The organism is Gordonia sp. GN26 (genome assembly GCF_054823965.1).
Genome location: NZ_JSYC01000037.1, coordinates 29239 through 73694, shown reverse-complemented (window position 1 = coordinate 73694; position 44456 = coordinate 29239). Strand labels below are relative to the sequence as shown.

Below are 44456 nucleotides of genomic sequence, written 5' to 3'. Positions count from 1 at the left end.
GGTGCGTCGCGCTCTTTCGGATCAGGCAGCAGGGGTGTGCTTTTCACGAACAAGCAGCAAGGTCAGGGATTCACTTGCCCCGCCGCGGATTCACCTTCGATCGCTCGTGGACGAGGCGTAGTCCTTCGAGGGTCAGGTGCGGGTGGTGGTCGGTGAGGGACCGGCACTCGTCGAACATGAGCGGGGCGAGGTAGCCGGTGGCGACCACGGTCACGTCGTCGCCGTCGAAGCCGGGCACGGTGTCGCAGACGCGGTCGACGAGGGCGTCTACCTGGCCGGCGAACCCGTACAGGATGCCCGACTGCAGGGCCTCGACCGTGTTCTTGCCGAGCACACTGCGCGGCGGCATCAACTCGACCTTGCGCACGGTCACGGTGTGCTCGGAGAGCGCCTCGACCGCCAGGTTCACGCCGGGGGCGATGGCGCCGCCGAGGAACTCACCCTTCGCCGACACGGCGTCGACGACGGTCGCGGTGCCGAATGCCACGACGATGCAGGGTCCGCCGTATTCGTGGTGTGCGGCAAGACAGTTGGAGACGCGGTCGGTGCCTACCTCTTTGGGGTTGTCCACCAACAGCGGGACACCGGTCCGCACACCGGGTTCGAGCAGGACGTGCGGTCCGTCGCCGAAATAACGGGGCAGCATGACGCGCAGCTCGCGCAGCAAGGACGGCACCGTCGACAGGGCACTGACCCCGGTGACCTGCTCGATGTCGGAGCCGAGCATGCCGCGGAAGACCCAGGCGAGTTCGTCGGCGGTGTAGTGCGGGTCGGTGTGGATTCGCCAATCACGCACCAGCCGTGCGTGATCCCCCGTCCCGGCATACGCGCCGATGTGGATGTTGGTGTTGCCGACGTCGACGGTGAGCAGCATCTATGGGCTCCGTGTCGTTCGCCGGCGTCAGACCGTCGCGTCGGCGAAGACCGGGCCGTCGAGCTGCCGCGGGTCGAGCAGACCCGAGCCCTCGGGAGCATGTGCCGGGTCGTCGCCGGATTCGAGGATGCGGTTGTGGTCGTCGACGAAGACGACGTTCGGCGAGTACTCCTTCAACTCGGCCTCGTTCAGCATGCCGTAGGCGATGATGATGACGAGGTCGCCGGGGTGCACGAGATGCGCTGCGGCGCCGTTGATCCCGATGACACCGCTGCCCCGCTCACCGGCGATCGCATAGGTCACCAGACGGGCGCCGTTGTCGATGTCGACGATCGTGACCTGTTCGCCCTCGAGCAGCCCCGCGGCATCGAGCAGATCCTGGTCGATCGTGACCGAACCGACGTAGTGCAGATCCGCCTGGGTCACAGTGGCGCGGTGGATCTTCGAGGTCATCATGGTGCGCAGCATGGTCATCGTCCCTCTGTCGTGGTGGTGGCGTTGTTCCAGGCGATTTCTTCTTCGAGTGCGGCGAGACCGCCGACGTTCACGCCGACGTTGTCGATGAGACGCGCCGTTCCGAGGCGTGCGGCGACGAGCAGCCGGGCGGCGCCCTTCTCCGGTGCCTCCTCCAGCTGGCGGCCGCGAAGTGCGAGGTACTCGACGTCGATCTCGGGAACGGTGTCGAGCACGGCCTGTGCCGCCGCGACGATCGCATCCGGTCCACCCTCGGCGGAATGGGCACCGGCGACCAACGCCGCCGACAACGTCGTGGCCAGCTCGCGCTGCTCGGGGGTCAGGTAGCGGTTGCGCGACGACATCGCCAGCCCGTCGGATTCGCGGACGGTCGGGACGCCGACGATCTCGACGTCGAGATCGAGGTCGGTGACCATCTGCTTGATCAGCACGAGCTGCTGATAATCCTTCTCGCCGAAGAAGGCGGCGTTGGGTCCGACGATGTTGAGCAGTTTGAGGACCACCGTCAGCATCCCGGCGAAATGCGTCGGGCGCGAGATGCCGTCGAGGATTCCGCCGGCTGCGCCGGGGTGCACCATCGTCCGCTGTCCATTGGGGTACATCGACGCGGCGTTGGGTGCGAAGACGAGTTCGACGCCGAGCGGCTCGAGCAGCGCGAGGTCGGCGTCGAGGGTGCGCGGATACGCGTCGAGGTCCTCGTTGGCGCCGAACTGCAGCGGGTTGACGAAGATCGAGACGACGACCACCGTGTTGCCCTTGGCCTTCGCCGCACGCACCAGTTGCAGATGGCCGGCGTGCAGGGCACCCATCGTCGGGACCAGCACCACGCGCTTGCCCGCCGCGCGCAGCGCCCGGGTCACCCGGGTCAGGGTGGCCGGTTCGCGGTGCACGGTCATCTGACCGGCATTGTAGGTCGGCGTCTCGTCGGACGGGACACTCACGGCATCTCCTTTGATCGGTGGTGTCTGATCGGTGGTCTGGAGCTCGGCGGTGCTCATCGCCCCTCCAGGAGGTCGAGGAGCGCGGCCGGGGCGTCGGTGCGCTCGGCGGCGCGGCGGGCGAGGGTCCGGTATGCCTCGGCGATCCCGTGATCGCCGGACCCGCCGGGCACGGCGCGGAGTGCGGCGAGGTGTCGTCGGACGGCCTCGGCGTCGCCGCGCGCCACCGGACCGGTGAGCGCCGCCGGGCCGAGTTCGAGCACGTTGTTCAACGACGCAGTCACGAGCGGGGTGAGGATCCGTTCGGCGAGCCGCGCACCACTGCCGTCGACGGTCGCGGCGTCGCGTCCGGAGTGGTCGATCGCGGCGTTCAGCGCGGTCACGGCGTCGGCGATCAACGCGATCAGGTGGTTGGCGCCGTGGGCGAGTGCCGCGTGGTAGAGCGTGCGATCGGTTTCGGCGATCCGCACCGGTTCGCCGCCCATCTCCAGCACGAGCGACGAGGCGATGGCCTCGCCGACCGGGTCGGCGGCGGTGATGGCGAAGCAGGAGTTGGTCAGCCGCGCGGTGTCCTCCGCGGAACCGACGAACGTCATCGCGGGATGCAGCGCCAGTCCGAGGGCCCCGCGGGCGGTGACCGGCGCGAGGATGTCCACGCCCTGGGCGCCGGCCGTGTGGGCGACGATCGTGCCGGGACGCAGCGCACCCGACGCCGCGATCTCGTCGACCACCGCGCCCAGCTGGGCATCCGGCACGCTGACCAGCAGCAGTTCCGAACGGGCGACGACTGCGTCGAGGTCGAGGATCTCCGAGTCCGGGAGACGTTGAGCGGCACGGGCCCGCGATTGAGGCGAGCGGGCGACGACCGCGCCGACGACGTGGCCGGCCTTCTCGAGGGCCTCGCCGAGTGCGGTCCCCACGCGTCCGGCGGACACGATGCCGACCGTGAGGCGGGCGGGGGCAGGCAGATTGGAGGTGCCGGGAAAGGGATCGGACCGGACCGGGTACGGGCGGTCACCGAACGCGTCCGCGGCAGTGCTGCCGTGGGCATCGTCGCCTCCGGTCGGCCGTGCGAACGGCACGCCGGGATCACCGGTCGGTGAGGTCACCGCTGTCCTCCATGGTTCGTTCCAGTCCCGCCTTCGCCGGATTCCGCGTGGACGGAGTTCTCTCCACGGCGGCCTCGGCACGGGTACCAGACGTTGCAGAGCAAGGGTAGGACTCTCGCGGCGATCCGGGCCACCTGTGTGACAGGTGTCACCCGGTGCTTCCGCCGGGTCCCGACAGCGGTAGCTGTCCGCCAGGCGACAGACGCGGCTGTGACCTGCGCCGGACCGGCGTACGCTGAGGCCGTCCGAGGCGTTCATCGTTCCATCGCCCGACCTCAGGGGGTCCGCAGATGAGCCTGGAAGCGGGTACCGAATTCGCCGGGTACACGATCGTGCGCAAGATCGGCGCCGGCGGCATGGGCGAGGTCTATCTCGCGCAACACCCCAGACTCCCCCGCCTCGACGTCATCAAGGTGCTCGCCGAGCACGTGTCCAACGATCCGACGTTCCGGGCACGCTTCACCCGCGAGGCCGACCTGGCCGCCCAACTCGACCATCCGTGCATCGTCAGCGTCTACGACCGCGGCGAGGTCGACGGCCGGCTGTGGATCTCGATGCAGTACGTGGCCGGCACCGATGCGGCGGCCCTCGTCAAGGCGTCCCCTGGAGGCCTTCCGCTCGACGACGTCGCGGCGGTGAGCGATTCGATCGGCGCCGCCCTCGACCATGCCCATCGCCACGGGCTGCTGCACCGCGACGTGAAGCCCGCCAACATCCTCATCAGCGCAACCGAATCCGACACCGGTGGCACGGAGGAGCGTCGTATCCGGTTGGCCGACTTCGGGATCGCACGCCAGACCGACGGGGGCACCTCGCTGACATCGGCCAACCTGGTGCTCGGTTCGTTCCCCTACTCGTCACCCGAGCAGCTCTCGGCGGAGACTCTCGACGCGCGCAGCGATGTCTACTCGTTGGCCTGCTCGGCCTTCGAACTGCTCACGGGCGCAGTCCCGTTCACGGCCCGCACACCGATGATGATGATCCATCACCACCTCACGACACCCCCGCCGGACGTGTCGTCCCTGCGCCGCGGCCTCCCGCCGGCGGTGTCGGAGGCGGTGCGCCACGGGTTGGCCAAGAATCCCGCGGACCGGCCGCCCTCGGCGGGCGCGTTCGCCGCCGAGTTCCGGCATGCAGTCGACACCACCGGATTCTTCCCCGCCCCACGTCCCGGTACTGCGAACTGGCGTGGTGCGCGGATGGGAGCGAGCACTCCGGTCCCAGCGCAGACCCAGACGATGCGTGTTCGCGGGACTTTGCCGCCGACCGAGGCCGCCGGCCTGACCACCGCACCGGTACCGGCACCACCCCGACCGCGGCCCGCCGACAGCGGGCACGTTCCGCCGGCGTCGTCGCACGGTCACGGCTTCCCCGCTGCATACTCGGAACTGCCCGGGCAGACTGTTCCCGGCCCAGCCCTCGAGTCGACGATGATCCGGGCCTCCGGCGACCTGCACGTGATCGAGCCCCCTCCACCCGAAACCGACCCGGCACGGTTCACCACGGCATCGCTGGCCTGCGGGATCGCGGCGGTGCCGCTCAGCGTCGTCGGAGGCTTCGGCCTGCCCGTCGGTGTTGCCGGTTGGTACCTCGCCGGACGCGGCCGCGCCTCCCCGGCGGCACGACTTGCCCGGACCCTGTGCGTCCTGGGGATGCTCCTCAGCCTCGGGTTACTCGGGTTCACCATCGTCCGGGCCATCGCCCTGCAGTTCTGACACCCGGGCGGGTGCCGCTGAAAAGCGCCCCTGAATTCTGCCCGGCGTCGAAAACCGCCCCTGAAAAGAACCCTCAGCAGCTCCGCCGACGACGCCAATCACTCGCGGAGGGATTCTGGAGGGCGGATACCAGGGGCGCTTTTCAGACCGGGGCGGTTCCCAGGGGCGCATTCCAGAGGCGGTTTTCAGACGGGGGTGGACGCTGTGGGCGCTTTTCAGCGGGGTCGACGCCCCGTGCCACGGCGGAGGGTCAGAGCTGGTCGTCGGTGTACGTCGTCGGCTCGGGTCGGTCCTGTCGCGCCAGCGCACCGATCACCGCGTCGACGATCCACAGCGTCACCACGCCGGCGATGATGTCGACGGCGTCGTCGAACGGCGACCGGAAACGCGGCGAGAAGGGATCGAGGACCTCGGCCGCGGGCACCCCGAGGAGATCGCCGGTGCTGTTCACGATCGTGTCCACCGGATTCGCCGCCCACCCCTCGTAGGCATTGATCGCGAGCAACGCGATGACCGGAATGGCGAGAACCCACCAGAATTGTCTCCGGCGTGCGATCGACCACGCGACGATCAGCAACACGACCCATGCGGGCATGTGCTCGGAGCAGAAATTGAGAATCCCGTATTCGCCCGAGCGGACCAGCACCGGCACCTGACCACCCCAGAAACCCAACGCCCCGATCGCCCCGACCGGGACCGCGATGGCCGCACGGACCACACTGCGTGACCAGAACGCGAGCACCAGGACCATGTACACGGGCATCAGCGCAGTGAGGGTCCAGATCAGGATCAGGCTCGTCGCCGGCCCGTTGGCGACATAGTCCGCGTAGTACTCCGGGAACGGGGTCTCGTTGAGTGGATCGAAGGTGAACAGCCACAACACCATCGGCCACCACGCGAGCAACGGCAGGAACAGCGACGCACTCACCAGCGACCGTTTGATCGCGGAGCCGCGGTCGGTGTGGCGGACCGGCACCCAAGCGGTGCCGGCCCGGTCGACCAGACCGGGCTCACCGCCTGCCAGAGCTCCGCTCATGCGGGCAGTCTAGGGCGATCGTCCAACTTCGATGGCACGAATTCGCACCTAAGTCACAAAACTGATCCAACCGGATGACGAAACTGATACGAATTCGCCGAATCGTCTGCCGAAAGCAGCTTTCGGACCACGGGAAACAGACATTTTCCGTCCGCGTCGACCCATTCCGGAGGTGATCGGACCGGCAATTTTCGACATGCTTCGGTCAAGCTCGAAAAAACCCGAAAATGAATTCACTTACCGGCGAGAAATGGTGATCCGGCGATTTCGTCCGGGCGGCGCGGCGATGCGCAGGGTCAGCCCTCGCGACGCCGGCGCCCGCCACCGGTGGTGCCGGACTGCTGACGCAACTGGCTGAGCAGTTCGGAGACCGGCAGGCCCGCCGAATGCGCCGACTCGGAGTCGTCGTCGGCTGCGCGTCGACGACGACCGCCACCGTAGGTCGGGGCGGGGCGTCCGTCGTTTCCTTCGTGACGACCGGTACCGAGGAACGCGGGGGCCTCGTCCTCGGAGCTCGGAGCCTCTTCCTCGTCCGGTGCGAGACCGGTCTCGACGCTCGCGGCGGTCTCGCTGGTCTCGGCCGGAGCCTCGGAGCTCGGAGCGGTCGCCCACTCGTCGGTCGGGGTCTCGTCGGTGTAGGCGGCCGAGTCGTCGGCGCTGCGCGAATCGTCGACGATCTCCGCGTCCGACACATCCTCGGCGGCGTGGGTGTCGGCGGTCGAGGACTCATCGGCTCCCTGGGCGAACGGCGTCGAACCGGCGGAGTGCTGATCGACCTCCTCGACGGGGACCTCGGTGGCGATGCGACCGGAGATCGGGTCGTCGGTGATGACGGGGATGACCTCGGTCATCTCGTTCGGGTCGACGGGCCCGGTGTGGCGGCCGTCGTCTGCGGTCGGCGCGGTGGCCGCGAAGTCGCGTGCGGCGCGCAGGCCGTCGTCGTCGTAGGTCGAGCGATAGGGCGGGACACCGCCGAACTCTCCGCCGAAGGAACCGGCGTGGGCGCCGGACAGACCGGAGGCGAGCTCACGCATCTTCTCGTTCGACAGCGCGGCCCGCTGATCCGGGAGCGGTTCTCCGAGAAGCATTTCCAGACTCGAACGCAGTGCTAGCACCTGGGCTTTGAGCTCGGAGAGTTCCTCGTTGGACTCGGCGGTGATCTCCTTGCGGATGGTCGTCTCGACATCGAGCTCGTATTGACGACGCGCGGCGATCTCCCGCTCGAGTTGCAGTTCGTAGACCAGTCGGAGGTCCCGGCTCTTGGCCTCTGCGCTCTCGGCCTGCCGCCGGAATTTGGTCACGAGGATCGCGCCGATGACCGCCGCCCACAGGGCAGCGATGACCGCCAGCGAACCGAGGATCGACAGGCGGTCGGTGAAGACCATCAGTACGCTTGCCGCCAGGGCGAGCACGATCAACAGACCGAGCAGCCATTGCGCCGCCGACCGACCGGAACGTCGCGAGTCGGCAGAACGGCCGTTCGAGGTCGTCATGATCGTGAACTTACCCGCTGTCAGTACATTCACACGCGAACCGGGTCGGAGTTTCTCAGATCGGCGACGTGTTATGTCTCGCATATCCGCCGCGTCCGACGAAACCGGTTCGGTGCACCGGTCCCGAGCCCCCGCGGGGGTCGCCGGCAAAAGATGTCAGGAATCGCCGACGGCGGGCGGGTCCTCGGGCGCCCGGCAGCAGTATTCGAGCCACATCGCCGCGCACACCAACAGCACGCCGCCGATCAGACCCACGATCGCACCGGGCCGGTCCTGGTCGGCGGCCGTCACATCCTGCTGTCCGAGGAGGAAGACCAACAGTCCGGTCCACACGCCGACGGCGATCGCCCCGAGGATGGCAGATGCCTTGGCGAGGGCCAGCACTCGCGCCGCAGTGAGTGGATGCAGTTGTCCGCGAGCGCGACCCACCTCGCGGGACTCCACCCTCGACCGCACGACGACGGCGATGACGACCTCGAGCGCGGCCAGCGCGTAGAGCACGATCCCGGCCAGCAGCGGCAGCGGCGGGAAGTCGTTGTAGTTGTAGCGCACCAGAATCCACGCGGCGATCGCGGTGACCGCAGCGATGACGACGAGGTCGCGGAGCCGGGTGGGCCCGAGGCCGGTCTCCTCGTCGTCCTGCCCTGGACGGTGTGGGTCGGGAAGTGTCATGACGCGCCGCCCCCGGCCGGGCCGAAACGGCCGACGGCGCGCACCGCGTCTCGTTCGGCGGCGTCGAGGGCATCGATCAGTTCACGCACCGGCTGCTCCCCTTGCATCGTCCACAGGGTGGCCTCCGGTTCGATCTCCAGCCACGGGATGAGGACGAAGGCACGCTGCGCCGCCCGCGGGTGCGGAAGCGTCAGCACCGGGTCGTTGTCGACGACGACCCGGCCGGACTCGGTCACCGAGATGACGTCGACATCGAGAGTTCGCGGCCCCCAACGGACTTCACGGGTCCGGTCGGCGGCCTGCTCCAATTCGTTGCCCCGGTCCAGCCAATCCCGCGCACCGCGCGGCCCGTCGACGATCAGGGTGATGTTGAGGAAGTCGTCCTGTTCGACCCCGCCCCAGGGCGGTGTGGCATACACCGCGGACACCGCGACGAGTTCGTCGGCGAAACCCTCGACCACCGACCGCAGATGACCCAGCGAGTCCCCGACATTCGAGCCGGCCGACAAAACCGCGCGACTCATCGCATGCCCTTACGGGAACGGCGGGTCACCACCGCGACGTCGTCGAAGGTCAGCGGGATCGGCGCCGACGGCTTGTGCACGGTGACCTCGCAGGCGGAGATGCGTTCGTCGGCCATGATCGTCTCCGCAACCTCCGCACCGACCGTCTCGATCAGGTTGCGCGGCTCGCCCCCGACGATCGCGGCGACCTGCTGGGCGAGAGCGCCGTAATCGACGGTCTCGGCGAGGTTGTCGGTGTCGGCGGCGGCACGCAGGTCGAGCCACAGGACGACGTCGATGAAGAAGTCCTGGCCGTCCTCGCGCTCGTGGTCGAAGACCCCGTGATTGCCCCGGACCTTCAGTCCGCGTAGTTCGATCCGGTCAGCCATGCGACCCTCCTGCTCCGAACGTGGTGCGTGAGCCGCCCGCACGCCAGGCCTCGGCGACGGTCACGGCGTCGTAGGTGCTCGCCACATCGTGCACGCGGACGCCCCACGCGCCGGCCGCGGCGGTGAGCGCCGAGATCGACGCGGTCGCGATGTCGCGGCCGGCGGGCGGACGGTCGACGCCGTCCCGACCGAGAAGCGTGCCGAGGAAACGCTTGCGGGAGGCGCCCACGAGGACGGGGAAGCCCAACCCGATGAAGGTCGGCAGCGCATGGAGGAGTGCCCAGTTGTGTTCGGCGGTCTTGGCGAAGCCGAGTCCGGGGTCGAGGATGAGCTGGTCCGGGTCGACCCCCGCGGACACCGCGGCATCGACCTGCGCGAGCAACTCGCCGCTCACCTCGGCGACCACGTCGCGGTAACCGCCGACATCGCCGATGCGGTGGGTGAACCGACGGTCCGTGCTCTCGCCCGCCGGCCGCCAGTGCATCAGGATCCACGGCAGTCCGGCGTCGGCGACCACGCGCGCCATGTCGGCGTCGGCACGACCGCCCGAGACGTCGTTGACGATCGAGGCACCGGCCTCGATCGCGGCGGCTGCGACGTCGGCGCGCATGGTGTCGACCGAGACGACGACGCCCTGCGAGGCGAGGGCCGCGATGACCGGGGCGACGCGCTCGGCCTCGAGGCCGGGGGCGACGCGGATGGCACCCGGCCGCGTCGACTCACCGCCGACGTCGATGAGGTCGGCGCCCTGCTCGATCAGCTGGAGTCCGTGTGCGACCGCGGCGTCGGTGTCGAGGTAGCGGCCGCCGTCGGAGAAGGAGTCCGCGGTGACGTTCAGGACGCCCATCACCAGGGTCCGGTGGTTCCCACCACCGGCCGGCACCGCGCTCGAGGGAGTCATCGGGGGATCGGCCGGGGTCACCGGGTGATCAGGTCGAGGGCTTCGCCGCGGGATACCGCACTGGTCTTGAAGATTCCACGGACGGCCGACGTCGTGGTGGTCGCCCCCGGCTTCCGGATGCCGCGCATCGCCATGCACAGGTGCTCGGCTTCGATGACGACGATGACGCCGCGGGGTTCGAGCTTGCGCATGATCGCATCGGCGATCTGGGTGGTCAGGCGTTCCTGGACCTGCGGGCGCTTGGCGTACAGGTCGACCAGCCGGGCCAGCTTCGACAGGCCGGTCACGCGGCCGGATTCCCCGGGGATGTAGCCGACGTGCGCGACACCGTGGAAGGACACCAGATGGTGCTCGCAGGTGGAGTACATCGGGATGTCCTTCACCAGCACGAGCTCGTCGTGGTCTTCGTCGAAGGTGGTGGCGAGAACCTCGTCGGGGTCGGTGTACAGCCCGGCGAACATCTCGCGGTAGGCGTTGGCCACGCGGGTGGGCGTCCGGAGCAGACCTTCACGGTCGGGGTCTTCGCCGACCGCCAGCAACAGCTCGCGGACCGCGGCCTCGGCACGTGCTTGATCGAACTCCGCCGGGTGTCCGTTCACCACGGTGTCGCGCCCCTCGCTGATCGTCATGCGTCAAACCTTACGAGCTTCGCCCGTCATCACCCTCACCGGCACTGTCCGGCCGGGCATTCCCGTTGTCGCCGTGCCGGCCCCAGCCGTTGGTCCCGTTGGAGGCGGGACGATCGGTCGAGGGTTGCTCCGGCGGCCATCCCGGTGCCGACCAGTCGCGCGGCGCACCGTAATCCGGGCGGGTACCGCCCGTGTACGGACCACCGGGCGGCGGAGCCGACTGACCCGGGTTGGGGTACTGCGGATTCGGATGAGCAGGAGCCGGGTTCTGGCCACCCGGGTACTGCTGGTGCTCCGGGTACTGGGGACTCGGGTATTGCGGGTTCGGGTTCTGGGGAGTCGGATTCCCCGTCGGCGGAACCGGTCCGCCCTGTGCACCCGGCTCGGGATAGACCGGCGGGTAGTTCGGAACCTGACCCGGAACCTGCGAGCCGCCCGGGTAGCCCGCACCGACGGGCTCGGGGATCTTCGCCGCCTCCGGCGGGGGCCACGGCTCGCCGCGCTCGATGGCGAGCTCGCCCGGCGTCTTCACCGGCGGCTTGTCGCTCGGGGTGCGCTCGCCGAAGTCGTTGAACGCGGTGATCCGCGGACGCTTGACGACGTCGGAGAAGATCTTCTCCAGATCCTTGCGGGTCAACGTCTCCTTCTCGAGGAGCTGGGTCGCGAGCACGTCGAGGGTGTCGCGGTACTCGGTGAGGATGGCCCACGCCTCCGTGTGCGCCGCCTCGATGAGTCGACGGACCTCGTCGTCGATCTCGCTGGCGATCTCGGCCGAGTAGGCCGACTGGGCACCCATCGAACGGCCCAGGAACGGGTCGCCCTGGTCCTGGCCGTACCGCACGGCACCCAGCTTCGCGCTCATGCCGTATTCGGTGACCATCGCGCGGGCGATCTTGGTGGCCTGGTCGATGTCCGACGACGCCCCGGTGGTCGGCTCGTGGAAGACGAGTTCCTCGGCGGCGCGGCCACCCATGGCCATCACCAGACGCGCGATCATCTCCGACCGCGTCATCAGGTCCTTGTCCTGCTCGGGCACGGCGAGCGCGTGACCGCCGGTTCGTCCGCGGGCGAGGATCGTCACCTTGTAGATCGGGTCCAGATCGGGCATCGCCCACGCGGCCAGGGTGTGTCCGCCCTCGTGGTACGCCACGACCTTGCGTTCGTGCTCGCTGATGATCCGGCTCTTGCGACGCGGTCCGCCGATGACCCGGTCGACGGCTTCCTCGAGTGCTTCGCCGGTGATGGTCTGCTTGTTCTCACGCGCGGTGAGCAGGGCGGCCTCGTTGACGACGTTGGCCAGGTCGGCGCCGGACATGCCCGGCGTGCGCTTGGCGAGACCGTCGAGGTCGGCACTCGAGTCGATCGGCTTGCCCTTGGCGTGCACCTTGAGGATGGCGCGGCGCCCGGCCATGTCGGGGTTGCCGACCGGGATCTGACGGTCGAAGCGCCCGGGGCGCAGTAGTGCCGGGTCGAGGATGTCGGGACGGTTGGTCGCCGCGATCAGGATGACGCCCGACCGGTCGCCGAAGCCGTCCATCTCGACGAGCAGCTGGTTCAGCGTCTGCTCGCGCTCGTCGTGGCCACCGCCGAGGCCCGCACCGCGCTGGCGGCCGACGGCGTCGATCTCGTCGACGAAGATGATGCACGGACTGTTGTTCTTGGCCTGCTCGAACAGGTCTCGCACGCGGGATGCACCGACGCCGACGAACATCTCGACGAAGTCGGAGCCGGAGATGGTGAAGAACGGGACCCCGGCCTCACCGGCGACCGCACGCGCCAACAGGGTCTTACCGGTTCCGGGCGGGCCGAACAGCAGCACGCCGCGCGGGATCTTCGCGCCCAGGGCCTGGTAGCGGGCCGGGTTCTGGAGGAAGTCCTTGATCTCGTAGAGCTCCTCGACGGCCTCGTCGGCACCGGCGACATCGGCGAAGGTCGTCTTCGGCATGTCCTTGGAGAGCTGCTTGGCCTTCGACTTGCCGAAGCCCATGACGCCGCCGCGGCCACCGCCCTGCATGCGGCTCATCACGAAGAAGAACAGACCGAACAGCAGGATCATCGGCAGAACGAAGATGAGGATCTGCCAGAGCACCGACTGCTCGTTGACGTTCGTCGTGTACTTGGTGCCGGTCTCCTGGACCGCGTCGAAGATCTGTTCACCGGCCTGGGCCGGGTACTTGGTGCTGATCTTGTCCGCGTCGGCGTCGTCGACCTTGATCGGCGAGTTGAGCTCGATGCGCAGCTGCTGCTCGCGGTCGTCGATGCTGATGAACTTGGTGTTCTTCTTGTTCAGCTGCTCCAGCGCGACGGAGGTGTCGACGCCCCGGTACTCGCGGTCGGAGTCGCTCATCACGCTCCAGCCCCACAGGGCGAGCAGGACGAGCGCCAGGATGGCGAGGTTGCGGAAGACTGTCTTACGGTTCATGCCAGTTGGTGGGGGTTCGACCGGCGTGCGGGATCGAGTCCCGGCGCCCACTCCGTTCCCATGTCCTTCCCATCGACGTACACATTGAGGCTACCGGTCAACGATCACGCTGGTGAAACCGTTCCCGCCGCATGATCACCGGCACGGCGCGCAGGTCATGGCGGGTTCGGGGTCGCGGATCAGCTGCTGTAGACCGCGGGCTTGAGGCGCCCGATGTAGGGCAGGTCCCGGTAGCGCTCGGCGTAGTCGAGTCCGTAACCGACGACGAACTCGTTCGGGATGTCGAAGCCGACGTCGGCGACGCGCACCGGCGACCGGACGGCCTCGGGCTTGCGGAGCAGGGTGCAGACCTCGAGGCTGCGGGGCGAACGGGTGGCGAGGTTCTTCATCAGCCACGACAAGGTGAGGCCCGAGTCGATGATGTCCTCGACGATCAGGACGTCGCGGCCCTCGATGTCGCGGTCGAGGTCCTTGAGGATCCGCACGACGCCGGACGAGGAGGTCGACGAGCCGTAGCTCGACACCGCCATGAACTCCAGCTGGGACGGGATCGGAAGGGCGCGCGCGAAATCGGTCATGAACATGACCGCTCCCTTGAGCACTCCGATCAGGACCAGATCGTCCTCGATGTCGGTGTACCGGGAGGCGACGGATCGGGCGAGTTCGACGGTGCGCTGCTTGATCTGTTCCTCGGTGATCAGAACAGCGTCGATGTCAGCGGCATAGGGGTCAGCGGACTGCACCTTTACAGCTTGTCATGTTTCGCGGGTCACATGGCCGACGGGTGGGACGGCGGTCAGAAATTACTCACGAGTAGAGATTGGACCGTTTGGACGAATTTGCCATCGAGGTTGTTTGCATGTATAACAGTCAGATAACGAACTTTAACATCGGCCACTTGTGAAACTTTTCTTCACAATTGTTACGCCGGGTTTGTGAATGTTGGTCAACCCGCAAGCAACGTGGGTAGCAGGGGTATTTCGACCTGTGAATATGATCTACCCCAGTTCCCTATTCCCCCCCTCGGGGAACTCCCCTTCATGGAAAGAATTCCTTCATGTCAACTGAACGACAGGACGGGGCCTTGTCGCGCAAATCCACGCGCACACTGGTCGCCGTTGCCATTTCCCTTGCCGCCGTGGTGATCACGGCACTCGCCGGCACCGCACAGGCTGCTCCTAAGCAGTTCGGGCCGGCGACCTACGACGCCAACTGGAATCAGTCGTCGCTGACCCTCACCCTGCACAATGCCTCGGCCAGCACTGAAAACGGCACGCTGACCATTCGTAATTTCGGTGGCGCGGAAGTGTTCCGTATGCCTCTCGCATACCGCATGGAGGATCGCCAGTTCCCGATCGACGCGCGTCAGGCCGGCAACAAGGTGACGCTCATTCCGTCGCGTAACAACGCTCGTTCCGTGCAGGTCAACGCGGCGGAGGTCAAGACCCTGCGCGACAGCGCGCGGCACCAGGTCGCCGCACCGACCACGCGCCAGGAGCGGGACGACCAGGCGCTGACCCGCTTCCAGCAGCAGCTCAGTGCGGGCACCACGGTGTCGTCTTTGGTCGGCACGATTGTCGGCGCGATCGTCGGTGGTCTCATCGGTTGCATCGTCGGAATCACCGCCGCAGTCGTCGGCTGTCTCGTCGGCGTCGCGCCTGCCGCCGCGGTCGGCGGCATCGTCGGCCTCGCACTTGGCGGTGGTGGCACCCTGATCGGTGCCGGCCTCCAGTACTTCCAGACGATCAACTCGCCGTTCAAGGCACCCAAGAAGTAGGTCGCAGACCTTTTCCTGACGGTCCGTCTCACCTCTCGGTGAGGCGGACCGTCAGCGTTTGACCACTACGTTCCACGACGGTCCGCACACCCGGGTCCCCGCCGATCGCCACCTGCGCGCCCCCGTTCTCACCGACGAGCTGGTCGACCGCGGCGATCACGCGATGCGTCGGCTCGGTGGCCCCGACGTCGAGCAGCCAGCGACGGATCACCCTGGTCCGCACCGCCCTCGGCACGTCCCGGAGCGGTTCGATCTCCAGTCCGTCGACAGTGCGGGCGCTCCCCCACACCGCCCCCGCCCAGGCGTCGAGGGCGTCGTTGTCGTCCTGGAGCGCCGCTGCGGTCCGGCCCAGCGCGTCCACGACGCCGCCGCGGACCACATCGTCGAGCAATGGCAACACCTCCGCACGCAACCGCACCCTGGTGAACCGGGGATCACGGTTGTGCGGGTCGTGGTGCGCGGCGAGCCCGAGTTCGGTGCACACGGCCAGCGTCTGCGTCCGACGTACGCGCAGCAACGGCCGGCCCCATGGCGCCTTCCATGCGCGCATACCCGCGATGGATCGTGCCCCCGAGCCGCGTGCGAGTCCGAGAAGCACCGTCTCCGCCTGATCGTCGGCGGTGTGCGCGAGCAGCACAGGTCGGCCGCCCCGGGCGGCGTCGAGCGCGGCGTACCGCGCCTCGCGGGCCGCTGCTTCGAGACCGCCGCGGGTCCCGACCCTCACCTCGAGCACCCGGGCTTCGGCACCGAGTTCACGTGCCGTGTCGGCGGCCCGCGCCGCGACGCCTGCGGAACCCTCCTGGAGACCGTGGTCGACGACCAGCGCGGTGACGTCGAGTCCCGCGCGAACAGCCGTCGCCGTCAGTGCGAGCGAGTCCGCCCCGCCGGAGAGCCCGACGCAGACGGAGGCATGCGGGTCGTCGAGAACGGTGGTCGCGAAGTCCGCGACCACCCGCGTCACAGCACGCGTCGAATCCATGCCTGCGGCGTGTCGATCTCGTCCGGAAGCGGCATCGTCTCGGGCGAGGTCCACACCGTGTTGAACCGCTCCATCCCGACGGTCTCGACCACCTCGTCGACGAAGGCCTTGCCCCGGACGTACTGCGCGATCTTGGCGTCCATGCCGATGAGGGCGCGGATGATGCGCTGCACCGGGTTCTGCGGTGCCTTGCGACGCTTGTCGAAAGCGGTTCGGATGCGGGCGACGGACGGGACGTGCGCCGGGCCGACGGCGTCCATCACGTGGTCGGCGTGACCCTCGAGCAGCGTGCCGAGGACCATCATCCGCTGGAAGGCGTCGAACTGCTCGGGGCTCTGCAACAGCTGCATCGCGCCGATGATGCCCTTCTCACGGGGTTCGGAGCTCTTGAGCGCTTTGGTCATCCGCGTGACGATCTCGGTGGTCGACTCACCGGTCTCGGAGGTGAGCACGGCGACGTTGTCCTGCATGTAGTCGCGCAGCCACGGGTTGGCCGAGAACTGCACGCGGTGCGTGACCTCGTGCAGGCACACCCACAGACGGAAGTCCGACGGCACGACCTTGAGCTGGCGTTCGACGTTGATGATGTTGGGTGTCACGACCATCAGCACGCCGGGTTCACCGGTCTCAGGGTCCGGCGTGAACGGATCGTACTGACCGAGGATGGCCGTGGAGAGGAAGGCGAGCAGACCGCCGGCCTGCACCCCGCCGAACTTGGCGGCGAGGCCGGACGAGGCCATCTCGAGACCGGCCTCTGATCCCAGCATCGATCGCATCGACACGGAGGCCGCGTCGATCCACCCCGGCCGGTCGAGGATTCGGGTCGTCGGGATGCGGAGTCCGTCGGCGAGACCGGTGACCTCGCGGACCGGTGCCTCCGCACGCGTCGCCGCGTCGGCGAGCTCGGCCTGCGCGGCCTCATAGGTGTAGGCCGTGGTCTTGGGACCCGGTCGGACGAGCCGTTTCGCGGTCGACGCGGCGAGCGGCCAGTCGATCTGCGACCCGATACTCAGACGGGTGTCGTCTCCCGCCGGCTCGACCGCGACCTTGCTGTCGGTTCCTGACATGCTCATCGGCACCCGCACTCTCTGAGTTGACCCACCACGGCGTCCAGGGCGGGTCTCGCGTCCGCCGGCGAGGTGCCGCCGGACATGAGGGCGAACGACAGCACGCGGCCATCGATCGTTTGGACTATGCCCGTCAACGAACTGACGCCGGTGAGTGTTCCGGTCTTCGCGCGCACCCATCCGGCACCGGGTGTCGTGGCGACCGGGAAACGGTCGGCGAGGGTGCCCGTACCGGCGGCGATCGGCAGACCGTCGAGCATCGGTCGCAGCTTGGGGTTCGAGGGTCCGCTGGCCGCGGTCATCACCGCGTCGAGCAGTGCCGGCGTCGTGCGATTGGCGTAGGAGATGCCCGACGCGTCGGCCAGCGTGGTGCCCGTCCACTGGTCGGGGAAGGTGGTCGACAGGACCTGCTCGATCGCGTCGACGCCGGCGGCGAGGGTCGCGGGGCCGCCGCGATGCACCGACAGTTCGACCGACAGCGTCTCGGCCAGCACGTTGTCGCTGTAGCGGAGCATGTCGTTGACCCGGGTCACCAGCGGCGCGGACTCGACCTTCGCCACGACGCGGTCGCCGGCGGGTGCGGACGCCTCGGTCACCGGCGCGTCGACGCCGAGCGCTGCGGCCAGCGCCTCACCGGCCATGATCCCGGGCGTCGCGGAACGCGGTGAGTATTCGTCGAGCGGTTCGAGGCGTGCGCCGTCGACCATCAGCGACTCGATCGGCGCGATGTCACCGCCCTGGATGTCCCGACGGTCCCAGGTTCGGTCCATCGTCGGGCCCGAGAAGGCGCTGAGGTCCACCGCGACCGAGGTGACCGGGATGCCGGCCTGCTTGATCTGTTCGGCGAGGTCTGCGATGCGGGCGGGCTCGCTGTAGAAGGTGTCGGCATCGGCCGGCTGCGCCGACAGGGTCGGATCGCCGGCCCCCTTGAGGATCACCTGCCCGTTCGACCCCGCGACGACCGTCGTGGTGAGGCGCGCGTCGTGCGGCATGGCCTCGAGGAAGGCCGCGGCCGAGAGCACCTTGTCGTTCGACGCGGGGATGCGCGGACGACCGGGGTTGCGCGACCACAGGACCTCGCCGGTCAGCGAGTCGGAGATCATGCCGCTCAGGACACCGAGCGCCGGATTCCGCAGTGCGGGGGCGATCGCGCGGGACACCCCGGCGGGCGTCGGGGCCGGTGCGGTGGCGGCGACCGGGTCGATCTGCGGGTCGGGGGAGATCGCGGCGGGCTGCGGCGGTATCCCCGGCGGCAGCTCGGCTTCCGTGTCCAGGCGGAGAGCCACGACGACCGCAGCGGTCGACGCCAGCGCGAGGATCACGACGGCGACGATCGTCCACCAGAGGAGTTTGCGACTGCGGGGTCTGCCATCACGACCTGCGGGTCTGGTGGTTGCGCCCACGAAGCCTCCGGATCTCTCGCATTGCGTTACCGATACTGCACTGACCGAAATGTCGGATATGAGCGACCCGGGGTCTGATACACCCGCGCACTGCGGGGGTACGAAGTCCGAGGTCGTCGGACTAACAGTATCGTTGTTGCGACGCGCGGCCATCTGGGCCGTCCGGCGATCACACCCCCGATCCGCAACTGCCAGGAGGAACAGTGGAATTCGATGTGACCATCGAGATCCCCAAAGGTGGCCGAAACAAGTACGAGGTCGACCACGAGACGGGGAAGGTCTACCTCGACCGCTACCTGTACACCTCGATGGGCTACCCGGCCGACTACGGCTACATCGACGGCACCCTCGGCGAGGACGGCGACCCGCTCGACGCGATGGTCCTGCTGCCCGAGTCGGTCTTCCCCGGCATCATCGTGCGCGCCCGCATCGTCGGCATGTACACGATGACCGACGAGGCCGGCGGCGACGACAAGCTGCTGTGCGTGCCCGCCGGTGACGTGCGCTGGGACCACATCAAGGACATCTCCGACGTGTCGGAGTACGAGCTGGGCCCGATCTCGCACTTCTTCGAGCACTACAAGGATCTCGAGCCCGGCAAGGAGGTCCAGCCCGGCGGTTGGGTCGGCCGGGAAGCTGCCGAGAAGGTCGCCCAGGAGGCCATCGACCGCCTCGCTGCTCACCCGCACGACGCCAACGAGCCCTCGCGCGGCTGACGCCACCCGAGCAGTCATTCACGACCGCCGACGACACACGCTGTCGTCGGCGGTTCGTGTTCTAACGGGGTGAACCACAATCGCCGCCTCCGGCCACATCGCCACGTACAGAAGGCGATCGTGGCCGGCGGCGGCGATTCTGCGTTCGGTCTGGCCCGAAACCTAGGCGACCCGGTGGCGCACGTCCGCGAAGACCGGGAGCACCTGCTCGCGGATTCGACGGTCGGTGGCCGAACCGTCGACCGGGACCAGGATCACCGCGTCGGCGACCTCGGCGGCGTAGATGTCGCGCAGCAGCGTGATCAGGCCGTGGGCCGTGCCGACGTAGCGGATGGTCTCCGCGTTGTCGGTGGCGCCTCCGGCCTGCGCGACGGCGGCGCGTGCCGACGCCGCGTGCGGTGCGATGGCCACCTCGACCTCGAGGGCGACGACGAAGTTCGCCTGGTCATGGGTGCCGGCCCGCAGCAGCGAGCGCGCCCGCTGGGCATCGCGCAGGGTCTCGCGGCGCACGACGATCGGGAAGGTCTGGGCGACCGCGTCTCCCGCGATGGCGACCCGGAAGCCGGGACGGCCGATGGTGGCGGCGTTGCGCGGAGTGTCGAGTTGGATGGTCATGCGGGGTGCCCCTCGTCGAGTGCTGGTCGGGTGGTGGTCGTGGTGGCGCCGAGCGCGCCGAGTGCGTCGAGCAGGCGGTCGATGTCGTCGGAGGTGGTGCCCGCACCGAAGCTCGCGCGGACGGCACCTTCGGGATGACCGAGTCGCTTGAGCAGTGGGTGGGCGCAGAACTTGCCGTCCCGCACACCGATTCCGTGCTCGCTGCTCAGGTATTCGGCCACGGCCCGCGGTGCGAGGCCGTCGACGGTGAAGCCGGCGATGCCGACGCGGTCGGTCGAGTCGGAGAAGATCTGCAGCGGACGCACGCCGTCGATGCGGGCGAGACCGGCGTCGAGCCGTTCACAGAGCCGGAGTTCGTGGAGGCCGATGGCCTCGGGACCCAGGTCGGCCAGTGCGGTGCACGCCTCGGCGATCGACACGGCGCCGAGCACGTTCGGCGAGCCGGCCTCGTGGCGGGCGGCGCCGGTGTGCCAGGTGGTCCCGGCCGAGCTCTCCTCACCGTCCAGCTCGACGTCGGCGGTCGCTCCCCCGCCGGCGAGGTACGGGTCGGCGGCGTCGAACCAGTCGGACCGTCCGATCAGGACGCCGGCACCGAACGGCGCGTACGCCTTGTGACCGGAGAAGGCCAGATAGTCGATGCCGTGGCTGACGATCGAGATGGGGCGGTGCGCGACGAGCTGCGCCGCGTCGACCAGGATGCGAGCCCCGTGACGGTGGGCGATCGACGCCAGCCTGCCGATCGGGAGGACCTCGCCGGTGACGTTCGACGCGGCGGTCACCGCGAGCAGCGACGCCGGCTTCGAGGCGAGTTCGGCCTCGATCGCGACGAGGGTGTCCTCGATCGTGTCGCAGGCGGTCACCACGCGAGCCCGGTTCCGGCCGTCCTTGGGTGCGCACCACGGCAGCAGGTTGGCGTGGTGCTCGATGTCGAGGACCACGACGTCGCCGGGCGTGATGTGGGCGGCGAGGTTGATCGCGTCGGTGGTGTTGCGGGTGAAGACGACGGTGTCGTCGACGCGGCCGCGGACGAACTCGCGCACGGTCTCGCGGGCGGCCTCGTAGCGACGGGTGGTGACCTGCGAGAGGTGACCTGCACCGCGGTGGACGCTCGCGTACTCGCCGAGGGCACCGGCGACCTGCGCGGCAACCCACGCCAGCGCAGGGGCGCTAGCCGCGTAGTCGAGATTGGCGTAGCCGACGCTGTGTCCGGCGGCAACGGGAACCTGAGCATCCGCACCGACGACCGGTGCGAGCGCGGGGATGACGGGCGCCCGGTGCGGGATCGCGGACACTGCGGCGCGAATCGGGCGGACGGTGGTGACGGGTGCCGAGAGCACAGCAGTCATGACAAGAACTCCTCGAGAATCCACACTTGCCGCATTCGGGTTCGAACGCAGCCAGGTCGTCACCCGGAGCACCCCACCGTGGAGGAGGGTTGCCGACCAGCGAGCCGGGGCTTGTCACTGGCACTCATGACCTGCGACAAGCCTCGCGGATCCCGGAGAAGGGTGTCAATTTAGATTCACCGTGATTCATAGTTAGGACAGGCTTACCTGTACCCTGGCTGTCGTGTCATCGAGTGAGGTCTTCGTGTTGTCGCGTCCGCACGGCACCGTGCGGGGCGAAGGGGTCGTCCGGTCGTTCACCGACGTCGACGAGGCGTCCGCAGCGCTGCGTGCGGGCGAGGTCGCGTCGCTGACCGGCGCGATCCCCTTCGATGTGCGCGACCCGGCGGCCCTGGTCGCCCCCGAACGACTCCGGACCGATGAGGCACCGCTGCCCGGGACCGGCCCGCTGTCGCGACGCCCGATCTCGACCGTGCTCCACCCCGACGCCGACGAGCACCGCGAACGCGTCGCGCACGCGGTCAAGCGCATCGTCGCGGGCGACGTCGGGAAGGTGGTGCTCGCGCGCAGCATCGATCTCGTGCTCGACGAGCAGGTCCGGCCGGGCGAGTTCATCGACGCCCTGGCCGGCGGCAACGCCGGACACAACGCTTTCGGTGTGGACGTCGGCGCCGCAACGGGTTCGGGAACGTGGCTGGTCGGCGCGAGTCCCGAGGTCCTGCTCCGTAAGTCGGGTTCGACGGTGACCTGTCACCCGTACGCGGGTTCGGCGGCGCGGTCCGCCGACCCCGCCGTAGACCGTGCCACCGCCGACGAATTGCTCGCTTCGGCAAAGGATCTCGCGGAACACGCCTTCGTCGTCGACCACCTGCGCGAACGCCTGGGACTTCTCTGCGACGACATCGACGCGCCGTCGGAGCCGAAGCTCGAGTCCACCGGCGAGGTCTGGCACCTGGCCACCCCGATCCGCGCAACACTCCGCGACCCGGCGACCACCGCCCTCGATCTCGCGCTGCTCCTCGGCCCCACTCCCGCGGTGTGCGGAACCCCGAGTGATGTTGCCGCACAGATCATCCGGGACGTCGAGGGCGACCGCGGTTTCTACGCCGGCGCGGTCGGCTGGTGCGACGCTGCCGGCGATGGCGAGTGGATGGTGACCATCCGCTGTGCCGAACTCGCCGCCGATGGTCGGAGCCTGCGCACCTGGGCGGGCGGCGGCATCGTCGAACACTCCGACCCGCAAGCGGAACTGGAGGAGACCGCGTTCAAGCTGCGGACCGTGCTGAACGCGCTGGGGATCGCGGAGCTGCCCTAGCGCTGTGTGAACCCACCATTTTTCGGCAAACCCAGCACCCCAAGGGGTGGTGGCTCTGCCGAAAAAGGGTGGGTTTACCCGTCAGCCGAGCGCCTGATCCAGGTCCGCAAGCAGGTCGTCGATGCCCTCGAGGCCAACCGAGAGGCGGACGACCGAGTCGCTCAGACCGATCGCTGCCCGTCCCTCGGGCCCCATCGCGCGATGCGTGGTGGTGGCCGGGTGGGTGATGAGCGACTTGGAGTCACCGAGGTTGTTGGAGATGTCGATGACCTTCAGCGCGTTGAGGACCTCGAAGGCGCGCTTCTTGCCGTCGATGCCGTCGTGGTCGTTGAGCTCGAAGGTCACCACGGTGCCGCCACCGGACATCTGGCTCTTGGCCAGCTCGAACTGCGGATGCGACTGCAGGAACGGGTATTTCACCCAGCGGACGCGGGGGTCGGATTCCAGGAACTCCGCGATGCGCAGGGCCGAGGACACCGAGGCGTCGACGCGCAGGCGCAGCGTCTCGAGGCCCTTGACCAGCGTCCAGGCGTTGAACGGGCTCAACGCCGGACCGGTGTGGCGCATCAGCTGCTGCACCGGGCCGTCGATGTACTCCTTGGTGCCGAGGACGGCACCGCCCATGACGCGCCCCTGACCGTCGATGTGCTTGGTGCCGGAGTAGACGATGACGTCGGCGCCGAGATCCAGGCCGCGCTGCAGCAGCGGGGTGGCGAAGACGTTGTCCAACACCACCTTCGCGCCCGCGGCATGCGCGAGCTCGGACACCTTGGCGACGTCGACGAGGGTCTGCATCGGATTCGAGGGGGTCTCGAAGAAGACCGCGGTGGTGGGCTTGGACAGCGCCCGCTCCCACTGTTCGAGGTCTTCGCCGTCGACGAACTCGGTCTCGACACCCCAGCGCGGCAGGATCTCGTTGCACACCACGAAGCACGAGCCGAACAGGCTGCGGGCGGCGACGAGCCGGTCGCCGGCCTTGAGCAGCGCACCGAGCGCCACGAACACCGCGGCCATACCGCTGGCGGTTGCGAAGCAGGCCTCGGCACCTTCGAGCTGCCGCAGTCGCTCCTGGAACATGTGGACCGTCGGGTTGCCGTAGCGGGAGTAGACGAATCGCTGGTCCTCGCCGGTGAAGGCACGCTCGGCGGCCTCGGCGGAGTCGTAGACGTATCCGCTGGTCAGGTACAGCGCCTCGGCGGTCTCGTAGAAGCCGGAGCGGGCGAGGCCACCGCGCACGGCGATGGTGTCGGGCGAAAGACCTTCCGGCAGTTCATAACCCACGGACAGATCAGGACTCACGATTGCCTCCACGGCAGGTTTTCGGCGCGCCATCCCGACGCACCTCGATGGTCGTTCTCGTCGAGGGCACCCTCGAACCCGTCGACCACGTTGTAGGCCTTGCCGATCCCGTCGGCGGTGGCCGCCTCGGCCGCACCGATCGAGCGGTGCCCCGAACGGCAGAGGAAGATGACCTCGTGGTCATCGGTGACCCCGGCGCCGCGCAGCTGTTCGACGAACTGCTCGTTGCGACGGCCCTCGGGGAACGTCGTCCACTCGGCGAAGATCGTGCGCTTGCCCAGTATCTCGAGGTCGGGGACGCCGACGAAGGACCATTCGGCCTGCGTCCGACAGTCGACGAGGACCGCGTCGGGGTTGTTCTCGAGCTTTTCCCACGCTTCCCGCGGGGTCAGGTCGCCGGCATAGGTCATGAGGAGCACACCTTCCATTCGCCGTTCTCGCGCACCACGGTCGTGTCCACGACCTTCTTGTCATCGGGAGTGTTCTTATAGTGCCAATGGACCTGCGCGGTCGCCCGGTCACCGTCGACCACCAGGTCGGTGATCTCGGGGATCTCGATGGGGCCGTTCTCGTCGAGGGACGCCTGGTTCTCGGCGAGGAACCGGGCCTCGGAGACGAAGTCGACCTTGTTCAGGTCCGCATCGCAGGTGTTCGCACGGTACTCGGCATAGTTCGGACCGTTGCGGGCCGTGTACTGGTCGTTGATCGCGTACTGGACCAGCGCGTCGTCGCTGACGCGGTCCTCGGGCGGACGCGAGATGTTCGAGAGGACGATGCCCAGCACGAAGAGCGCGACCACACCAGCCGCGACGAAGAACGGCCACGCGTTCTTCCAGTTCGGCGGAGACTCTTCGACGAGAGCGGCGTCCACGTCGTCATCCGACCCGGCCTTGCCGAGGGCAGGCTTCTTCGGGGACGCGGCACCCCGCGAGATGTTCCGGGGTGCGGCGCCCTTACCGGAGGGCTTGTCGGGGCCCCCGCCTGCAGCTTTGGCCATGGCGCGAAGTGTAACGACAGTCCTGGTGTGACCTCCGTCCGGCTTCTCCGGCCTCCCGTACCGAAAAGCCGGGCAGGGGTCTGGTGATCCGTAAGTAAGGTGGACCTCACTGCTTCCGTCGACCGGCGAGGACTCTCATGCGTCTGCACACCCACCGACTGTCCGGACTCCTGCTCGCGCTGGTCGCGGCAGCTCTGGTGGTGACCTCCTGTTCGGCCCCGGACGAGGGTGTCGCCGACGATTCGGCACGGGTCCCCGCCCCGGAGGCGGGCGCGATCCCGGTGACACTGCAGCAGGTCTACGCACCGGCGGTCGTGGAGAAAGCCCCACAGCGGATCGCCGCACTGGGGGTCGGCGACGGCGACACGCTGCTTGCCCTCGGCGTCATGCCGACGACGATCGCCCCGTTCGCCGATCCCGACCAGGCGAAGGCGCCGTGGAACGCCGAGCTGATCGGCGACTCGCAACCGGTGGTTCTCTCCAACACCTCCGCGGCCCTCGGGAACGAGATCCCCAAGGCGCTCGCCACGAGCCCGGATCTGATCACCGCCGTCGGCGCCGACCCCACCCGCGACCAGTTCGACCTGCTCAGCAAGACCGCACCCACCATCCTCCGGCCCGCCCAGTACAAGCCCTGGCAGGTGCCGTGGACTGTGCAGACCATCCAGATCGGCACCGCGATCGGGCAACCCGACCTCGCCCGGCGCAAGGTCGGCGAGACCGAGTCCTTCCTCGCGGGCATCCGGGCGAAGAACCCGCAGTTCGCCGGCAAGACCGCCGTCGTGGTGACCGCGAGCCCGACCGGCGGGGTCTCGGTGTACGGCCCCGAAGACGGCCGCGCGCAGACCGTCGCCGGCTACGGTCTCACCTTCCCGACCGCGCTGCGAGATGCGATCACCAGCGGCTTCTACGGCGAACTGCCTGCCGAGAGCCTCGACCGGCTCGACGCGGCCGACGTCGTCGTGGCCGTCGACTGGGAGGGCTCGAACGACAAGCTGCGGTCGAACCCCGCGTTCACCCGGCTCGAGGTGGCGCGGTCCGGACGTGTCGCCTACCTGTCCCAGGAGGTCGGCAGCGCGATGTCGGTGCCGACCCTGCTGACGATTCCGTGGGTGGCCGGTGAAGCCGTCGGCGCCCTCGCCGAAGCGGCCGGCTCACGCTGACGCGCGAGGCACGCCGTCGTCACGGTGACGTCGAGAAGTGAGGACTACCTCACAGCCGGTTTTGGTCGTAGACACCGAGCGCCTACCGTAGAAGGGATAGGCCATACCCAAGCGTGTCGACACCAGAATCAAGGGTTTCGGATCCGGTTCCTGCGTCGGGGCGCGCCGAGCAACGGAAGACACCTACTCCATGAGCGACAACAGCCGCCCGCTTCGGGTTGCGATCGTCGGTGCCGGTCCCGCCGGGATCTACGCCGCCGACGCGTTGATGAAGTCCGACACCGCGAAGGATCGCGGCGTCAGCATCGACCTCTACGAGCGTATGCCGGCTCCGTTCGGACTGATCCGTTACGGCGTCGCGCCTGATCACCCGCGCATCAAGGGCATCATCACCGCCCTGCACAAGGTCCTCGACAAGCCGCAGGTCCGCCTGCTCGGCAACGTCGACTACGGCACCGACATCACGCTCGACGAGCTGAAGTCGCACTACGACGCGATCATCTTCTCCACCGGCGCCACCGACGACCGCGCGCTCGACATCCCCGGCATCGACCTCGAGGGCAGCTACGGCGCCGCACAGTTCGTCGCCTGGTACGACGGCCACCCCGACTTCCCGCGCACCTGGCCGCTGGAGCAGGAGAAGGTCGCCGTCATCGGCGTCGGCAACGTCGCCCTCGACGTCGCCCGCGTGCTGGCCAAGACCGGCGACGAACTGCTGCCCACCGAGATCCCGGCCAACGTCTACGAAGGACTCAAGGCCAACAAGGCCATCGAGGTCCACGTCTTCGGCCGCCGCGGACCCGCCCAGGCCAAGTTCACCCCGCTCGAGCTCAAGGAGCTCGACCACTCGCCCAACATCGAGGTCATCGTCAACCCCGAGGACATCGACTACGACGAGGGTTCCACCGTCGCCCGTCGCGGCTCGAAGATCACCGACCAGGTCGCCACGATCATCGAGAACTACGCGATCCGCGAACCGAAGCAGGGGGCGATCCACAAGCTGTTCCTGCACTTCTTCGAAAGCCCCGTCGAGATCCTCGGCGAAGACGGCAAGGTTGTCGGCCTGCGCACCGAACGCACCCAGCTCGACGGCACCGGCAACGTCAAGCCCACCGGCAAGATCACCGACTGGGAGGTCGGCGCGGTCTACCGTGCGGTCGGTTACCTGTCGGACAACCTGCCCGACATCCCCTTCGACTCCCAGGCCGGGGTCATCCCCAACGAGGCCGGACGCGTGTTCGACGAGGGTGAGCAACTCACCGGCGTCTACACCACCGGTTGGGTCAAGCGCGGCCCGGTCGGTCTCATCGGCCACACCAAGGGCGACGCCAACGAGACCGTCGACTGCATCCTCAAGGACATGGAAGCCGACAAGCTCCTCGCACCGGCCACCCCCGGCGAGGACGCGATCATCGAGCTGCTCGAGTCCAAGAACATTCCGTTCACCACGTGGGACGGCTGGTACCGCCTCGACGAGCACGAACGCGCACTCGGTGCCGCCGAGGGCCGCGAACGCGTGAAGGTCGTCGAGCGTGAAGACATGCTCGCCGCATCCGAGCCCCACAAGGTGGCGCGTCCGTCCGCCTGAGGCGCCCTCAGCAACAACAACGACGAGGGGCGACCGGTTCTTCACCGGTCGCCCCTCGTCGTTTGTTCGTTCCGGACTCAGTGCCCGGGGATGGTGGGCACTCCCTTGACGTTGTTGCCGCCGCCGGTCACCTGGGCGGCCGACGCGGACGAGCCCGTGCCGAAGCGGTCGAACGGATTGTCGATGCGACGGACGTTCCACCAGAAACCGACGTTGTCGGTCAGGTTCTCGGCGTAGTCGGAGATCGCGTAGCCGGAGATCGACGACGGGAAGCAGCCGAACCAGGTGGTCTTGATGGTGAGGGATTCGTTCTTCTTCAGCTGCGCCTTGAACTTCGTCGCGCCGCCGGTCTCCTGCAGTGTGACGTTGCGGAATTCGCCGTCACGCGCGGTGACGCGCATGAACCGGGTCATGCTCCACGCCTGGTTCCACGGGGTACCCGGGGCACCGAACTGGCAGTAGACCCCACCGGTCATCTGCAGGTTGGGGACGGCGGCCTGCGCGGGCGCGGCACCCACGAGCGTTCCTGCCGCGATGCTTCCCGCAGCCAGAACCCCGACAACGGCCCGTTTGAGTGACTTCATCGATCCTCCTTTTTCACAACCCTGGAAACACTGGGCATATCGATCCGAGCTCACCGCAGTGTTACCGAAGACACAACCTCCACTCACTCCGGTGCGGTCTTTCGTTACCCGAACGACATGAACGATGCCGCGCCACGAGCGTCGCCGAACAGCGTTGGTAAGGTAACCCTTCGTGCGCCGCCCCTTCCGTGTTCTCGGCATTCCCGTGCTGGTCGCGGTTCTGGTGGGGCTGGTCGTCGCCTCCGTGCTCTTCGGCACCCGTCCCGTCCCGCTCGACGAGGTCTGGGCGAGTTTCGCCGACGGGATCTCCGAGATCTGGGCCGCCCTCCTCGATCTCCGGATGCCGGCGATCAGCAAGGACACCGACGTCGACGGCATCGTCTGGGACCTCCGCGTCCCCCGGACCCTCCTCGGTCTGTTCGCCGGTCTGGCCGTCGGCGCCGCCGGTGCCCTCACCCAGGGACACACGCGTAACCCCATCGCCGATCCCGGCATCCTCGGCGTGAACGCCGGAGCCGCATGCGCCGTGGTGGCCGGTATCTACCTGGTCGGGATCACCAGCCCCGTCGCGTTCATGTTCTTCGGTCTGCTCGGCGCGATCATCGCCGCGACCGTCGTCTTCGGGCTGTCGGCACTGAGCGGCTCGAGTCCGCTCACCCTGGTCCTGGCCGGCACCGGCCTGACGGCGATGCTCACCGCGATCACCTCGTCGATCGTGCTCGTGGACACCAACTCGCTCGACCAGTGGCGGTTCTGGAGCGTCGGTTCGACCGCAGGCCGTGGCATCGACGTGTTCTGGGCGAGCCTGCCGTTCATCGGGGTCGGATTGGTGTTCGCGCTGGCGAGCGGCTTCTTCCTGAACGTCCTCAGCCTGGGCGACGACATGACCAAGGCGCTGGGCTCGCGGGTGGTCCTGATCCGCGCGCTCGGCATCCTGACGATCACCCTGCTGATCGGCGCCGCCACCGCGGCCTGCGGGCCCATCGTGTTCCTCGGACTCGTCGTGCCGCACATCGCGCGGGCGTTCGTCGGCGCCGACTACCGCTGGATCATCCCGTATTCGGCGCTGCTCGGCGGGATACTCCTCGTCGGTTGCGACATCCTCGGCCGCGTCGTCGCACGCCCGGGTGAGGTCCAGGTGGGCGTCATGCTCGCCCTGGTCGGCGCCCCGTTCCTGATCTTCATGGTCCGTCGGCAGAGGTTGGCAACCGTATGAGCACGTCCGATGTGACAACACCGAAGCCAACGGCCCGTTCACGCAGCATCGCCCCGCATCCCGGGGGCTACCGCCTCGCGGTCGAACCGGTGTCGTTCGTCGTGCGCCCGCGCATGCTCGTCGTCGCGTTCGTCTCGGCCGCACTCGCCGTGGTGCTGTTCCTGACCAGCGTCGGCGTCAGCGACTTCCCCCTCACCCCGATCGACGTCGCGCGAATCCTGTTGGGCGGGGGCACCCGCATCGAGAATGTCGTCGTCTTCGACGTCGCGCTCCCCCGGGCCCTCGTCGGGCTGCTGGTGGGCATCGGGCTCGGATGCTCCGGCTCACTCACCCAGCTGATCTCCCAGAATCCACTCGCCACCCCCGACATCCTCGGCATCACCGCCGGGGCGAGCGCGGCGGCGGTCGCGGCCATCGCCTTCTCGAACACCAGCTGGGGCAGCTGGTTCGGCGACCTCGGTGTCCCGGCGTCGGCGATGATCGGCGCGCTGCTGACCGCAACGCTCATGTACGTGCTCGCGTGGCCCGGCCGCAAGGCCAACAGCGGCATCAACCCGTTCCGCCTCGTGCTGATCGGTGTCGGCATGACCTGGATGCTGCAGGCGCTGACCAACTTCCTGCTGACCCGCGCCGACATCCGCGATGTGGGGCGTGCCCAGGTGTGGCTGGTCGGCTCGGTCGCCAACGTGGGCTGGTCCAATGTCTGGCCGGTGGTCGGCGGGGTCGTCTTCGGGATCGTGGTGATCGTCGTGCTCTCGCGGCAGATCGGCATGCTCAGCCTCGGACCGGATCTCGCACGCGGACTCGGCGTCCGCACCGGTGCGGTGTCCACGACGCTGCTGTTGACCGCGGTCCTGGTCAGTGCGCTGTGCGTGTCCGCCGCCGGACCGATCGCCTTCGTCGCCCTGCTCGCCCCGCAGATCGCACTGCGGCTGGCCCGCACCGCGGTGCCGACCCCGCTCCTGTCCGGCCTGATCGGTGCGTCCCTGGTGCTCGGCGGAGATCTGTTGTGCCGCACGGTGCTGCCCGGCGGCCTACCCGTCGGCATCGTCACCGCCGCGATCGGCGGACCGTTCCTCATCTACCTGATGATCGCGATGTCCCGGAAGGCGACCGTATGACCATCTCCCCAACCGAGAACGCCCCGCAGACGACGTCCCGGCTCCGCGGCAGCGGACTCACCGTCGGCTACGACCAGCGGGTCGTCATCGACGGCCTGGACATCGACATCCCCGACGGCCAGGTCACGACCATCATCGGCTCCAACGGATGCGGTAAGTCGACGTTGCTCCGATGCCTCGCCCGACTGCTGCCACCCAAGGCCGGCACCGTCTACCTCGACGGCGACGACATCGCGCACGTGCGGCCCAAGCAGATCGCCCGGACCCTGGCGATCCTGCCCCAGAACCCGGTCGCACCCGAGGGATTGACCGTCGCCGACCTCGTCGGCCGGGGCCGGCACCCGCACCAACGGTGGTACCAGCAGGCGACCGCCGCCGACGAAGTTGCTGTCGCCGAGGCGATGGAGATGACCGACACCATCGAACTCGCCGACCGAACCCTCGACGCCCTCTCCGGCGGTCAGCGCCAGCGGGTCTGGATCGCGCTCACGCTCGCGCAGGGCACCGACCTCATCCTGCTCGACGAGCCGACCACCTACCTCGATCTCGCCCACTCGATCGACGTCCTCGACCTCGTCCGCCGCCTCCGCGACGACCACGGCAAGACCGTGGTGATGGTCCTGCACGACCTCAATCTCGCCGCACGCTACAGCGATTCGCTGGTCGTCATGAAGAACGGCGCCATCGTCACCACCGGCACCCCGGCCGAGGTCATCGACGCCGAGATGCTCGACGAGGCCTTCGGTTTACGGGCACATGTGATGACGGACCCGATCTCGGGCGGACCGCTGATCGTGCCGCTCGGCGCGCACACGCGCGCCTTCTAGGCGCCTGGATCCCGTTCGCGGCCGGTGTCGTTGGCGAGCATCTGCTCCCGCAGCGAGTCGTAGACGGGCGGGGTCCCGGAGAGGTGTGCGACGAGTACGGCGGCCGCGGTCGCGGCGAGCATGGGGACCGCCACGGTCGTCGTCGCGCTCATCTCCATCACCACGACCATGCCGGTGAGCGGCGCCCGCACCACCGCGCCGAACAGTGCGGCCATGCCCGCGAGCACGAGGGCATCGCGCAGCGTCGAATCCGATTGCGGGATCACGGCCTCGAGGCCTGCGGCGAACAGCACACCCCACAGTGCACCGAGTGCGAGCATCGGCGCGAACAGACCACCGGGTGTGCCCGCGGCGTAGGACAGCGGTCCGGCGACGAACCGGACGATGAACAGTGCGGCGACCACCGGCAGGACCACCGAGCCGTCGAAGATCTGTTGCGCCAGATTGTCTCCGCCGCCGGCCGCGTCGGTGTCGACGGCCATCAGGCCACCGACGACCGCGCCGATGATCGCGGCCTTCGCGATCTGCGGGACGCGAGTGATCCCCCGGACCGCGGTGATCGCCGCGAGAACCGCACGGCCATAAGCGATCCCGATGAGCCCGCTGAGCAGACCGAAGACCACGAACACCGGCAGCAGGGTGATCGAGGGCGGCGCCACCGCACCCACGAGGAAGTCGGGCCGGTCGCCGAGGATCACGTGGCCGCAGGCCACCGCCGCGGCTACGGCGAGGATGGTCGGTACCACCACCCGGAGCCGGAAGGAGTGGGTCACCTCCTCGAGCGCGAACAACGCGCCACCCACCGGCGCGGTGAAGGCGACGGCGAGACCGGCCCCGCTGAGCGAGGTCTGCATGACGCGGACGTCGTATTCGTCGAGCCCGGCGCGGCGCCCGGTCTCGGAACCGACAGCGGCACCCATGTGCACGGTCGGCCCCTCCCGGCCGAGGATCAGACCCGAGCCGATCGCGGCCAGCCCACCGACGAAGCGGGCAGGGATAACGCGCAGCGGCGCCGGTTCCGCCTCACCGCGTTCCACGGCCTCCACATGCTGGATGCCGCTACCCGCCGCGGTCGGCACCAGGTGCGAGACGAGCGCTCCGAAAGCCGCGCCCGCGGCCGTCAGCGCCACCGGGATGAACCACCCCGGGGCGCCGAGCCCGTCGGCCCAGTCGAGCATCTCGAACCGCCATCGGTTGAGATGGTCGAGGCACCACCGGAAAGCCCCGCCGAGGACACCGGTCACGCAGCCGGCGAGAACGGCGAGCACGCACAACCTCACCAGGCCCTGGTTGTCGGTCGTCGGCGAGGTCACAGAAGGAAGTTACCGCGCACGACGCCCCCATCCGGTACTTCCGAACAGCAGGTTCGTGTCATCGAGGGATCAATCGGGGTCACACGGGCTGGATCAGACGCCCCTGCACCACCAGTGACGCGGACTGTTTCAACCGCCGGACACGGATGCTCACCGAGTAGCCGAGAATCCCTTCCATCGCACCGATTCTGGTGCGCAGGTACCGGTAGAAGTCCTCGGCGTCGCGGCAGATCACCGAGACCATCAGGTTGTGTTCGCCGCTGATCGCGGCCGCGAACGCCACCTCGTCGTGCGCGGCGACCGTCTCGCCCACCGCATCGACGGCGCCCGGCAACACTCTGAGCCACAGGGTGGCACTCAACCCGAAACCGAGCCGCTCGGGCAGGATCTCGACGTCGTACTGCAGCGCACCGCTCTGTTCCAGGGTCCGCAGTCGCCGACGCACCCGTCCCACCGTCCACCCGCAGACACGTGCCAGCTCCCGATGCGGCAGCCGGCCGTCCTGCGTCAGCGCATCGATGAGCGGCGCGTCGTCGTCGGTGAGGCGCGCGTTCTCGACCAGCCCACCGTCGTCGGGATCCTCGTCGACGCCGGCGGTACCGGACGCCGCCGCGGCGACCAGCGCGCGGGACTCGTCCGACAACCACCCGCCGAAGCCGGTCCACTTCGACGCCGAACCCGGGTTGAAGGCGTGCAACAGGAGATCGACCCGAAGGTCGAGGACCGCCGCGCGCGACGGCAGCGCCGCGAGCAGCGCATCGTCACCGACGTCCCCGATCGGCGCCCGGACGATGCAGATGATCTCGGACCCGCCGGACACGACGTAGGCGAAGACCACATCACGGCGCCGAGCGAGGGACGCGGCCAGCGGCTCCAACCGGTCGGGACGGCATCGCACGCGTGCCACCCACTCGGCATCGCCACGCACCGCCGGGCGGACGACACCGACGACTCTCGTCACCCCGGCCCGGCGCAGGGCCTGGTACCGCCTCGCCGCGGTCTGCTCCGAGATCCTGGCGACCTCCCCGAGCAGGCGGAACGATGCGCGCGGATACACCTGGAGTGCGCGGAGGATTGTTCCGTCAATGTCATCCATCGTGGAGGGATACTACCGGCCAGCACCGCTTCAGCCGACAAATGTGCCGCGCAGGGCGTTCTGGTTGCAGGTTTCGTACTCCCGCCCCGGACAATTGGGTCCTGCGCTTCGCGCGGCAACCATCTCCGAGTCCCATCCGGACGACGACCCGTGGTCGCGTCCGATCGGCCGTGCCACCCCTGACATCGAAAGCGAGTGTGCGTGACCACCACGTCCACCACCCTTCCCGCTCCCCCCGAGCGCCGGACGGCCACCATCGTGATGGCCTGCCTCGGCGTCTTCGTGGCCTACCTACCGATCACCAGCGTCGCGGTGAGCCTGCCGGCGATCGGCAACGCCCTCGGCGCGTCGACGGCGCAGCTGTCCTGGGTGCAGGACGCCTTCGTGCTGCCGATGGCGGCGTTCATCCTGACCGCTGGTGTGTTCGGCGATGTCCACGGCCGCCGCAAGGTCTATCTGACCGGCCTCGCGCTGTCCGCGCTGGGCGCCGTTGTCGCACTGTCGGCGCAGTCCATCGCGTTCGTATGGGTCGGCCAGGCCCTGGCCGGTACCGGCGCCGCCGCACTGCTGCCGACGACCCTCGCGCTCATCAGCCACGCGGTCCCCGACTTCCGGGAACGCGGAAAGTTCATCGGCATCTGGGCGTCGTCGCTGATGCTGGCGCTGACGGTGGGGCCGATGATCGCCGGACCGGTGGCCGAGAACCTCGGCTGGCGATTCATCTACGTGCTGCCCGTCCCGTTCGCGGTCGCCGCCTTCGCGATCGCCCTGGCCGCGCTCCCGGAATCGCGTGCGCCGCACAACCGGCGGCTCGACTGGCCCGGTCAGGTGACCGCTGCCGTCGCGGTCACCGCATTGGTCTTCGGCGTGATCGAGGCCGGCGTCAACGGACTGGGCGATGCCCGCGTGATCGTCGCCCTGATCATCGCGGTGCTCTCGGGCGCGGCCTTCGTGGCCGTCGAACGTCGTTCCGACAGCCCGATGCTCGACCTCGCGCTGTTCCGCAGTCGCGCCTTCACCGTCACCACGCTGATCGCGATGATCAGCTTCTTGTCGCTGATCGGTTTCATCTTCGTGCTGAGCATGTACTTCGGCCTGGTGCAGCAGCTCGGCACGATCGAGGCCGGCTGGCGCCTCGCGCTGATGAACGGCGCTTCGATGGTCGTGGGTGCGCTTGCCGGCAAGCTGATGCACCGGGTCCAGGCGCGTTTCCTGATCGGCGGCGGCCTGGCTGCGGTGGCCGCGGCACAGTTCGCGCTGCTCACCATCGACGCCGACACCTCGTTCGCCGCGATCGGGTGGCGCCTGGTCGTCCTCGGTCTCGGCATGGGTTTCGTGATGGCGCCGATGACCGCGACCGCGGTCGCCGCGGTGCCCTACCGACTGGCGGGCATGGCGGCGGCGGGCAACAACGCCTTCCGTCAGGTCGGCGGCGCGCTCGGCCCGGCCGTCCTCGGCGCCCTGCTCACCGCGGGCGCGGTGAGCTCGCTGCCCCGACAGCTCGCCGATGCCGGGATCGACGGCGAGCTGCGCGAGCGCGTCGTCGACGCGGTGGACGGTGAGGGTCTCGGTGCCGTGGCAGGTCTCGATCTCGGTGCGGACACCCCGACGGTTATGAACGCCGTCGGCGACGCCTTTCTCGACGGCATGCAGCTGTGCCTGATCTTCTCGGGTGTCCTCACCGCCGCAGCCGCCGTGCTGTGCCTGGTGATGCTGAAGCCCGGGACGGACGCCGTCCACTAGTCACCGACGCATTGCGGCAGTTGGTCCCGGATTCCGGAACCGACTGCCGCACCTTCGTTCTCCGGACCCGTCAGGTGAACGCGGCGGCGACGTTCGCCGCGCGTCGGAGCTGGTCGGGGTCCGAACTCGTCGGGATGAGCTGCACCTCGTCGGTGCCGATGTCGGCGAAGCGGCGCAGCACCTCGGTGAGCTCGGCCTCGGTACCCGACCACCCCGTCGTGGGCGCGATGGCGTCGACGAACTCCGACGGAATCCAGTTCATGTAGTGGTGGAGATGCCGGGTCACCTGTGCCCGCGGCGCGTCACCTTCACCGATGGCGAACCAGAACGACGTGGCGAGATGCGGTGTGGGACGCCCGGCCTCGGCCCATGCCGACCGTGCGACGTCGAACAGTTCGTTCTGCTTCGATGCATCGAGGTCGAGCGTGACGCCGGCGATGCCGTCGGCCCAGTCGACGGCGCTGCGGATGGTCTTGGGCCCGGTGGTGCCGACGTGCAGCGACGGACCGCCCTTGCGATAGGGCGGCGGCCCCACCGGGAGCACCGACTCGGTCAGCTTCTCGCCGGCCCAGACCTGCTTCATCGTCGCCGCCCGGTCGGCGAGCTGCCTCATGGTCTGGGTGGACGGGTCCGCGCCGACGGCCCGATAGTCCTCGTGCCGACCGCCGACCCCGAGCGCCACCGTGAGCCTGCCCTCCGACAACATGTCTCCGGTCGCCAGTGCTTTCGCGAGCATGACCGGGTCATGCAGCTGGGGCACCACGACCGTCATCACCAGGGGTACGCGTCGGGTCCATGCGGCTGCTGCACCGAGGAACGTCAGGCACTCGGGGTTGTCGAACGCTATCCGCTCACCCCAGCACAGGGAGCTGAAGGGACCGTCGTCAATGGTGGTGGCCCATGAGTGGAGGGTCTCTGCGTCGAGGTCCGGCTCCATCACGGGCATCGTCATCCCGATGCGCACAGGCGCCATTCTGGCACGCGGAGGTCGGCCGTTCCCGTTCTCGGAGAACGAGCCTCACCAGACGAAGGCGCCGCCCGTCCAGATGCCGGTGGCGACAAGCGCGAAGAGCAGTTCGATGCCGATCGTCTTGGCCGCGGCCTTGAGCGCGGCCACCGCACCGCGCCATGCCAACTCCAGGCTCTGGGTCCGCACGAGTTCAGCGGCCACCGCACCCACGACGAAACCCAGGAGCAGACCGATCACGGGCACGACGAAGAAACCGACGATCCCGACGATCCCACCCACCACGACGGTTCGGTTCGGAATTCCGTCCGTGCGCAACGACTTCCCGGCGACGAGGTATTTGATGACCTCGCCGACCACGAGCACGAGGAGGGCTGCGGCGAACACCGACCAGGCCCATCCGCCCACGACGATCGCCCAGACGAGCAGCGCACAGGCGATCAGCAGCGTTCCCGGCAGGATCGGGACGACGATCCCGACCAGGCCGACGAAGATGACGGCCGCGACCAGCAACTCACCCCAGAACGGCACCTGTTCGACGCCTGGTCACTCGCCGGCGACGGGCGACCCGGAGGCCGGCTCGTCGGCGGGATCACCGGTCTTCACCAGCGACGTCATGACCGGGGACTGCCCCGGGGCCGCCGACCGGGGAGGACCTGCGGGACGGGGCGCCCCGGGAGGTGCCATCGGCCGCTGACCTCCGGGACCGCCGGTGGGTCGGGGTGCGGGGCGCGGACCGGGAGGCGGTACCGGCCGACCGGGCGGCGGGACGGGACGACCGGGCGGCGGACCGGCAGGCCCGGGCGGGGGTCCGGCGACCCCTGGCGGAGGACCGACGGGTCCGGGCGGCGGGCCGGCGTGTCCGGATTGGGGGCCGGGACGGCGCGGCGGTGCGGGCGGAGCCGGCGGCGGCAGGACCGTCGCCTTGCGGACAGCGGGACGGCCCGGCACGGGCGTGACGAGAGAAGCCGCACGCACGGCGCGCTCGCGAGCGGCGGGGACGTCGTCGGCGGTCGCGGTGACCACCCCCATGCGCCGGCGATGAAAGCTCTCGGGCTTGCCGAACAGACGGATGTCGGTCTCGGGCACCGCGAGTGCCGCGGCGACGTTCTCGAATCCGATGGCGGGCTGGTCGAGCTGCCCGTAGATCACCGCCGACGCGCCGGGCGACGCCAGCGTGACGTCGACGGGGAGGCCGAGGATCGCGCGGGCGTGCATCTCGAACTCCGACAACCGCTGGGTCGCCATGGTGACCAGGCCGGTGTCATGCGGTCGCGGGCTCACCTCGGAGAAGTAGACGTCGTCGCCCTGGATGAACAGCTCGACGCCGAAAACGCCACGGCCGGCGAGTTTTCCGTCACCGAGCGCGGTGGCGATGCGGGCCGCGATCGACGTCGCGGAGGCATGCGCGTCCGGACTCATCTCGTGCGGCTGCCAGCTCTCGACGTAGTCGCCGTTGATCTGGCGGTGACCGATCGGCGCACAAAAGTGCGAGGTCAGCAGCCCGGTCCGCGGGTCGATCGCGCGCACCGTGAGAAGCGTGATCTCGTAGTCGAATTCGATGAAACCCTCGACGATGACCCGGTTGCCCTGGACCCGGCCGCCGGTGTTCGCGGTCTCCCACGCCGACGCGACGTCGTCGGGTCCACGCAGGACCGACTGGCCCTTGCCGGAGGAGGACATCACCGGCTTCACGACGCACGGGAAGCCGATCTGCCGGGCGGCGACCGTCAGCTCCTCGAGAGTGTCGGCGAAGAGGTACGGCGACGTCGGGAGGCCGAGTTCCTCGTCGGCGAGGCGCCGGATGCCCTCGCGGTTCATGGTGGCGACGACGGCACTCGCGGTCGGGATGACCTCCGCGATGCCCCGTTCGGCGACCTCGACGAGCGCCTCGGTCGCGATGGCCTCGATCTCCGGTACCACATAGGCGGGCCGATGCTTGTCGATGACGGCGAGCAGCGCCTCCGGGTCGGTCATGTCGATGACCTCCGCGTGATGCGCGACCTGCTGACCGGGCGCATTCGCGTAGCGATCCACGGCGACGACCTCGACGCCGAGACGCTGGAACGCGATCACGACCTCCTTGCCGAGTTCGCCCGCACCGAGCACCATCACCTTGGTCGCCGTCGGACTCAGCGGCGTGCCGATGACATCCGGCGGGCCGATCGTCGGCGCCGGCTGATCCGCGCTGGTCGCGCTCTCGCTGTTCGACGTCATTCCCAAATCCTACTTGTCGCCGGTACGGGTTCTGCCACGGTGACACCCGGTTGTGCGGTGTCGTGGTGCGGCTCTCAACCGATGACCTCGTGCACGTAACACCACCTCCAGCTCTCGCCGGGTTCGGCGGACCGCATGACCGGATGGGCGGTGTCGTGGAAGTGCGCGGTCGCATGCCGGCGCGGACTCGAGTCGCAGCATCCGATGTACCCGCATCGCAGACACATCCGCAGGTGTGCCCAGTGGTCCTCGCCGATCGCGAGGCAGCCCTCGCAGGAGAGTCTCTCGCCCGCCGGAGGTTCCGGCACGGGTATCGCGTCGCCTGCGACCGCGGCCAGGTCGGGGCAGCGCGCGGACGGATCCGACGCTGCGTCGGCGTCGGGTGCCGGGCCCGACGCGTCAGCGCCGCGGGACGAGAACCGGCGAAAGATCTGCATGTTCACCATTATCAACACGGCCTGCGGCGATTACAGTCGCTCGGATGAGTGCATCGCTTCTGGTCATCGCGGTCGTCGCGTTGGCGGTGTCTGCTCTCTGCCGGCGCTACGGGTTGTCCTCGCCGCTGATCCTGGTCACCGTCGGCCTGGCGATCGGTTGGATCCCCGGCCTGCCGACGCCGGAGCTGAACCCCGAACTCGTACTCTTCCTCATCCTGCCGCCACTGTTGTACTCCGCTGCCCAGGAGAGCTCCTACCAGGCGATCCGAGCACGCTGGCGTGGGATCGCGGCACTCGCCGTGGGTCTGCCACTCGTGACGACGGTGGTCGTCGGGTTCGTGGCCCACCTGACCGTCCCCAACCTCCCACTGACCGCGGCACTCGTCCTCGGTGCCGTGGTCGCGCCTCCGGATGCGGTGTCGGCGCAGGCGATCGGCCGTCGCCTCGGACTCCCCCGGCCGGTCATGACCCTCCTCGGCGGCGAGAGCCTCCTCAACGACGCCACGGCGCTGACCGCGTTCCGCATCGCACTCGCCGCCGCCATCGGCCTGACCACCTCACTGGGCGAGGGGCTGCTGACCTTCGCGGTCGCGGCGCTCGGCGGACTCGTCGTCGGCCTCCTCTTCGGCATGGCGGTCTCGTGGGTCCGGGTCTGGTTGACCGACCCTCCGATGGAGACCGCGATCGGCATATTGGTGCCGTTCGCCGCCTATTTCGTCGCAGAACAGCTGCACTGTTCGGGTGTGATCGGCGTGGTGACGGCCGGGTTGTTCCTCGGTCAGCGTTCGGTCCGCCTCGGCTATGCCACCCGCCTCCAGGACGAAGCGGTGCGCAAGTCCATCGACGTCATCCTGGAAGCGTTCGTCTTCCTGCTCATCGGCGTCCAGATGCCGTTCATCATCGAGGGCGTCGAGGGCGAATCGTGGGTTCAGGTCGCCATCGACGCCGCCGCGGTGCTCGCCGCCACGATCATCATCCGGTTCCTCTGGGTCTACCCGGCCGCCTTCCTGCCGGGGGTCATCTTCCGCGGGAAGCTCGGACCGGAACCGCGTCCGACGCCGGCCTCGGTCTTCGTCGTCTCCTGGGCGGGCATGCGCGGAGTGGTCTCACTCGCTGCCGCCTTCGGCATCCCGATGACAACCGAGTCCGGCGAACCGTTCCCGGCGCGCGCCGAGATCCTGCTGCTCACGTTCGTGGTCGTGGTCGGCACCCTTCTGATCCAGGGCACCACGCTGCCCTGGGTGATCCGGAAACTGGGCGTCACCGGCGACGAGCGCGCGCAGGATCGTCTCGCCTATGCCGCCGCCCAGGACCGGGCCTCGCGGGAGGCGGAACGCCGGTTGGACGAGATCGCCGCCGACCTCGCCGACGACGATCCCAGCCGCATGCAGGTGGCCCTGATGCGCAAATGGATCACCTCGCAGCGCAATGTGGCGTGGGAGGAACTCGGCCGTGGCCCCGAGACGCTCGGCGAGAGCCCCACCGCCGCCGGCTCCCGGATTCGCACCGAACTCCTGCACCTGCAACGCAAGGTTTTCATCGAAGAACGTGACGCCGGGCGCATCGACGACGAGGTGCTGCGAATCGCGCTCCGCCGACTCGACTTCGCCGAGGGACAGGGCGACCGCGACGCCTGAATTGCTCCCTGACCTCGACACCCGCTGGTCGAGGGGGCGAGGAGCCTGCGACGAGCCGTAGCGAAGCCGGCCTGACCTCGATACGCGGCGTCCTCGCTCCGCTCGGTCGGCGCTACTCGGCCGGCGGGGCAGGAGCCTGCGGAAGCCTTTCCCGCTCCCTGAGTAGCCCGGAGCCTGCGGAGGGCGTATCGAAGGGCGAAGGGTCATCCACCTGAACGATGGCGGGGAGTTCTGCCCATGTTGCAGACGAAAAACCTGATCTAGCTTCGGTTTCCATGACAACTACGCACACCCGCCTGGCCACGGCCGGCGCATCACTCGTCCTCGCCGCCGGCGCGCTCGCCGTCGGCACGTCCACGGCCGGCGCCGCCCCGATCGCGCCGTCGTGCGACGGCAACCAGTACACCGTCACCTCGGTCGTCACCGCGAAGTCCGCCGCCACCATCTGCCAGTGGGGCAACGGTGATCTCGAATACCGGGGCGTCGCGCGCAGTTCGGGAAACACCCTGTGTATCCCGGTCTCTGGCGTGTTCGAACAGGAGAACGGCAGCGGCCGTTACTACTACGTCGCCTACAACAACGGGTACAAGTACTCCGTCTTCGACGGCCTCGGCCTCAGCATCGTCGGACCCGACGGCCTCGTGATCAGCTCCGAGGACGCCATCTGACCACCTAGCCGGTGTCCGTTTCCGCAGTCGCCTTCTCCCCCAGCGTGTTCGCGAGGGTCGCCGTGCGGTCCCCCGTGGCGGCCGCGTAGACGACCGTCTCGGCCGTCCGGCCGCGCAACGACAGGGTCTCCAGCTGGGTCCAGCGACGGGCCTCGGCGGGGTCGGCCGCCTCGACCGCGCGTCCCGACGCCAGTGGACTCGACGGGTCGCGTTTGGCGAGTTCGGAGAGCCGCGCACTCTCGTTCACCGGGTCGCCGATCACCGTGTACTCGAAACGTTCGATGGCGCCGACGTTTCCGGCCACGACGGCCCCGTAACTGACCCCGACCCCCGCGGACAGTTCGGGCACCTCGACCGCGAGGTCGGCGACGATGCGGCGTGCGGCCGCCAGCGCGGCGCCGGCCGGATCGTCGAGCTCGATGGGTGCCCCGAAGATCGCCAGCACGGCGTCGCCCTCGAACTTGTTGACAAGCCCGTCCTTGTCCTCGACGGCTCGGACGATCACCGCGAAGAACTTGTTGAGGATCTCGACGACCTCGGTCGGACGGCGCTGCGCGGCAAGGGTCGTCGAACCCATCACGTCGACGAAAAGTGCGGCGGTCACCCGCTCGGTGCCGCCGAGTTCGGGGTCCGACGACAACGCCGCCTCCGCGACCTCGTGGCCGACGTGGCGCCCGAACAGGTCGCGCATCCGTTCTCGTTCCCGCAGGCCCGAGACCATCGCGTTGAAACCCACCTGCAGGTCACCGAGTTCGGTGCCGTCGTAGACGACGAGGTCGGCGTTCTCGAGGTCGCCGGAGGTCACGCGGTTCATCCCGGATCGCACCGAACCGATCGGCCCGGTGATGCTCATCGACGAGAGCAGTGTCAGCAGGAGGCCGGTGAACAGTGCGGTGAGGCCCAGGACCGTCACCCCGATGAAGAGGTCGAGCTTGGATGTCTCGTCGCGCCCCATCCCGAATGCTACGACCAGCAGGATGCCGATGATCGGGATCGCCGACCCGACCATCCACGACATCACCGCCCGGGTCTTCACACCGGTGCGCTTGCGGCGGTGGAATCCGGCCGAGATCAGTTCGGCCACAACGGGCCGCAGGGTGAAGTCGATGAAGAGGTACGAGATGCCCACCACGACGACGCCGCTCATGCCGACGACGAAGACCGTCTTGGGGATCAGCTGCGGGTCGGCGACGCCGTACATGATCGTCAGCGTCACGGTGGCGCCCGCCCAGAGCAGACCCTGCACCAGCGACAGTCTCCAGGGCAGGCGCATCGTCCGGCGTGCGTCGCGCTTGGTCGGGGCCTCGTCGCGGATCGCCCATCGGAGATTCCGGACGCCCACCAGGGTGCCCCAACCGATCCCGATGACGAACGCGCCGAGGATGTACACGGGTACCGCGATGTAGTTCACCCACCACAGTTCGGCGGTGAACACGGTCGGTTGCGGGATGCCCACGGCGGCCAGCGCCGTCGCGACGACCGCGCCGAAAATATTCGCCACCACGATCGACGTGGTCAGCAAGGTCTGGATCCGGACGCGTTGCTTGACCCCGCTCTCCTCGACCGAGCCGAGCAGAATCGACCCGTAGTCGCGGCTCCCCCGCCTCGAACGCATGCCCAAGCTAATCACGACGACCGCGTCGACCGCCCGTCCCCGGACCCGCCGATTCGGGACGAAACGGACGATCGGCGTACGCGACCTGCAGGAACGCCCTAATCTGGAGCGACATCATCGTCATCCACGGCTCGCCGAAAGCAGCGTCATGACCGCATCCGATGTCCCGACCCGCCCGGCGCCGGTCGACATGTCCCGCAACCCGTTCCTCACCGGCGTCTTCGCCCCGCAGCGCGACGAGGTGGACGCCGTCGACCTGCCGGTCAGCGGGGAGATCCCGGCCGACCTGCAGGGCAGCTACCTGCGCAACGGGCCCAACATGCGCTTCGACCCGATCGGTTCGTATGTGTATCCGATCGACGGGGACGCCATGGTGCACCGCATCAGCCTCGCCGCCGGACGCGCGTCGTATCGCAACCGTTTCGTCCGCACCCCGATGGTCCTCGCGGAAGAGACTGCCGGACACGCCATCTGGTCGGGTATCATCGACGGTTACACCCCGTCGGCGGCGGAGGTCGGCGACGAGCTCGCGGGCACGACCCGCGAGTTGCCCGACATCAACATCGTGCGTCACGGCGGGCGGCTGCTGGCGATGGCCGAGGCGGACCGCCCGTACGAGATCTCGCCGGCCGACCTGGCGACCATCGGGCGAACCGACTGTGACGGTGCGATGTTCGTCGGCAGCACCGCGCATCCCAAGATCGACCCGTCGACCGGCGAGATGGTGCTGTTCAACTACGTACTCGAGGCGCCGTACCTGACCTGGGCCGTCGTCGGCCCGGATGGCCGGGCCACTCGCAAGCCGACCCCTGTCGACGGCATCGACGCCCCGATCATGATCCACGACATGGCCCTGACCAGCCGCTACCTCGTGCTGTTCGTGTGCCCGCTGGTCTTCGATTTCGCGTCGGTGATGAGCGGCGGGTCGTTGCTGTCGTGGCAGCCCCGGCGCGGGACCCGCATCGCACTGATCCCGCGGGACGGCACCGCGGTGCGCTGGATCGACACCGACCCGTTCTGGGTCTGGCACTTCGCCAACGCCTTCGACAATCCCGACGGGTCGGTCACCGTCGACTACGTGGAGTGGACCTATCCGGGTGGCTTCTCCGACCAGCCGACGCCCGCGGCGTCGTCCCTGACGCGAGCGGTGCTCCGCCCGGACGCCGGGATCACCAAGACCGTCCTGAACAGCTCCGAACCGGACATGGAGTTCCCGCGCGTCGATGATCGGATGCTGACGCGGGAGCATCACCGCATCGCCAGCGTCGCGAAGGGCCCGCGGGACGGCCGTGATCTCGACAGCCTGTGGTTCCACGACCTCGCGGCCGGGACGGAAACGGTCTGGACCCCGGGCGCGGCAATCGGCGAACCGGTCTACATCCCGGGCGCCGAACGCGACTACTGGGGCGCGATCGGCACCGACCCGACCGACATGACCTCGCGGTTCTACCTGCTCAGCGCCGACGCCCCGCAGGACGGCCCGATCGCCACCGTGGACCTACCGATCCGCGTTCCCGCCGGACTACACGGCGCGTGGCTGCCGGACCCCTCCGCCGGTTGAGCTGCTCGAAACCCGCGACCTCGATACGCGGCGT

42 protein-coding genes and 1 riboswitch are annotated in these 44456 nt (G+C 68.7%); of the genes, 13 read left to right on the top strand and 29 right to left on the bottom strand.

Annotation, left to right across the window (positions count from 1 at the left end; genetic code table 11):
- Positions 1–70: 70 nt before the first annotated feature.
- Genes OK17_RS10420 through OK17_RS10405 form a run of 4 tightly spaced genes read right to left on the bottom strand, consistent with a single transcriptional unit; the run spans position 71 to position 3395 of the window.
- Positions 71–874 (bottom strand): type III pantothenate kinase, encoded by an 804-nt coding sequence (locus OK17_RS10420; protein WP_461417408.1) that lies wholly within the window; start codon positions 872–874, stop codon positions 71–73.
- Between the two features lie 27 nt (positions 875–901).
- Complete coding sequence (gene panD, locus OK17_RS10415; protein WP_040535733.1) at positions 902–1342, bottom strand: aspartate 1-decarboxylase; 441 nt, start codon at positions 1340–1342, stop codon at positions 902–904.
- 2 nt (positions 1343–1344) lie between these two features.
- Positions 1345–2346, bottom strand: a complete 1002-nt coding sequence (panC, locus tag OK17_RS10410; RefSeq protein ID WP_461417407.1) for a pantoate--beta-alanine ligase — start codon at positions 2344–2346, stop codon at positions 1345–1347.
- Entirely contained in the window at positions 2343–3395 is a 1053-nt protein-coding gene (locus OK17_RS10405) for a Rossmann-like and DUF2520 domain-containing protein (RefSeq protein WP_232715527.1), read from the bottom strand. The genes panC and OK17_RS10405 overlap by 4 nt, the downstream gene beginning before the upstream one ends.
- 290 nt (positions 3396–3685) lie before the next feature.
- Between OK17_RS10405 and OK17_RS10400 the strand changes: the two genes are divergently transcribed.
- A complete protein-coding gene (locus OK17_RS10400) occupies positions 3686–5110 on the top strand; it encodes a serine/threonine-protein kinase (RefSeq protein WP_461417406.1) in 1425 nt (474 codons plus the stop codon).
- A gap of 250 nt (positions 5111–5360) precedes the next feature.
- On the opposite strand, the gene OK17_RS10395 is transcribed toward OK17_RS10400, so the two are convergent.
- From OK17_RS10395 to hpt, 9 genes are all read right to left on the bottom strand, one after another.
- Positions 5361–6146 (bottom strand): hypothetical protein, encoded by a 786-nt coding sequence (locus tag OK17_RS10395; RefSeq protein ID WP_232715525.1) that lies wholly within the window; start codon positions 6144–6146, stop codon positions 5361–5363.
- Between the two features lie 296 nt (positions 6147–6442).
- The gene (locus OK17_RS10390) at positions 6443–7639 is read right to left on the bottom strand and encodes a DUF6779 domain-containing protein (protein WP_461417405.1); all 1197 of its coding nucleotides are present in this window, start codon (positions 7637–7639) and stop codon (positions 6443–6445) included.
- A gap of 156 nt (positions 7640–7795) precedes the next feature.
- Positions 7796–8311 (bottom strand): DUF3180 domain-containing protein, encoded by a 516-nt coding sequence (locus OK17_RS10385; RefSeq protein ID WP_461417404.1) that lies wholly within the window; start codon positions 8309–8311, stop codon positions 7796–7798.
- Positions 8308–8835 (bottom strand): 2-amino-4-hydroxy-6-hydroxymethyldihydropteridine diphosphokinase, encoded by a 528-nt coding sequence (gene folK / locus OK17_RS10380; RefSeq protein ID WP_461417403.1) that lies wholly within the window; start codon positions 8833–8835, stop codon positions 8308–8310. Before folK ends, OK17_RS10385 begins: the two co-directional genes overlap by 4 nt.
- Complete coding sequence (folB, locus tag OK17_RS10375; RefSeq protein WP_461417402.1) at positions 8832–9203, bottom strand: dihydroneopterin aldolase; 372 nt, start codon at positions 9201–9203, stop codon at positions 8832–8834. The genes folK and folB overlap by 4 nt, the downstream gene beginning before the upstream one ends.
- Positions 9196–10104: a dihydropteroate synthase gene (folP, locus tag OK17_RS10370; protein ID WP_461417401.1), complete on the bottom strand. Its 909-nt coding sequence runs from the start codon at positions 10102–10104 to the stop codon at positions 9196–9198. Before folP ends, folB begins: the two co-directional genes overlap by 8 nt.
- A gap of 17 nt (positions 10105–10121) precedes the next feature.
- Entirely contained in the window at positions 10122–10733 is a 612-nt protein-coding gene (folE, locus tag OK17_RS10365; RefSeq protein ID WP_461417400.1) for a GTP cyclohydrolase I FolE, read from the bottom strand.
- 10 nt (positions 10734–10743) lie between these two features.
- Positions 10744–13155, bottom strand: a complete 2412-nt coding sequence (gene ftsH, locus OK17_RS10360) for an ATP-dependent zinc metalloprotease FtsH (RefSeq protein WP_461417399.1) — start codon at positions 13153–13155, stop codon at positions 10744–10746.
- A gap of 179 nt (positions 13156–13334) precedes the next feature.
- On the bottom strand, positions 13335–13898 hold the full coding sequence (hpt, locus tag OK17_RS10355) for a hypoxanthine phosphoribosyltransferase (RefSeq protein ID WP_006867983.1): 564 nt from the start codon (positions 13896–13898) through the stop codon (positions 13335–13337).
- A gap of 314 nt (positions 13899–14212) precedes the next feature.
- On the opposite strand from hpt, the gene OK17_RS10350 reads away from it, so the two are divergent.
- Positions 14213–14932, top strand: coding sequence for a glycine zipper family protein (locus tag OK17_RS10350; protein ID WP_461417398.1), 720 nt, complete (start codon positions 14213–14215; stop codon positions 14930–14932).
- A gap of 28 nt (positions 14933–14960) precedes the next feature.
- Here OK17_RS10350 and tilS read toward each other — a convergent pair whose 3' ends face one another.
- Genes tilS through dacB form a run of 3 tightly spaced genes read right to left on the bottom strand, consistent with a single transcriptional unit; the run spans position 14961 to position 18300 of the window.
- Positions 14961–15911 (bottom strand): tRNA lysidine(34) synthetase TilS, encoded by a 951-nt coding sequence (gene tilS, locus OK17_RS10345; protein WP_461417397.1) that lies wholly within the window; start codon positions 15909–15911, stop codon positions 14961–14963.
- Positions 15890–16984 carry a zinc-dependent metalloprotease gene (locus OK17_RS10340; RefSeq protein ID WP_461417396.1) on the bottom strand — a complete coding sequence of 365 codons (1095 nt, stop codon included), beginning with the start codon at positions 16982–16984 and terminating at the stop codon, positions 15890–15892. The genes tilS and OK17_RS10340 overlap by 22 nt, the downstream gene beginning before the upstream one ends.
- On the bottom strand, positions 16981–18300 hold the full coding sequence (gene dacB, locus OK17_RS10335) for a D-alanyl-D-alanine carboxypeptidase/D-alanyl-D-alanine endopeptidase (RefSeq protein ID WP_461417410.1): 1320 nt from the start codon (positions 18298–18300) through the stop codon (positions 16981–16983). Before dacB ends, OK17_RS10340 begins: the two co-directional genes overlap by 4 nt.
- A gap of 284 nt (positions 18301–18584) precedes the next feature.
- Between dacB and OK17_RS10330 the strand changes: the two genes are divergently transcribed.
- Positions 18585–19097 carry an inorganic diphosphatase gene (locus tag OK17_RS10330; protein WP_006867978.1) on the top strand — a complete coding sequence of 171 codons (513 nt, stop codon included), beginning with the start codon at positions 18585–18587 and terminating at the stop codon, positions 19095–19097.
- Between the two features lie 162 nt (positions 19098–19259).
- Here the strand turns inward: OK17_RS10330 and OK17_RS10325 are convergent, their stop codons facing one another.
- Positions 19260–19712: a hypothetical protein gene (locus OK17_RS10325; protein WP_461417395.1), complete on the bottom strand. Its 453-nt coding sequence runs from the start codon at positions 19710–19712 to the stop codon at positions 19260–19262.
- A complete protein-coding gene (locus OK17_RS10320) occupies positions 19709–21058 on the bottom strand; it encodes an aminotransferase class V-fold PLP-dependent enzyme (protein WP_461417394.1) in 1350 nt (449 codons plus the stop codon). Before OK17_RS10320 ends, OK17_RS10325 begins: the two co-directional genes overlap by 4 nt.
- 17 nt (positions 21059–21075) lie before the next feature.
- Positions 21076–21190, bottom strand: a riboswitch (SAM riboswitch).
- Between the two features lie 112 nt (positions 21191–21302).
- On the opposite strand from OK17_RS10320, the gene OK17_RS10315 reads away from it, so the two are divergent.
- Positions 21303–22373: an isochorismate synthase gene (locus OK17_RS10315; protein ID WP_461417409.1), complete on the top strand. Its 1071-nt coding sequence runs from the start codon at positions 21303–21305 to the stop codon at positions 22371–22373.
- 81 nt (positions 22374–22454) lie between these two features.
- Here the strand turns inward: OK17_RS10315 and OK17_RS10310 are convergent, their stop codons facing one another.
- The 3 genes from OK17_RS10310 to OK17_RS10300 are packed head-to-tail and all read right to left on the bottom strand — an operon-like array spanning position 22455 to position 24669.
- Entirely contained in the window at positions 22455–23705 is a 1251-nt protein-coding gene (locus OK17_RS10310) for an O-succinylhomoserine sulfhydrylase (protein WP_461417393.1), read from the bottom strand.
- Positions 23669–24082: a rhodanese-like domain-containing protein gene (locus OK17_RS10305; RefSeq protein ID WP_461417392.1), complete on the bottom strand. Its 414-nt coding sequence runs from the start codon at positions 24080–24082 to the stop codon at positions 23669–23671. The genes OK17_RS10310 and OK17_RS10305 overlap by 37 nt, the downstream gene beginning before the upstream one ends.
- Positions 24079–24669 carry an Rv0361 family membrane protein gene (locus OK17_RS10300; protein WP_461417391.1) on the bottom strand — a complete coding sequence of 197 codons (591 nt, stop codon included), beginning with the start codon at positions 24667–24669 and terminating at the stop codon, positions 24079–24081. Before OK17_RS10300 ends, OK17_RS10305 begins: the two co-directional genes overlap by 4 nt.
- A 137-nt stretch (positions 24670–24806) precedes the next feature.
- Here OK17_RS10300 and OK17_RS10295 point away from each other — a divergent pair, with 137 nt between their 5' ends.
- Positions 24807–25832, top strand: a complete 1026-nt coding sequence (locus OK17_RS10295; protein WP_461417390.1) for an ABC transporter substrate-binding protein — start codon at positions 24807–24809, stop codon at positions 25830–25832.
- Positions 25833–26022: 190 nt separating this feature from the next.
- Positions 26023–27420: an FAD-dependent oxidoreductase gene (locus tag OK17_RS10290; RefSeq protein WP_461417389.1), complete on the top strand. Its 1398-nt coding sequence runs from the start codon at positions 26023–26025 to the stop codon at positions 27418–27420.
- A gap of 77 nt (positions 27421–27497) precedes the next feature.
- Here the strand turns inward: OK17_RS10290 and OK17_RS10285 are convergent, their stop codons facing one another.
- The gene (locus OK17_RS10285) at positions 27498–28004 is read right to left on the bottom strand and encodes a hypothetical protein (RefSeq protein WP_461417388.1); all 507 of its coding nucleotides are present in this window, start codon (positions 28002–28004) and stop codon (positions 27498–27500) included.
- A gap of 172 nt (positions 28005–28176) precedes the next feature.
- Here OK17_RS10285 and OK17_RS10280 point away from each other — a divergent pair, with 172 nt between their 5' ends.
- The 3 genes from OK17_RS10280 to OK17_RS10270 are packed head-to-tail and all read left to right on the top strand — an operon-like array spanning position 28177 to position 31168.
- A complete protein-coding gene (locus OK17_RS10280) occupies positions 28177–29220 on the top strand; it encodes a FecCD family ABC transporter permease (protein ID WP_461417387.1) in 1044 nt (347 codons plus the stop codon).
- Positions 29217–30341 (top strand): FecCD family ABC transporter permease, encoded by a 1125-nt coding sequence (locus tag OK17_RS10275; protein ID WP_461417386.1) that lies wholly within the window; start codon positions 29217–29219, stop codon positions 30339–30341. The genes OK17_RS10280 and OK17_RS10275 overlap by 4 nt, the downstream gene beginning before the upstream one ends.
- Positions 30338–31168, top strand: a complete 831-nt coding sequence (locus tag OK17_RS10270) for an ABC transporter ATP-binding protein (RefSeq protein ID WP_461417385.1) — start codon at positions 30338–30340, stop codon at positions 31166–31168. Before OK17_RS10275 ends, OK17_RS10270 begins: the two co-directional genes overlap by 4 nt.
- Here OK17_RS10270 and OK17_RS10265 read toward each other — a convergent pair.
- Both OK17_RS10265 and OK17_RS10260 read right to left on the bottom strand, forming a co-directional pair.
- Positions 31165–32481 carry a ClC family H(+)/Cl(-) exchange transporter gene (locus OK17_RS10265; protein ID WP_461417384.1) on the bottom strand — a complete coding sequence of 439 codons (1317 nt, stop codon included), beginning with the start codon at positions 32479–32481 and terminating at the stop codon, positions 31165–31167. The genes OK17_RS10270 and OK17_RS10265 overlap by 4 nt on opposite strands.
- Positions 32482–32560: 79 nt before the next feature.
- Positions 32561–33577 carry an Lrp/AsnC family transcriptional regulator gene (locus OK17_RS10260; RefSeq protein WP_461417383.1) on the bottom strand — a complete coding sequence of 339 codons (1017 nt, stop codon included), beginning with the start codon at positions 33575–33577 and terminating at the stop codon, positions 32561–32563.
- 201 nt (positions 33578–33778) lie between these two features.
- On the opposite strand from OK17_RS10260, the gene OK17_RS10255 reads away from it, so the two are divergent.
- On the top strand, positions 33779–35320 hold the full coding sequence (locus tag OK17_RS10255) for an MFS transporter (protein ID WP_461417382.1): 1542 nt from the start codon (positions 33779–33781) through the stop codon (positions 35318–35320).
- Between the two features lie 70 nt (positions 35321–35390).
- Here OK17_RS10255 and OK17_RS10250 read toward each other — a convergent pair whose 3' ends face one another.
- The 4 genes from OK17_RS10250 to OK17_RS10235 form a co-directional block, all read right to left on the bottom strand.
- Positions 35391–36293 carry an LLM class flavin-dependent oxidoreductase gene (locus OK17_RS10250; protein WP_232715504.1) on the bottom strand — a complete coding sequence of 301 codons (903 nt, stop codon included), beginning with the start codon at positions 36291–36293 and terminating at the stop codon, positions 35391–35393.
- Between the two features lie 45 nt (positions 36294–36338).
- Complete coding sequence (locus tag OK17_RS10245; RefSeq protein WP_461417381.1) at positions 36339–36818, bottom strand: DUF456 domain-containing protein; 480 nt, start codon at positions 36816–36818, stop codon at positions 36339–36341.
- 15 nt (positions 36819–36833) lie between these two features.
- Positions 36834–38504 (bottom strand): formate-dependent phosphoribosylglycinamide formyltransferase, encoded by a 1671-nt coding sequence (gene purT, locus OK17_RS10240; RefSeq protein ID WP_461417380.1) that lies wholly within the window; start codon positions 38502–38504, stop codon positions 36834–36836.
- A 74-nt stretch (positions 38505–38578) separates the two neighbouring features.
- On the bottom strand, positions 38579–38941 hold the full coding sequence (locus OK17_RS10235; RefSeq protein ID WP_461417379.1) for a UBP-type zinc finger domain-containing protein: 363 nt from the start codon (positions 38939–38941) through the stop codon (positions 38579–38581).
- Positions 38942–38985: 44 nt separating this feature from the next.
- Here OK17_RS10235 and OK17_RS10230 point away from each other — a divergent pair, with 44 nt between their 5' ends.
- Entirely contained in the window at positions 38986–40578 is a 1593-nt protein-coding gene (locus OK17_RS10230; protein ID WP_461417378.1) for a Na+/H+ antiporter, read from the top strand.
- Between the two features lie 275 nt (positions 40579–40853).
- Positions 40854–41246: a hypothetical protein gene (locus tag OK17_RS10225; protein ID WP_232716707.1), complete on the top strand. Its 393-nt coding sequence runs from the start codon at positions 40854–40856 to the stop codon at positions 41244–41246.
- A gap of 4 nt (positions 41247–41250) precedes the next feature.
- Here OK17_RS10225 and OK17_RS10220 read toward each other — a convergent pair whose 3' ends face one another.
- A complete protein-coding gene (locus tag OK17_RS10220; protein WP_232716708.1) occupies positions 41251–42861 on the bottom strand; it encodes an adenylate/guanylate cyclase domain-containing protein in 1611 nt (536 codons plus the stop codon).
- Positions 42862–43009: 148 nt separating this feature from the next.
- Between OK17_RS10220 and OK17_RS10215 the strand changes: the two genes are divergently transcribed.
- Positions 43010–44422: a carotenoid oxygenase family protein gene (locus OK17_RS10215; RefSeq protein WP_232716709.1), complete on the top strand. Its 1413-nt coding sequence runs from the start codon at positions 43010–43012 to the stop codon at positions 44420–44422.
- Positions 44423–44456: the final 34 nt, after the last annotated feature.

Coding starts and splice junctions, on each gene's coding strand:
- tilS (WP_461417397.1), bottom strand. CDS start 15,911: ATGGATTCGACGCGTGCTGTGACGCGGGTGGTCGCGGACTTCGCGACC.
- OK17_RS10340 (WP_461417396.1), bottom strand. CDS start 16,984: ATGAGCATGTCAGGAACCGACAGCAAGGTCGCGGTCGAGCCGGCGGGA.
- OK17_RS10395 (WP_232715525.1), bottom strand. CDS start 6,146: ATGAGCGGAGCTCTGGCAGGCGGTGAGCCCGGTCTGGTCGACCGGGCC.
- OK17_RS10275 (WP_461417386.1), top strand. CDS start 29,217: ATGAGCACGTCCGATGTGACAACACCGAAGCCAACGGCCCGTTCACGC.
- purT (WP_461417380.1), bottom strand. CDS start 38,504: ATGACGTCGAACAGCGAGAGCGCGACCAGCGCGGATCAGCCGGCGCCG.
- panD (WP_040535733.1), bottom strand. CDS start 1,342: ATGCTGCGCACCATGATGACCTCGAAGATCCACCGCGCCACTGTGACC.
- OK17_RS10260 (WP_461417383.1), bottom strand. CDS start 33,577: ATGGATGACATTGACGGAACAATCCTCCGCGCACTCCAGGTGTATCCG.
- OK17_RS10225 (WP_232716707.1), top strand. CDS start 40,854: ATGACAACTACGCACACCCGCCTGGCCACGGCCGGCGCATCACTCGTC.
- OK17_RS10290 (WP_461417389.1), top strand. CDS start 26,023: ATGAGCGACAACAGCCGCCCGCTTCGGGTTGCGATCGTCGGTGCCGGT.
- folB (WP_461417402.1), bottom strand. CDS start 9,203: ATGGCTGACCGGATCGAACTACGCGGACTGAAGGTCCGGGGCAATCAC.
- panC (WP_461417407.1), bottom strand. CDS start 2,346: ATGAGCACCGCCGAGCTCCAGACCACCGATCAGACACCACCGATCAAA.
- OK17_RS10250 (WP_232715504.1), bottom strand. CDS start 36,293: ATGGCGCCTGTGCGCATCGGGATGACGATGCCCGTGATGGAGCCGGAC.
- folK (WP_461417403.1), bottom strand. CDS start 8,835: ATGAGTCGCGCGGTTTTGTCGGCCGGCTCGAATGTCGGGGACTCGCTG.
- OK17_RS10230 (WP_461417378.1), top strand. CDS start 38,986: ATGAGTGCATCGCTTCTGGTCATCGCGGTCGTCGCGTTGGCGGTGTCT.
- OK17_RS10310 (WP_461417393.1), bottom strand. CDS start 23,705: ATGGCGCGCCGAAAACCTGCCGTGGAGGCAATCGTGAGTCCTGATCTG.
- OK17_RS10295 (WP_461417390.1), top strand. CDS start 24,807: ATGCGTCTGCACACCCACCGACTGTCCGGACTCCTGCTCGCGCTGGTC.
- OK17_RS10300 (WP_461417391.1), bottom strand. CDS start 24,669: ATGGCCAAAGCTGCAGGCGGGGGCCCCGACAAGCCCTCCGGTAAGGGC.
- OK17_RS10400 (WP_461417406.1), top strand. CDS start 3,686: ATGAGCCTGGAAGCGGGTACCGAATTCGCCGGGTACACGATCGTGCGC.
- OK17_RS10270 (WP_461417385.1), top strand. CDS start 30,338: ATGACCATCTCCCCAACCGAGAACGCCCCGCAGACGACGTCCCGGCTC.
- OK17_RS10325 (WP_461417395.1), bottom strand. CDS start 19,712: ATGACCATCCAACTCGACACTCCGCGCAACGCCGCCACCATCGGCCGT.
- OK17_RS10350 (WP_461417398.1), top strand. CDS start 14,213: ATGTCAACTGAACGACAGGACGGGGCCTTGTCGCGCAAATCCACGCGC.
- OK17_RS10385 (WP_461417404.1), bottom strand. CDS start 8,311: ATGACACTTCCCGACCCACACCGTCCAGGGCAGGACGACGAGGAGACC.
- OK17_RS10320 (WP_461417394.1), bottom strand. CDS start 21,058: ATGACTGCTGTGCTCTCGGCACCCGTCACCACCGTCCGCCCGATTCGC.
- folP (WP_461417401.1), bottom strand. CDS start 10,104: ATGACTCCCTCGAGCGCGGTGCCGGCCGGTGGTGGGAACCACCGGACC.
- OK17_RS10420 (WP_461417408.1), bottom strand. CDS start 874: ATGCTGCTCACCGTCGACGTCGGCAACACCAACATCCACATCGGCGCG.
- OK17_RS10220 (WP_232716708.1), bottom strand. CDS start 42,861: ATGCGTTCGAGGCGGGGGAGCCGCGACTACGGGTCGATTCTGCTCGGC.
- ftsH (WP_461417399.1), bottom strand. CDS start 13,155: ATGAACCGTAAGACAGTCTTCCGCAACCTCGCCATCCTGGCGCTCGTC.
- OK17_RS10215 (WP_232716709.1), top strand. CDS start 43,010: ATGACCGCATCCGATGTCCCGACCCGCCCGGCGCCGGTCGACATGTCC.
- OK17_RS10390 (WP_461417405.1), bottom strand. CDS start 7,639: ATGACGACCTCGAACGGCCGTTCTGCCGACTCGCGACGTTCCGGTCGG.
- OK17_RS10235 (WP_461417379.1), bottom strand. CDS start 38,941: ATGCAGATCTTTCGCCGGTTCTCGTCCCGCGGCGCTGACGCGTCGGGC.
- OK17_RS10285 (WP_461417388.1), bottom strand. CDS start 28,004: ATGAAGTCACTCAAACGGGCCGTTGTCGGGGTTCTGGCTGCGGGAAGC.
- OK17_RS10305 (WP_461417392.1), bottom strand. CDS start 24,082: ATGACCTATGCCGGCGACCTGACCCCGCGGGAAGCGTGGGAAAAGCTC.
- folE (WP_461417400.1), bottom strand. CDS start 10,733: ATGACGATCAGCGAGGGGCGCGACACCGTGGTGAACGGACACCCGGCG.